The 57,671-nt window shown below is 40.0% G+C and carries 56 protein-coding genes (1 of these 56 running past the window's edge); 24 read left to right on the top strand and 32 right to left on the bottom strand.

The genetic code is table 11. The annotated features are described in order from the left end of the window. Positions 1-605 carry the 5' portion of a lipopolysaccharide biosynthesis protein gene (locus AOG27_RS15050; RefSeq protein ID WP_054553827.1) on the bottom strand. It extends 811 nt beyond the left edge of the window, so only the first 605 of its 1,416 coding nucleotides appear in the window; it begins with the start codon at positions 603-605; its stop codon lies beyond the left edge, outside the window. 9 nt (positions 606-614) lie between these two features. Next, the gene (locus tag AOG27_RS15045; protein WP_054553826.1) at positions 615-1,766 is read right to left on the bottom strand and encodes a glycosyltransferase; all 1,152 of its coding nucleotides are present in this window, start codon (positions 1,764-1,766) and stop codon (positions 615-617) included. Positions 1,767-1,986: 220 nt separating this feature from the next. On the opposite strand from AOG27_RS15045, the gene AOG27_RS15040 reads away from it, so the two are divergent. Then, entirely contained in the window at positions 1,987-2,901 is a 915-nt protein-coding gene (locus AOG27_RS15040) for a glycosyltransferase family 2 protein (RefSeq protein WP_054553825.1), read from the top strand. Continuing rightward, a complete protein-coding gene (locus AOG27_RS15035; protein ID WP_054553824.1) occupies positions 2,901-3,305 on the top strand; it encodes a response regulator in 405 nt (134 codons plus the stop codon). Before AOG27_RS15040 ends, AOG27_RS15035 begins: the two co-directional genes overlap by 1 nt. Here AOG27_RS15035 and AOG27_RS15030 read toward each other — a convergent pair. The 4 genes from AOG27_RS15030 to AOG27_RS15015 all read right to left on the bottom strand — a co-directional run bounded on the left by AOG27_RS15030 (position 3,278) and on the right by AOG27_RS15015 (position 6,479). Further along, entirely contained in the window at positions 3,278-4,189 is a 912-nt protein-coding gene (locus AOG27_RS15030; RefSeq protein WP_054553823.1) for an endonuclease/exonuclease/phosphatase family protein, read from the bottom strand. The two genes, AOG27_RS15035 and AOG27_RS15030, sit on opposite strands and share 28 nt — an antisense overlap. A gap of 181 nt (positions 4,190-4,370) precedes the next feature. After that, positions 4,371-4,805, bottom strand: coding sequence for an acyl-CoA thioesterase (locus AOG27_RS15025; protein ID WP_054553822.1), 435 nt, complete (start codon positions 4,803-4,805; stop codon positions 4,371-4,373). Positions 4,806-4,810: 5 nt separating this feature from the next. Further along, a complete protein-coding gene (locus AOG27_RS15020; protein WP_054553821.1) occupies positions 4,811-5,629 on the bottom strand; it encodes a M23 family metallopeptidase in 819 nt (272 codons plus the stop codon). After that, positions 5,622-6,479 (bottom strand): 6-carboxytetrahydropterin synthase, encoded by an 858-nt coding sequence (locus AOG27_RS15015; RefSeq protein WP_054553820.1) that lies wholly within the window; start codon positions 6,477-6,479, stop codon positions 5,622-5,624. The genes AOG27_RS15020 and AOG27_RS15015 overlap by 8 nt, the downstream gene beginning before the upstream one ends. A 207-nt stretch (positions 6,480-6,686) precedes the next feature. Between AOG27_RS15015 and fabA the strand changes: the two genes are divergently transcribed. Beyond that, positions 6,687-7,202, top strand: coding sequence for a bifunctional 3-hydroxydecanoyl-ACP dehydratase/trans-2-decenoyl-ACP isomerase (gene fabA, locus AOG27_RS15010; protein WP_054553819.1), 516 nt, complete (start codon positions 6,687-6,689; stop codon positions 7,200-7,202). Between the two features lie 64 nt (positions 7,203-7,266). Here fabA and rmf read toward each other — a convergent pair whose 3' ends face one another. Then, positions 7,267-7,437, bottom strand: a complete 171-nt coding sequence (gene rmf / locus AOG27_RS15005; protein WP_036968408.1) for a ribosome modulation factor — start codon at positions 7,435-7,437, stop codon at positions 7,267-7,269. A 373-nt stretch (positions 7,438-7,810) separates the two neighbouring features. Here rmf and AOG27_RS15000 point away from each other — a divergent pair, with 373 nt between their 5' ends. Further along, entirely contained in the window at positions 7,811-8,443 is a 633-nt protein-coding gene (locus AOG27_RS15000; protein ID WP_054553818.1) for a TetR/AcrR family transcriptional regulator, read from the top strand. Positions 8,444-8,504: 61 nt separating this feature from the next. Then, positions 8,505-9,494: an MDR family oxidoreductase gene (locus AOG27_RS14995; protein ID WP_054553817.1), complete on the top strand. Its 990-nt coding sequence runs from the start codon at positions 8,505-8,507 to the stop codon at positions 9,492-9,494. A 47-nt stretch (positions 9,495-9,541) separates the two neighbouring features. Here AOG27_RS14995 and AOG27_RS14990 read toward each other — a convergent pair whose 3' ends face one another. After that, complete coding sequence (locus tag AOG27_RS14990) at positions 9,542-10,108, bottom strand: hypothetical protein (RefSeq protein WP_054553816.1); 567 nt, start codon at positions 10,106-10,108, stop codon at positions 9,542-9,544. A 183-nt stretch (positions 10,109-10,291) separates the two neighbouring features. On the opposite strand from AOG27_RS14990, the gene AOG27_RS14985 reads away from it, so the two are divergent. Continuing rightward, a complete protein-coding gene (locus AOG27_RS14985; RefSeq protein WP_054553815.1) occupies positions 10,292-10,708 on the top strand; it encodes a VF530 family DNA-binding protein in 417 nt (138 codons plus the stop codon). A gap of 183 nt (positions 10,709-10,891) precedes the next feature. Beyond that, a complete protein-coding gene (gloA, locus tag AOG27_RS14980) occupies positions 10,892-11,422 on the top strand; it encodes a lactoylglutathione lyase (RefSeq protein ID WP_054553814.1) in 531 nt (176 codons plus the stop codon). A 169-nt stretch (positions 11,423-11,591) separates the two neighbouring features. Here the strand turns inward: gloA and AOG27_RS14975 are convergent, their stop codons facing one another. From AOG27_RS14975 to AOG27_RS14925, 11 genes are all read right to left on the bottom strand, one after another. Continuing rightward, on the bottom strand, positions 11,592-11,990 hold the full coding sequence (locus tag AOG27_RS14975; protein ID WP_054553813.1) for a biotin/lipoyl-containing protein: 399 nt from the start codon (positions 11,988-11,990) through the stop codon (positions 11,592-11,594). Positions 11,991-12,004: 14 nt separating this feature from the next. Further along, the gene (locus AOG27_RS14970; protein ID WP_054553812.1) at positions 12,005-12,676 is read right to left on the bottom strand and encodes an RDD family protein; all 672 of its coding nucleotides are present in this window, start codon (positions 12,674-12,676) and stop codon (positions 12,005-12,007) included. A gap of 38 nt (positions 12,677-12,714) precedes the next feature. After that, positions 12,715-14,535 (bottom strand): protein kinase domain-containing protein, encoded by a 1,821-nt coding sequence (locus tag AOG27_RS14965; RefSeq protein WP_054553941.1) that lies wholly within the window; start codon positions 14,533-14,535, stop codon positions 12,715-12,717. A 55-nt stretch (positions 14,536-14,590) separates the two neighbouring features. Next, a complete protein-coding gene (locus AOG27_RS14960; protein WP_054553811.1) occupies positions 14,591-15,079 on the bottom strand; it encodes a hypothetical protein in 489 nt (162 codons plus the stop codon). A 108-nt stretch (positions 15,080-15,187) separates the two neighbouring features. Further along, the gene (locus tag AOG27_RS14955; RefSeq protein ID WP_054553810.1) at positions 15,188-15,949 is read right to left on the bottom strand and encodes an SDR family oxidoreductase; all 762 of its coding nucleotides are present in this window, start codon (positions 15,947-15,949) and stop codon (positions 15,188-15,190) included. Positions 15,950-15,958: 9 nt separating this feature from the next. Next, positions 15,959-16,849, bottom strand: coding sequence for a 3-hydroxyisobutyrate dehydrogenase (gene mmsB, locus AOG27_RS14950; RefSeq protein ID WP_054553809.1), 891 nt, complete (start codon positions 16,847-16,849; stop codon positions 15,959-15,961). A gap of 17 nt (positions 16,850-16,866) precedes the next feature. Next, positions 16,867-18,009 carry an enoyl-CoA hydratase/isomerase family protein gene (locus tag AOG27_RS14945; RefSeq protein WP_054553808.1) on the bottom strand — a complete coding sequence of 381 codons (1,143 nt, stop codon included), beginning with the start codon at positions 18,007-18,009 and terminating at the stop codon, positions 16,867-16,869. Beyond that, a complete protein-coding gene (locus tag AOG27_RS14940) occupies positions 18,009-18,788 on the bottom strand; it encodes an enoyl-CoA hydratase (RefSeq protein ID WP_054553807.1) in 780 nt (259 codons plus the stop codon). Before AOG27_RS14940 ends, AOG27_RS14945 begins: the two co-directional genes overlap by 1 nt. Before the next feature lie 10 nt (positions 18,789-18,798). Continuing rightward, a complete protein-coding gene (locus tag AOG27_RS14935) occupies positions 18,799-19,956 on the bottom strand; it encodes an acyl-CoA dehydrogenase family protein (protein ID WP_054553806.1) in 1,158 nt (385 codons plus the stop codon). Positions 19,957-20,066: 110 nt separating this feature from the next. Next, the gene (locus AOG27_RS14930) at positions 20,067-21,557 is read right to left on the bottom strand and encodes a CoA-acylating methylmalonate-semialdehyde dehydrogenase (protein WP_054553805.1); all 1,491 of its coding nucleotides are present in this window, start codon (positions 21,555-21,557) and stop codon (positions 20,067-20,069) included. A gap of 91 nt (positions 21,558-21,648) precedes the next feature. Continuing rightward, the gene (locus AOG27_RS14925; protein WP_054553804.1) at positions 21,649-22,830 is read right to left on the bottom strand and encodes a thiolase family protein; all 1,182 of its coding nucleotides are present in this window, start codon (positions 22,828-22,830) and stop codon (positions 21,649-21,651) included. 341 nt (positions 22,831-23,171) lie between these two features. Between AOG27_RS14925 and AOG27_RS14920 the strand changes: the two genes are divergently transcribed. From AOG27_RS14920 to AOG27_RS14880, 9 genes are all read left to right on the top strand, one after another. Next, positions 23,172-23,606, top strand: a complete 435-nt coding sequence (locus AOG27_RS14920) for a MerR family transcriptional regulator (protein WP_054553803.1) — start codon at positions 23,172-23,174, stop codon at positions 23,604-23,606. A gap of 44 nt (positions 23,607-23,650) precedes the next feature. Continuing rightward, complete coding sequence (locus AOG27_RS14915; RefSeq protein WP_054553802.1) at positions 23,651-24,826, top strand: isovaleryl-CoA dehydrogenase; 1,176 nt, start codon at positions 23,651-23,653, stop codon at positions 24,824-24,826. Between the two features lie 9 nt (positions 24,827-24,835). Beyond that, positions 24,836-26,443: a carboxyl transferase domain-containing protein gene (locus tag AOG27_RS14910; protein WP_054553801.1), complete on the top strand. Its 1,608-nt coding sequence runs from the start codon at positions 24,836-24,838 to the stop codon at positions 26,441-26,443. 10 nt (positions 26,444-26,453) lie between these two features. Then, a complete protein-coding gene (locus AOG27_RS14905) occupies positions 26,454-27,224 on the top strand; it encodes an enoyl-CoA hydratase/isomerase family protein (RefSeq protein ID WP_054553800.1) in 771 nt (256 codons plus the stop codon). 8 nt (positions 27,225-27,232) lie between these two features. Beyond that, complete coding sequence (locus AOG27_RS14900; RefSeq protein WP_054553799.1) at positions 27,233-29,197, top strand: acetyl/propionyl/methylcrotonyl-CoA carboxylase subunit alpha; 1,965 nt, start codon at positions 27,233-27,235, stop codon at positions 29,195-29,197. Beyond that, complete coding sequence (locus tag AOG27_RS14895; RefSeq protein ID WP_054553798.1) at positions 29,197-30,102, top strand: hydroxymethylglutaryl-CoA lyase; 906 nt, start codon at positions 29,197-29,199, stop codon at positions 30,100-30,102. Before AOG27_RS14900 ends, AOG27_RS14895 begins: the two co-directional genes overlap by 1 nt. Before the next feature lie 11 nt (positions 30,103-30,113). Continuing rightward, positions 30,114-30,812: a CoA transferase subunit A gene (locus tag AOG27_RS14890; protein WP_054553797.1), complete on the top strand. Its 699-nt coding sequence runs from the start codon at positions 30,114-30,116 to the stop codon at positions 30,810-30,812. A gap of 11 nt (positions 30,813-30,823) precedes the next feature. Then, the gene (locus AOG27_RS14885) at positions 30,824-31,480 is read left to right on the top strand and encodes a 3-oxoacid CoA-transferase subunit B (protein WP_054553796.1); all 657 of its coding nucleotides are present in this window, start codon (positions 30,824-30,826) and stop codon (positions 31,478-31,480) included. 388 nt (positions 31,481-31,868) lie between these two features. Continuing rightward, positions 31,869-32,747, top strand: a complete 879-nt coding sequence (locus AOG27_RS14880; RefSeq protein ID WP_054553795.1) for a LysR family transcriptional regulator — start codon at positions 31,869-31,871, stop codon at positions 32,745-32,747. Positions 32,748-32,792: 45 nt separating this feature from the next. Here AOG27_RS14880 and AOG27_RS14875 read toward each other — a convergent pair whose 3' ends face one another. Together AOG27_RS14875 and AOG27_RS14870 are read right to left on the bottom strand one after the other, a co-directional pair. Next, positions 32,793-33,140 carry a hypothetical protein gene (locus AOG27_RS14875; protein ID WP_054553794.1) on the bottom strand — a complete coding sequence of 116 codons (348 nt, stop codon included), beginning with the start codon at positions 33,138-33,140 and terminating at the stop codon, positions 32,793-32,795. A 98-nt stretch (positions 33,141-33,238) separates the two neighbouring features. Beyond that, positions 33,239-33,691 (bottom strand): hypothetical protein, encoded by a 453-nt coding sequence (locus tag AOG27_RS14870; protein ID WP_054553793.1) that lies wholly within the window; start codon positions 33,689-33,691, stop codon positions 33,239-33,241. Positions 33,692-34,077: 386 nt separating this feature from the next. On the opposite strand from AOG27_RS14870, the gene AOG27_RS14865 reads away from it, so the two are divergent. After that, positions 34,078-34,500, top strand: coding sequence for a hypothetical protein (locus AOG27_RS14865; RefSeq protein ID WP_054553792.1), 423 nt, complete (start codon positions 34,078-34,080; stop codon positions 34,498-34,500). Positions 34,501-34,569: 69 nt separating this feature from the next. Here the strand turns inward: AOG27_RS14865 and AOG27_RS14860 are convergent, their stop codons facing one another. The 3 genes from AOG27_RS14860 to AOG27_RS14850 all read right to left on the bottom strand — a co-directional run bounded on the left by AOG27_RS14860 (position 34,570) and on the right by AOG27_RS14850 (position 36,629). After that, on the bottom strand, positions 34,570-35,487 hold the full coding sequence (locus AOG27_RS14860; RefSeq protein WP_054553791.1) for a DUF5700 domain-containing putative Zn-dependent protease: 918 nt from the start codon (positions 35,485-35,487) through the stop codon (positions 34,570-34,572). A 75-nt stretch (positions 35,488-35,562) separates the two neighbouring features. Next, entirely contained in the window at positions 35,563-36,144 is a 582-nt protein-coding gene (locus tag AOG27_RS14855) for a hypothetical protein (RefSeq protein ID WP_152967156.1), read from the bottom strand. 50 nt (positions 36,145-36,194) lie between these two features. After that, a complete protein-coding gene (locus AOG27_RS14850; RefSeq protein WP_054553789.1) occupies positions 36,195-36,629 on the bottom strand; it encodes a GNAT family N-acetyltransferase in 435 nt (144 codons plus the stop codon). Positions 36,630-37,066: 437 nt separating this feature from the next. Between AOG27_RS14850 and AOG27_RS14845 the strand changes: the two genes are divergently transcribed. Then, entirely contained in the window at positions 37,067-37,486 is a 420-nt protein-coding gene (locus AOG27_RS14845) for a hypothetical protein (protein ID WP_054553788.1), read from the top strand. Between the two features lie 67 nt (positions 37,487-37,553). Here the strand turns inward: AOG27_RS14845 and AOG27_RS14840 are convergent, their stop codons facing one another. The 4 genes from AOG27_RS14840 to msrA form a co-directional block, all read right to left on the bottom strand. Beyond that, positions 37,554-38,642, bottom strand: coding sequence for an HlyD family secretion protein (locus AOG27_RS14840; RefSeq protein ID WP_054553787.1), 1,089 nt, complete (start codon positions 38,640-38,642; stop codon positions 37,554-37,556). Between the two features lie 14 nt (positions 38,643-38,656). Then, positions 38,657-39,985 (bottom strand): glycosyltransferase family 2 protein, encoded by a 1,329-nt coding sequence (locus AOG27_RS14835; RefSeq protein ID WP_054553786.1) that lies wholly within the window; start codon positions 39,983-39,985, stop codon positions 38,657-38,659. Further along, positions 39,982-41,388 carry a hypothetical protein gene (locus tag AOG27_RS14830; RefSeq protein WP_054553785.1) on the bottom strand — a complete coding sequence of 469 codons (1,407 nt, stop codon included), beginning with the start codon at positions 41,386-41,388 and terminating at the stop codon, positions 39,982-39,984. The genes AOG27_RS14835 and AOG27_RS14830 overlap by 4 nt, the downstream gene beginning before the upstream one ends. Before the next feature lie 276 nt (positions 41,389-41,664). After that, a complete protein-coding gene (msrA, locus tag AOG27_RS14825; RefSeq protein ID WP_054553784.1) occupies positions 41,665-42,942 on the bottom strand; it encodes a peptide-methionine (S)-S-oxide reductase MsrA in 1,278 nt (425 codons plus the stop codon). A 157-nt stretch (positions 42,943-43,099) separates the two neighbouring features. Between msrA and AOG27_RS14820 the strand changes: the two genes are divergently transcribed. From AOG27_RS14820 to AOG27_RS14800, 5 genes are all read left to right on the top strand, one after another. After that, complete coding sequence (locus AOG27_RS14820; protein ID WP_054553783.1) at positions 43,100-44,623, top strand: leucyl aminopeptidase; 1,524 nt, start codon at positions 43,100-43,102, stop codon at positions 44,621-44,623. Positions 44,624-44,775: 152 nt separating this feature from the next. After that, complete coding sequence (gene pxpB / locus AOG27_RS14815) at positions 44,776-45,444, top strand: 5-oxoprolinase subunit PxpB (protein ID WP_054553782.1); 669 nt, start codon at positions 44,776-44,778, stop codon at positions 45,442-45,444. After that, entirely contained in the window at positions 45,441-46,376 is a 936-nt protein-coding gene (locus AOG27_RS14810; RefSeq protein ID WP_054553781.1) for a biotin-dependent carboxyltransferase family protein, read from the top strand. Before pxpB ends, AOG27_RS14810 begins: the two co-directional genes overlap by 4 nt. Positions 46,377-46,744: 368 nt before the next feature. Next, positions 46,745-48,412, top strand: coding sequence for an asparagine synthase B (gene asnB / locus AOG27_RS14805; RefSeq protein ID WP_054553780.1), 1,668 nt, complete (start codon positions 46,745-46,747; stop codon positions 48,410-48,412). A 332-nt stretch (positions 48,413-48,744) separates the two neighbouring features. Then, the gene (locus tag AOG27_RS14800; RefSeq protein ID WP_054553779.1) at positions 48,745-50,319 is read left to right on the top strand and encodes a BCCT family transporter; all 1,575 of its coding nucleotides are present in this window, start codon (positions 48,745-48,747) and stop codon (positions 50,317-50,319) included. Between the two features lie 105 nt (positions 50,320-50,424). Here AOG27_RS14800 and AOG27_RS14795 read toward each other — a convergent pair whose 3' ends face one another. The 4 genes from AOG27_RS14795 to AOG27_RS14780 all read right to left on the bottom strand — a co-directional run bounded on the left by AOG27_RS14795 (position 50,425) and on the right by AOG27_RS14780 (position 57,211). Continuing rightward, entirely contained in the window at positions 50,425-51,132 is a 708-nt protein-coding gene (locus AOG27_RS14795; RefSeq protein WP_054553778.1) for a 3'-5' exonuclease, read from the bottom strand. Beyond that, a complete protein-coding gene (locus tag AOG27_RS14790) occupies positions 51,132-53,030 on the bottom strand; it encodes a DUF294 nucleotidyltransferase-like domain-containing protein (protein ID WP_054553777.1) in 1,899 nt (632 codons plus the stop codon). The genes AOG27_RS14795 and AOG27_RS14790 overlap by 1 nt, the downstream gene beginning before the upstream one ends. Before the next feature lie 84 nt (positions 53,031-53,114). Further along, positions 53,115-56,192 carry an efflux RND transporter permease subunit gene (locus AOG27_RS14785; protein ID WP_082389291.1) on the bottom strand — a complete coding sequence of 1,026 codons (3,078 nt, stop codon included), beginning with the start codon at positions 56,190-56,192 and terminating at the stop codon, positions 53,115-53,117. A gap of 2 nt (positions 56,193-56,194) precedes the next feature. Beyond that, a complete protein-coding gene (locus AOG27_RS14780) occupies positions 56,195-57,211 on the bottom strand; it encodes an efflux RND transporter periplasmic adaptor subunit (RefSeq protein WP_082389290.1) in 1,017 nt (338 codons plus the stop codon). Between the two features lie 343 nt (positions 57,212-57,554). Between AOG27_RS14780 and AOG27_RS21980 the strand changes: the two genes are divergently transcribed. Then, positions 57,555-57,671 (top strand): helix-turn-helix domain-containing protein (locus AOG27_RS21980; RefSeq protein ID WP_161804357.1); only part of this gene is annotated, 117 nt, incomplete at its 3' end.

Genomic DNA, 57,671 nt, shown 5'->3' with positions numbered 1-57,671 from the left:
AACTCTGAATAACTTACATTAATAACCTTTAAAATATCAAAATAGCTAATACATACAATAAGTAAACTACTCACTACGCCCGACACCATAACTCCAGTGATACTGAAACCTAAAAATAGTAAGGTAATCGTTAATGTTGTTTGGACTAAAGCATGAGAAATGCATAAATAACAATATGTTCTCGCATTATTAGTCAAGCGGTAATAAATGTACGGAATACCAATTAGCGCCGATAGTATAAGGTTAACAATTAATAGCCTTAAATCTAGAGGATCAACTTTGGCCGGTAACTGATGTGCTATTTGCTCAGAAAAAATCAAAGAACAACCCGCAAAGAGTAAACTAAATATAAAGGTTGTTATTACCGCGTCACGAAACAGAGCAAGTTTTTCAGTATGAGTATTGTACTGTTGTTTAAGTAAAAGCTCTGGTAAGCCTATTGATAAAATAAGCGAACACAGCGCAGAAACAGTTACTAGAAAATTTAACTGACCAAACTCTACTTGACTTAGAAATCGTGTGCTAATTGGTAGCAATAAAAAGCCTAGTCCTTTTACTGATAATACTGCGACGGCAAAATAACCTATTTGTTTTAGATTACTCATAACTGTTCCTTACAAAGCTTCAACCCACTTTGATAGTTGTTTAGCCTGGTTAAATGCATTGTAGTGCTGATTAACATGTTGTTTTGCATTTTGGCCGAGTAAATAGCGTTTATGAGGTGACAACTGATGAAATTTATAAAGCATCTTGCTAATACCAGAGATACTGCTAGGCATACATTTCATGCCAACATTAGGCGTAACAATTTCATTCGCACCCATTAAAGTGGTTGTTAAAACGGGTAAACCACATGCCATTGCCTCTTTTAAAACCAGTGGCCCTGTATCTCGGTCACCATTTTTAGCGACACAAAATGGGGCAATCAAAGCTGAATAATTCACTAGGTTTTCACTTACCCAAGCATGAGGTTTTTCACCTAGAAACCGGACTGACTTTCTTACGCCAAGCTCTTCAGCCATATACATTAGGTCGTTGATCATTGGACCGTCGCCAACGATATCTAAAGTAATACCAAATTCTTTAGGCATATGTTTAAGAGCTGGTAATAAGAATTGAAGCCCTTTCTTTTCGACTAGCCTACCTATAAAAATTAACCTTACAGATTCACTTAATGATGAAGGCGTTTGGTTAAATTTTGTAGTATCGATACCGCAGTGAAGTAATTTCACGTTACTTTTTTCGCATTTTTTAAACTGCATAGCCATTTCTTCACACACAGCGACAGAGAAATCACATAAAGCTAATTTCGAGTTTAAATCGGCACTATTCACATAAACATCATGGCCATGCCCTATCGAAGAGACAGTGATATTTGCCATTTTCGCAGCAACAATGCCATACGCTAAAGGGCCATGCATAAAATGGCAGTGCAAATGATCTATTTTGGCAACTTTAAGGTACTGAGCAATTTTGTAGCCATAGCCAATAAGAGATTGTGTAGATATCGAGCGAAACTGGATTGCAGTATTTATTGCTTTACTGAGTTTCACAACATTAAACATTGCGGGAAGTATTTTTTTAAAATCAGGCTTTTCAATCTCTTTGACCTCTATTGCACTTGATAAATTAATCAACACAGAGGTTTTTTCAAAAGTGAATACCGTCACTTTATGTCCAGCATCTAGAAGTGCATTAATTTCTGTGACAACAAATGTTTCTGATGCAACTGGGAAACTCGGAACTAAGATAGCGATGTGTTTCATAAAATGCTCCTACTAAAATATATGTAGAAACAAGGGCAATAACCATACCTGCTTTTTATGGGGTACTTTTCTCAATTTGAGACGTCAAATCTATAAATAATTGCAAAATGCAACGCACAAAAAGAAAAATCAGAGAATTATAGCCAATATCGAGCTAATAAAAGTGGCTTCTAAATTGCGTACTACAAGAATAATATGTTTAAGTTTTTGGAGTAATCTTATGTCTACTCAAGTTAGTGTAATCATCCCTAATTACAATTGTCTCAAGTATTTAGAGACATGCATAAACAGTATTTACCAACAAAATGATGTTAATTTTGAAATTATTATTGTTGATGATGGGTCTACTGACGGAAGCATAGACTACTTACAACAACTCGCTAAAACAAATAAAGAAGTACGTTTATTTACGCAAAATAGGAAAGGTGTCGTGGCAGCAAGAAACTTGGCCATCACACAAGCAAATTCAGAGTATGTTGCATTTTTAGATGCAGACGATTACTGGTCAAAAGATAAACTAGCTAAACAGTTTGCATTTCATAAAAAACACCCAGACTGTGTGTTAAGTTTTACTGACTACATGCACTTTAATGAAAAAAATGAAGACATAATCAGCTGTTTTGACTACTGGCCTGAATTCGACAGCAATAGAACGAACACAGAATTTCATTTGCTGAAAAACCCAATAAGTCAAATGATAACAACTAACATTGTTGGCACTTCATCTGTAATGGTTAAACGTGCCGCTTTGATTGACGTAGGCGGATTTGATCACAAATTAACAAGCGCAACAGATCTGGATTGTTGGTTAAAAATAGCTAAGCAAGGTGATGTAGCTTACAGCTCTTTGTGCGCAATGCACTACTTGATGCGAGCAAACTCAATAACTGCTAATAGAGAAAATCGATTAGCCGCAATGGTTGAAATTATACGCAGGAATCAATACGGGGTTACAAAAGGAGAATTAAAGAAAATAAAAGCACGTTTAAGTGAGTGTTATGGTGAGTTTTATAGAGAATTAGGTAATTACTCGAAAGCACTATCCTATTCAAATAAGGCATTTTGGCTATTTCCTCATAAGCGAAATTTTAAACATGTTCTTTATGATCTAAAACACTTATTGGGTGCAAGCTAATGAAAGAAACTGTATTAATAATTGATGATGATGAGGCAATTTTGCGCTCATTAAAACGGCTGCTAATTAGTAACTATTCTGTAGTTTGTTACAGTGATCCCTATGCAGCTATTGAATATGCGAAACAAAATGCGCTTGACCTGGTAATTTGTGATCTATTAATGCCTTCTTTGAGTGGTTTAGCTGTACTTGAGAAAATTAAGGCAGTAAAACCTTACAGTTCGCGTATGTTATTAACTGGCTATGCAGAGATGGAAGCATCTAAGCATGCAGTCAAAGATAAAGTCGCAACAATGATTACGGCAAAGCCTTGGGATAATTTTGAATTAAGTATGTTAGTAGAGATATTGATAGAAAATAGTAAATTAAGACAACTTCACTGTTTAGATAGTTTAACTTCATAGGTAAGCGACCTGTGGTCGCTACCTTTAACGAAACTAGTATTAATATTAGTTAGCCTAATTTTCTCACTTGCAATACAATGGTCAATAGGAAGACCTAAAACTGGTAAGCCATTATATTGAATTTTAGAAGGCCAAGTTACATAAAATCCACTACGATCAAAGCAATTATTATCAGCTTCAATAAAATAGCGCGACCATGGAACCGTGTTAAAATCCCCTGCAATTAACCAATTCCCTCCTAAAGTTTTAATTTCGTTTTGCACTTTACTTAAAACAGAGTTGCGTTGCGTCCATAGAGTTCTATCTCTTGGTGATGGAGGATGAAAAACAAGGCTATTTAACATAATGTTATTATGCAAAAAACTAAGTTTTACATAGCCTAGTTTTGGATTATCAAAACGTTTAATTTGTTTTTGGATAATCGGAAGTTTTGAGATAACGATTATACCAAAAGGCGCGCCTTCAACTTCAGCATAACCAAACAAATGATATTCTGTGTTGAGATTATCAAGAACATGACGCTGTGTATCATTAAATTCTAATAACACCAGGATATCATTTTTCTCTTCTATCATTTGGTTATAGATAATCTGTTGTAAGTTAGGGTTACTATATTGTAGGTTTATTTGTGTAACCTTAATATCACCGACCTCCCTCTGATTAGATGAGTAAGGTTTAAAGTGCACTAAAGTCAAAATTGTACTTAAAACTAGTAAGCTTGATGCCATCTTTTTACTGTAAAAATAGCATAACCCTACAGGTAAAAAGCTAACTAAAATTAACTGACCTCTTAGCGCTGCGATTAAATCCAGCATATAAGAATCTAATTGATTAAAAGCTAAAAATAAAAGAACGCCATAAAGAACCAGAATTAGTAAACGCATAGCCACCCTCCTCTGATTACTTATAGTCTTATTTCTTAATCTTTGCTGAGATAATATTTACACAAAATTTAGTATGATGTGTTCTTTTGTGTGTAAAAATAAATACCCGCAGGTACTTATTTTTTAAGTTTAATACCAATTCGCTTAATTAAGTTTTATTGCGAATTGGTATAGCCGTGCTTTATTCGAAACCGTTGATCATTTTATCGCAAACAACCGGTGTTGGCCTGTGATTATCATCAACAGCTACAAACGTGAAACTGCCAGAAATAGCTAAGTGTTTGTCATCTTTGTGCATTCTTTCTAAAAAGATTTCAACATCAACTTTAAGGCTGGTATTACCTACATGCACAACTTTCGAGATAAGTTCTGCAAATGTACCTGCTGGAATGGCTTCTTTAAAATCTACACGGTCAGACGAAATCGTTACAAGTGGCTTACGACAAAAACGTGTAGCTGCAATAAATGCTACTTCATCCATCCAAGCTAATGCGTCACCACCAAATAAAGTATTGTGGTGATTAGTACGGCCAGGAAAAACTGTTTTTGTAACTGATGTTGTTGAATCAGCAATACGCTTTGCAATAATAGCGTCACGATCGATTTGTTGTATCATAGTCTCTACTTTTCATTAGCTAATGTGTCTTGCATCATTAGCGCAGGGTCAAGGCGTTCATTCTTCCAATTAAAACGCCAGTCTAAATGAGGGCCGGTTACGCGTCCGGTCGCGCCGATCTCCGCAATTTTATCGCCACGCTTAATTTCATCCCCTACTTTTACATCTAATTTGCTTAAATGAATATAAGTTGAAGTAACGCCATGGCCATGATCAAGAATTAAGGTACCACCAGAGTAATATAAGTCAGCATCAGCAAACACCACAGTACCGCTTACTGGTGCATACACTGGGCTACCCGTTTTATTGGCAATGTCTAATCCAAAGTGCGGGCGGCGAGGCTCACCATTAAAGTAACGCTGGCTACCATAAACACCTGAGATACGCCCAGTTGCCGGCTTATAAACAGGGTCTAAAAAGTATCGTAAATCCGAATTAACTTCGCGGGCTTTACGTACAGCAACAGCTTCACGGCTAATACGCTCAGACACTTCTTTTGGTGGCGAAACATACTTTTGTGCAACACCAGTAATTTTGTCAATTTTATAATCACGCTTAGTGATGACAATTGCTTGTTCGTGGCTAACACCTTTGCTGTCAGTCCAACTTAAGCTGTGATTTGTATCTGCATCACGGCCAAAACCAAATACAAACTCACCTTGAGAAGATAGTTTAAGTGGCTCGCCATTGAAACTGACACTTTTAGCACCTTCGATTTGCCCTGTTACTAAGCCACCTTGAGTTAAATGTCCTTTTAATTCGACAGCAGTAGCAGAAAGCGAAAACACCCCTGCTAATACTGCTAACAATAGTCCTTTACGCATAACTGATAGACCCTTTGCCAACCCCTTCGTAAGCTGTAATTTTAACTTCTGTATCAGGGTATTGGTTTTTAACTTGTGAACTTAAGTAGTCTGCAATGCACTCAACCGTAGTATCGCAAGGTAAAATGTCGCAGCGTGATTTGTCTATCGCCATTTCAAAATAGCCCTGCTGTGATGTGTAAGCAAAGCACACATCGTTCTCTTGTGCAGTTACATGCTTAAGGTCTGATTTATTGATTTCATCTTCAGCTGTTGCTAGATAAATGTCTTCCCATTTATCTGCCCACTCTTTTTGTAAGCGAGGCATAGCCATACCATCAAGGCTAATACCAATCTGAGAGCGATGACCATGAATAATACGCTGACAATTACCATCGTGCTTTTTAAGACCATGGCTGTAATGATAATAAAAACTTTGGCTATGCTCTGGGTATAAATTAATTTCAATCTTTTCAATGTTGCTAGGTAGCTCAGGCATAATTGTTTTAATTAAAAACTCGGTTACCGACTTTTCATCAATAACATCAGCATCGATTAAACAATATGCTTGGTTAGGAGCGCTCATAGCTAAGTGATAATTATCACCAAAATGACAATCTAGCACGCTGTGCTCAGCATGCTGTGTTAGTGAACCGTTTAGTGTGGCAGGCACAGCAAGTTTATGGTCGATACAGTTATCAATAATGCCCTTGATTTGCTTTTTAACTAAGCCAAAATCAAGCACCATCGACTCATCATTTAATTGACCGTGCAGAGTTAAATCCACAATCCAGCTCTCGCCAACTGCGCCGCGTTTATTACACAAGTAAGAAAAATCAATCACTGTCAGTGAGTTTACAAAAAGGATCATAAATTTCCTTTAGACTGGTTAAAGAATCACAGCAATTATAATGATTTTTACTTCACAATGCGCGGTTTTATCTCCCTTTATCAGCGACAGTTTAATTAAATGGTCATAAAACAAGCGAAAAATAGCAAATAATTAACTGCTCCGAGTTGTTTAGCGTACAAGTGTACGCTAAAGTACGGGGCAATTTCTAAGCGATGAATGAGAGTTATGGAACCTAAAAACAGCTATACAAAAGAAGAATTGGTCCTTTGCGGTCAAGGTGAAATGTTCGGTGAAGGCAACTGTCGTTTACCAAGTGACAACATGTTAATGATGGACCGCATTATCTCTATCACTGCTGATGGTGGTGAGCACGGTAAAGGCCAAATCGTTGCAGAACTAGATATCAACCCTGATCTTTGGTTCTTCGACTGTCACTTTAAAGGTGACCCAGTAATGCCTGGTTGTCTTGGTCTTGATGCTATGTGGCAATTAGTTGGTTTCTTCCTAGGTTGGTCTGGTGGTCCAGGTCTTGGTCGTGCACTTGGTGTAGGTGAAGTTAAATTCACAGGTCAAATCTTACCGACAGCTAAAAAAGTAACTTATCGTTTAGACATGAAGCGTGTAATTAAACGTAAATTATTCATGGGTATGGCTGATGGTACTGTAGAAGTAGATGGCCGCGTAATCTATGAAGCAAAAGATCTTAAAGTAGGTCTTTTCCAAGATACATCTGCATTCTAATATTAATTTGTAGATACAAAAAAGCCCCAAAGTGGGGCTTTTTTGCGTAAATAAGGTGCCTACTTTAAGTTTTAAACATATTTCGGTTTTCAATGGCTTCTCGCCAGCCGCCTAACCATTCTGATTTAGGGTCTATTTGTTGATAAGGGCATTGTTCTTTGGAACGGCCTGCCAAACCTGCTTTATAACCTTGAGAATGAGCTCTTTCTAAACGATCTCTTTTCTGTCTCTTCATAGGTAATATCCTCACCTTTTATATTTATAGATATGTAGCGAAATTGACATCTACATTTAATGAATAGTTAATAAAACTGTTAAATTCAAATAGCAAAAAGCAATTAAATAAATTGACAATAACTAACGTGCTGATGCTCAAATGAATTAACATTTTAAATGACTAAGTGGTCGTACCTCTTTAACTAAAACCATCTATTAATACACTTAAATTCAGCTAAAAACGATACAGCTCTTTTAGCTTCAATATTTGTGACCTAGCCTATTTCTACAAAGTTCCCAATTAAATTGTAATCATGACAAATTTGTGATGATTACAATTTAGTCTATTTATTACTTGCATATTAAAAACCGATCGGTCTAATATGGTGCTCATGGAAACAAATAACTCTGTGCCGAGCCGTCGTGGCAGGCCACCAAAAATAGCGCGTTCAAATGCAGATACGCGTGCCCTACTAATTAATACAGGGTTAGCCGTATTAACTGAAAAAGGCTTTAGCGCAACCGGCATTGATTTAATCTTAAAATCAGCACAAGTACCTAAGGGATCTTTTTATCATTACTTTAAAAGTAAAAATGATTTCGGCTTGGCACTCATAGATGCTTACGACAGCTATTTTCAGGCAAAGTTAAAACGCCACCTAGCAAACGATGCAACAACCCCTCTTGAAAGGATTGTACTGTTTGCTAATGACGCTAAACAAGGCATGGCAAAGTTTGAGTTTAATCGCGGCTGCTTAATTGGTAATTTAAACCAAGAGCTCAGCTACCTTAATGAAGCAATGATTGCACGTATTAAGCAGGCTTACACCAGCTGGCAAGCTCTAATTGAACACTGCTTAATAGACGCGAAGCAACAAAAACAAATACCTCAATCATCAGATTGTAAAATGCTTGCTGAGTTCTTCTGGATTGGCTGGGAAGGCGCAGTGATGCGCTCTAAACTTGATAAATCAAGTGAACCGCTTACCCTTTATACAGCTCAATTTTTACGCTTAATTTTATAATGCCGTTTTAATACGGTTTTATTTTAACCATTAAAAGACGATCGGTCTAAAAGGAGTCAACATGACAACATCAGTAAAATCGGTAGTTATCAACAAAGATGATCAAGGCTATCGTGCCGAATACACAGACTTTCCTGTAGAGAGCATCCACCAGCACGATGTAAATATTGATGTTGACTACAGCACTTTGAATTACAAAGATGCTTTAGCGATTACAGGTAAAGGCCCTGTGGTAAGAACATTTCCAATGATCCCAGGTATTGACCTTGCAGGCACAGTGACTGAGTCTAAAAGTGATGAATTTAAAGTAGGTGATAAAGTTCTGTTAAATGGCTTTGGTGTTGGGGAAAAATACCAAGGTGGTTTGAGTTCAAAAGCGTCTATGAGTGCAGATTGGCTTATCCCCCTTCCCGCTAATTTAACACCAAAACAAGCAATGCAAATTGGTACTGCGGGGTATACCGCAATGCTGAGTATCATCGCTTTAGAAAAACAAGGTATCACACCCCAAAGTGGCGAAATTCTTGTTACCGGTGCTAATGGCGGCGTGGGCAGTTTTGCTATCTATTTACTTAATAAGCTTGGCTTTGATGTTGTTGCCACAACAGGCCGTATGAACGAAGCAGATCACCTTGAAAAATTAGGCGCAAAACGTGTTTTATCTCGCGATGAATTCTCAGCACCTGGTAAACCACTGGCAAAAGAGCAATTCGCTGGTGCAATTGATTCTGTGGGTAGCCACACCCTTGCAAATGTGTGTGCATCGATTAAATACGGTGGTGTTGTAACAGCCTGTGGTTTAGCACAAGGTATGGACTTTCCGGCAACGGTAGCGCCGTTTATCCTTCGTGGCATTAGCCTAATGGGTATTGATAGCGTAATGCGCCCTAAAGCTGACCGAATTGAAGCATGGCAACGTTTAAGTGAGTTAGTTGAGGCGCAGTACCTAGATACTATTTCACAAGAAATTACGCTATCTGAGGCCATTGCAAATGCAGAAGCCCTATTAAAAGGTGAAATACGCGGCCGTGTAGTAGTTAATTGTAAGTAATAGATTTAAAGGCTCTAAACACCTTAGAGCCTTTTTAAAAAAAGAATTTAAACACCAAACGCCGCAAGCTTTTCGTTTAGTTCTTCCTTTGAAATTAATTGCATATCGTACTGTTTTTTAACTTTACGAATATTATCAAAATTATCCAATTTAAGCTGAGCTCTAGCTAATTTATCCTGCATCTCTTTTTCTGTTAATACATCCAGTTTCACAGCTTTCTCTAGCTTTTCTTTTTCTTCATCAAACTCACGTTGAAAAATTGCTTTTTCTTGTAGAATTATCTGATCTTTTAATTTTTTCTCAATTTCTACTGCTTCTTTCTCAAGCTCTATTTTTTTCTCTAAAAGAGGCTCTATTCTGTCGAGTGTATCTTTTAGAACAGCTTCAACATTTTCACCCTTATTATCGACTAAATTAGATACATACTTTTTACCAATGTCTTGGTAAGCAATATTTAGTTGCCCGTTAATTGAAGTAATTTCAGAATTAATCGCTGAAAGCTTTGATTTTTCTTTCGACGCAGTAGAGATATCACTGGTTAGTTTAGAGGTTGATTCACTAATATTTGTTCCAATTGTATTAGCTTGTGTTTTGATCTTATCAAAAAGTCCCATTTATAGATTCCTTAATCAATTTAATAAATTAGCCTCATGCCAATTCAAGCGCATAGATTACCCATATAAGGTAAACATGTAAACTTTTAAAATGGTTCGTATATCAAATTGATAAGCGGTATCTAAATTAGATCTTTCAAATTATAATTAACTAATTACGTAAACAATAAACAAGAGCATGATATGAGTAATAAAGAAATTTTCAGCAATAACCCGCTACAAGGTGTTGGTATTGAGCAAGTCGTAACAGAGCTTGTGGAACAATATGGCTGGGAATTACTCCACGCCTATATGCGGTTGAACTGCTTTAAGAATAATCCAGATGTTAAATCTACGGTTAAGTTTTTACGTAAAACCCAATGGGCTCAAGAAAAAGTCGAGAACTTTTATTTGTATCGTCTTAAAAACTTACCACGCCCAGACAATGTCAACTACGAATTACCGCCACGCGATCGCGTGATCCCTGCTGATCAAAAACCAGGTGAACCGTGTGAGTTAAGTTTTACCGACGCCAAACGCATTCACGCTAAAAAAGAAGCTAAACAACTTGCTCGAGCTAGAAAACAACGTTCAAGTGCGAGTAATCCTTGGGGTAATTGATTTTTAAGCTTTGAGCTGTAAGATGAAATAAGCCGCCTGTTTGGGCGGTTTTTTATTTGGGTTAGCAAATTAAGAACTGAAGATTTGTCTTAGCACATCAAAAATATTTGTTATTAATTTAAGGGTAACGTGAATATGTTAGACTAATTATATTACCAGAAATATCAGCTAAAAAGGATGTGTATGTCTAACTACAACGAATCACCTGAACAAATCGCAACCGCTACGCAAGGTTATGTAATGCAACAGACAATGTTGCGCATTAAAGATCCAAAGCCTTCTTTAGATTTCTATCAAAATGTTTTAGGTATGAAGTTACTTGGTAAATATGACTTCCCTAAAATGGAGTTTACGCTGTACTTTTTAGGTTATGAGCAAGACATGCCAACAGGCAGCGATAAAGAAAAAGCACAGTGGGTATTTCGCCGCCCTGCTCTTATCGAGCTTACACATAATTGGGGCACAGAAAATGACGACAGTTTTACAGGTTACCATAGTGGTAATGATGAACCAAAAGGCTTTGGTCATATCGGTATTAGCGTGCCAGATGTGTACGCAGCATGCGAGCGTTTTGCAAAATATGATGTTGAGTTTGTCAAAAAACCAGACGATGGCTCAATGAAAGGCTTAGCCTTTATTAAAGACCCAGATGGTTATTGGATAGAAATACTTTCTGCTGAAGGGATCACTGAGATCATTGAAGAGCATAAGTAAGGCTGCCCCTTTAATAACCTGCTATTTAGCAGGTTATTGAATTTTTCATTTTAAGGTTTTACTTATTAACTCAGAGTTCTCTTTAAAATAAAGATTCCATTAATTATCATTTGGTCATTGTTTAGCTTTAAATACACCTGTTAAAAGCCAAATAACATCATCTTCTCAGTTACAAACTTGTATAAATAATACCTACAATAGCCACAAAAAAAAGAACTAGCAGCCAATAATGTTGAACTTGATGGTTCTTACTCTTTTTATCTGAGGTGTTTACTTTAGAAGTAGCATTTTCCTTCGGTGTAGAGTGAACAAATCTAATTTCAGCGTTTTCATCAGGTAACATCATCCCAACTACTTGGTTAGCAGTAACATAATCCCCAGCTTTAACCTTAAATTCACTAATTTCACCTGCTTCAGACGCTTGAATTTCTAATATTGTTTTATCTGTTTCTATATCAAAGAGGGGGGAATTAACTAAAACAATATCGCCAACATCTACATGAACATTTGCTACCTTAACATCGCCAATATCATTTGGTAATTCAGGTATTTTTATTGGGATTGACATAGTCGCGCTCCTTATTACAACCTAACAACAACCGTTTTACCTATGAAGTCATGTATTGCACGACGCTTTTCATTAAACAGCATGGTTATAAATTCTGACAATGCCCATAGTGTAGCTAAAGAACTCAAACCCATAATTAAATAAGTTAAAAACTCATGTATGCTACCGAGTTGTTGTAACGATATTGAAATAGATAAAAGTAGTAGTATCCAAGATGAGTTAATAGCAATATTTACAGATTCTCGGCGAACCGATTGTTTAAGATTAATATCTGTTTCAGTGTCATGATCGAGGACTTTAACATCCATCACCATCTTACCAAGAGTTTGGCCATAAAACCCATGCATAAAAACAACGTAGCCAATATACTGAACGCCATTAACGGCTTGTAAAACCATGTTTTGGTTAGAGTATTCAACGCCAAAGAGTAAGCATTCAATATAAAGTAATGCTGTAAATATTAAACCATCAATAATCGCGGCCCAAAAACGAGGCCAAAAAGTAGCATACCTTTTACTCGTTTCTAGCTCTTCAAACTCTGCTTTTATTTCTGGGTCTTTTATTTTATTTGCTATCTCTAATTCTAACTCTTGTGCTCTTTGTGGGAAGCTATCTTTATCAATATATTTTTGAGCATCTAGAAGCTCATTCAATGAATAATTTTTATAATTTGGGGTGTAGTCCATGTTTGTTATTCTCCTTACTGCTTTAATTTAGTCAGCTTTTAGCATTTAGCTCTTTTTGGGTCTCGCGGATAAAACTCATCGGGCTGTTTAGTACACAAATCAAATTCACGAGTATTCTTGTAAGGTAGCTTCATAAATCCTGCTACACCCACATCTGTGATATTAACCGCGTATTGCATGAGCTTACTTAATAAACGTTTAAATTCTGGTTCTTTACTGGCATCTAGCAGACGATAGTAATGGTGTATCTTCATCCTATCAGGTAAGGCTTCAAAAATAATACAGCCTGTATGGTGTATTTGGTTTAGCTCAAATACGCACTTTATAACCTTTTTCGGGAGCTGTAATTGCTCATCAGGGTCTTTACCATCTTCAAAGTACGAATGCGGTCTGGTTACGTCTGAGGCTTGTACATCCATTACTTCGTAATCAAGCTCAGGTAAATTCTCAAACTTAAACGCACCTGTGCCATCACGTTCGAGCTGAATGGTCTTACGCGCATCAAACAAACAACATTTAAAGAGACCTTTTTGTTCAATCCCCTGTGCTAACATCACCGTGTTGTTAATGGCATCGGTAAAGGCTGTACCAAGTGTTTCATCATGCAGGATAAGTGATGATTCAACAAACAGTGAGTTTTCTTTCCAATGAAAACTAAGGCCCCCTACTACCGGATATTTTGCTAATCGGCTAATAGAGGCCAAAAATGCTTTTTCGGTGTCGCCGGTATCAAATAAAAACTCTTTGTAGTACCTGTCGAGCTGGGCATCGTTTACATCAAGTAATTGTTGATTATGGTCCGCTTGTCTTAAAAATTGTTTACGTGAGCTATAAACTACCGTGTCTGGGTGTTCATCAAACTCACTAAACCAATAAGGGATATAAGGGCGAATGACTTTACGGGGCAGCTCAGGGAGGTAAGCTTTAGCCATTGTAGGCATGTTTCGCATAAAATAATCACCAGCGCCATCTCTGGTTGCCTTATCTTTTGAAAGCATACCGTCAATAACCCGGGCAAGCTCCATAGGTAAATTCAGGCTTGTAGCCGGAATAACCGCCGCACCAAATCGGCAAGATTGTGCAGATGCCAGTGCATAAAGAGTTGAAGCAACACCTTGCTCATCAAAACGTGGCGATGACTGCCCGCCCGACATTTGCTCATCACCAATAAAATACACATCACCCATACGTGCATTGGTTGTGCTTATATCAGCAGACATAAGATCCATAAAGTTGCTAGCAACCGGATTACCTTCAGCATCTATTTGTGCATAAACAGAACTGCCCCAGTCTACCAACGACAACTTATTAGTTTGTTCATCATAAACAATGTTAGAGGGTTTAATATCGCCATGTACAATAGGCTGTGGGCTTAAGCCATTTTTGTGTTCACGTAAATCTACCAGCACATTACGTAGCCTAAGAGCAAGCGCCATGACTTTTGCTGCACTAAAACGCCCCTGCTTGATGGAAATTTTTTCTAAGTCTTCACCTAGAGCCCGCTCCATCATTAAAATGCCTTGCTTTTTAATGCGTTCAAAGGCATAAAATTTTGGCACCAGCGGATTATTAACTTGCGAGAGCATGTACGCTTCGTCTTCTAGACGATCACGTACACTTTGTGCAAGGGTTATCCGTGAAAACTTAAATACCCAAGGTAGGTCTTCATCATCAACACCGGCAAAAACAAATCCAAACGCACCAGAACCAATTAATTCAACGTAACTGTAACCAAGCAAAGTAAGCTGTTTAATACAAATGTTAAGCCATTGACGGTGCTTTTTAGCATCATGGTGAGACAGCAAATAAACAGACTGCTCTTCATTGATATAAAAATTGCGGATTTGTTTGGGATTCACTGCATCTCTCAAAGTTAAGCGGCTTTTAACCGCTTAATTATTGAATGCTAGGCAGTTAATTACAAGGCTTTTGCTCTTCTATGATCCAGCCTTGATCTTTCATAACCAGTTCTGATACTGCGAAGGTTAAGCAACAAAAGATAACCAACTCTAATAAGGTAAGAATATCAGCGGCAAAACACCAGCCTAAAACCCCTGCAAATAAAAATGGGATTGCTTTTAAATACCAAGCAATTTGTCGGGTTTTACCATATGTGAGTTGATAACTGTGAACTAGCTCACCCTCACACTCTAATGTAATGGTAGAAGAAAACTTCCTGAATAAAGTCACTGAAATTGTTAATTGGCAGGCTTTACCATCAACATGAAACTCATGAACAGATTTTGTTTTAAAGTTACGTGATTCTGCTATTAATTCACCGTCTACTTTCAGAACTTCTTTACCTGAGTAAGCAGAACCCCAGTATTCAATTAAATGTTCACCCAGTTTGAAGTTGGCTTTAATTCCCTTGCTCATTGATACTGTAATGCCATCAGTGTTCATAACAAATCTCCTTATCATTATGAATTTAAAATACTTTAAAAATAAAAAAACGGCAAGCTATGCTTACCGTTTTGGTACTTTCAATGGGTAAAGGGTTACCATTTCAAACTAAAGGCGGATACCGCCATCAATTTCAACAACACGACCTGTAAAAAAGTCGTTCTCTACAATGTATTGTGCTGTTTGAGCAATTTCATCTGCTTCACCAAAACGACCCACTGGCGTTACCGCCATCATCCGTTGTTTTGCTTCTGGTTTCATTGCATCTGTCATTGCTGTGCGAATAACACCTGGTGCGATTGCACCAACACGGATACCAAAGCGACCTAGTTCTTTCGCCCAACCCGTTGTCATCGCAACAACACCGGCTTTAGACGCAGCATAGTTTGTTTGGCCAATATTACCTGCACGAGCAACACTCGACATATTAACGATAACGCCACCTTTGCCAGACTCAATCATGTGACTCGCAGCTTCACGTCCTGCTAAGAATACACCAGTTAGGTTCACATCAATCACAGATTGAAATTGAGCCAGCGACATTTTATCTACCACTTTGCCTTCTTTTGCTTTGATAAACATACCATCGCGTAAGATACCTGCGTTATTAATTAACACGCCGATATGGCCAAAGTCTTTGTTAATCGTGTTAAACGTTGCTACTACAGCGTCTTCATCTGTAACATTAGCAGCATACGCCATGACTTTTGTGCCATGCTTGGCAAGCGCTGATACTGCAGTATCTAGTACATCTTGTTGCATATCGATAAGGGCGATGTTCGCGCCAAGGGATGCAAATTTCTCGGCCATAGCAAAGCCTAAACCTTGCGCACCACCGGTAATTACGATGTTGTTGTTTTTAATTTCCACAACAATCTCCTACTTCGAGAATAATTTAAAAATAGCACTAAAATCATCACTACCCGCACCTTGATGCTGAAGAATAGTGTATAGATTCTTCGCCATTGACCCCATTGGGGTAGATGAATTACTTTGCTGAGCCGCTTCCATAGCAAGACCTAAGTCTTTCGCCATTAAATCAACCATAAAGCCCGGTTTATAATCATTACTTGCTGGCGCCGTTTCCATTACACCAGGGCATGGGTTGTAAAGCTCAAGTGTCCAGTTACGACCAGAGCTTGCGCTCATAATGTCACTTAACACTTTTGGATCAAGCCCGTTGTTAATTCCCATTTGTAGTGCTTCGCTAGTACCAGCCATTAAAATGCTTAGCAGCATGTTGTTACAGATTTTTGCGACTTGGCCTGCGCCAATATCACCAGCATGGAAGATGTTTTTACCCATATCTACTAGAGCCAGCTTGGCTTTTTCAAAGTGGCTTTGCTCACCACCGACGATAAAGGTTAAAGTACCCGCTGTTGCACCTGCAACACCACCTGATACTGGTGCATCAACAAAATCAATACCTTTTTGAGCAAGCTCGCTACCCACTTGACGCGCTGATTCTGCATCAATGGTTGAGCAGTCAATCACTAAAGTTTTGCTATCAAGTAAGTTGATAAGGCCTGTTTCGCCTAAATAAAGAGACTTAACGTGTTTGCTTGCTGGTAGCATACTGATAAAAATATCAGCGCCAATGGCACACTCAGCTGCATCGTTTGCAGCAATTGCACCTTTATCGGCAAGATCACTGACAGCTGCTTTATTTAAGTCAAACACACGAACTGTATGCCCTGCATTGACAAGGTTTGCCGCCATTGGGCCACCCATGTTGCCTAAACCAATAAATCCTATTGTTAATTTAGCCATTTGTTTACCCCTTGGACTTAAGATGACGTTAATGAGTTTAGTGGGTGAGATTGCTCATCCCAGCGTGCTGTAAAGAAGCTATCTACAACTGTTTCGTCGATATCGCTAATCGATTTAAACTGCCAGTTAGGTGCACCGTCTTTGTCGATTAGTAGCGCACGAACGCCTTCTTGGAACTCGCCTACTTCGCCACAACGAACCGACATGCCTAACTCCATTTTGAAGCAATCTGCTAACGTCATCTCTTTTGAATTAGCTAATTGACGTTCTACCAGCGCACAACTAAGCGGACAACCATGCGCTAATGACTTTTGCGCACGAGTAAGCCATTTGTCTTCAGTTTGTAAAGCTTGAATGTAGTCAATTTTCCCCTGCAATGAATCAAACTCAGCCAGCTTTTGAATAACCGGTAAGTTATCTTTTACATTGCCTTTAGGAACACGGCCTGAAATATTATCAATAGAGATTAGAATATTTGTCAGCTTTTCGTGGTTTAATGAGGCTGTTTTGCCCCACTTTTCAGCGGTGATAGCCGTTAAAATAGCGTCATATTTATCTGCTGTTGCATAGTGATCTGCAAGATTAACAAACAAGGCATCTTCAGCATTGATAGACGCCGCAGTTAACCCTAAGAATAGACCCACTTGCTCAGGCATTTTATGTAAGAAATAACTGCCCCCCACATCTGGGTATAAACCAATGGTTAGCTCAGGCATTGCAATACACGATGTTTCTGTTACCACTCGGTGACTCGCCCCAGCCATTAAGCCAAGGCCGCCACCCATAACAATGCCATTACCCCAAAGTAATATTGGCTTTTCATAGCAGTGAATTAGATAGTCTAATTTGTACTCAAGGGTAAAAAAGTCTTCAATGTAGTTAGCTGGCTCACCTGTGCTCATTGCTTTATGCAGGCTTACTACATCGCCACCGGCACAAAATGCTTTTTCGCCAGCCCCTTTTAGAATGACCATGGCAACGGCGTCATCGTCAGCCCATTTTCTAAGCTGAGGCTCAAGCAGTTGGATCATGTCGTAATTTAAAGCGTTTAACGACTTAGGTGCATTGAGTGTCGCAATTGCAATAAGGCCACTCTCGGCCTCTGCAGTTTCAAACACCACAGGCGCATCTTGATGATTTAGTAGTGTTACGTTAGTCATTAGCCATTTACCCAATTTGCTTTACGCTTTTCTAAGAACGCATTCACGCCTTCTTTTTGGTCTTTCGTATCAAACAATTGTACAAATAACTCACGCTCTAATGGCAACGCATGAGCCATAGGTTGTGTGCGACCTTTTTGAATAAGCTCTTTACATGCCGTCACAGCAACTGGGCTTTGCTCGCCAACTTGGTTAGCAAGTTTCATTGCTGCAGCTAAGCTCTCACCAGTGCCAACAACTTCTTCAACAAGGCCAATTTCGCGAGCTTTGTCTGCTTTTAGGCGCTCGCCACATAAGATCATGCGTTTTGCCCAGCCCTCACCAACAAGCCACGCAAGGTTTTGCGTACCGCCAGCACAAGGCAGTAAGCCAACTTTCGCTTCAGGCAGTGCCATTTGAGCTTGCTCTTCAGCTATACGAATATCACAAGCAAGAGCCACTTCAAGACCACCACCCATGGCATAACCATTAATTGCCGCGATTGATACACCACGGAAATTGGTTAATGCTTCAAATGCATCACCAAACACTTTTGACATAGTGGCAGCAACGCCTTTGTCACCGCTGGCAAACACGTTTAAATCAGCACCTGCACTAAAGAACTTTTCACCTTGGCCTGTAATCACTAATGCATAGACATTTTTGTTAGCATTTAGCTCAGTTACAGTGTCTTTAAGCGCGGTTAATGTATCTTGTGTCCAGGTATTCGCTGGCGGGTTATTCATAGTTAAAACCGCTACGTTACCTTCAATATTTAAATCAATCGATGGATTAGACATAGGTTGCTCCTTATAGAATGTCGCCAGCTGACTCAGCTAAGATACGACGTGCGATAATCACACGCATAATTTCATTTGTGCCTTCAAGAATTTGATGCACACGGACGTCTCTGAAATGACGCTCTAATGGGTATTCTTTGATGTAACCGTAACCGCCGTGAATTTGTAGTGCGTCGTCACAGACTTTAAAACCAACATCTGTAGCAAAACGTTTTGCCATCGCGCAGTAGGTGGTTTTTTCGCTGTCACCGGTATCTAGTTTAAATGCGGCTAAGCGTACCATTTGACGAGCGGCAACAAGCTCGGTGTTCATATCAGCAATCTTAAATTGCAGTGCTTGGAAAGCAGCTAAAGGCTTACCAAATTGCTCACGTTCTTTTAGGTATTCGCGCGCAGTATTAAGAGCTGCTTGTGCTGTACCTAATGAACAGGTAGCAATATTAATACGACCACCGTCTAAGCCTTGCATTGCAAACTTAAAGCCTTCGCCTTCTTGACCTAATAAGTTAGCCGCAGGAATTCTGACACCTTCGAAGCTAATTAAACGTGTAGGCTGTGCATTCCAGCCCATTTTTTCTTCAGCTTTACCGTATTCGATACCTGCTGCGTCAGCTGGCACAACAAATGCCGAAATACCGGCAGCGCCTTCACCACCAGTGCGCGCCATAACTACAAGTAAATCAGTTTCACCAGCACCCGAGATAAACATCTTAGAGCCTGAGATCACATACTCATCGCCCTCTTTAACCGCTTTGGTTTTTAGCGATGCCGCATCAGAGCCAGAGCCAGGCTCTGTTAAACAGTAAGACGCAAGTAACTCACCCATTACTAATTGTTCACAGTATTGAGCTTTTACTTCCTCAGTACCAAAGCTTGCAATCATCCAGGTTGCCATATTATGAATGGTCAACATAGCGGTTGTTGCGGTACAACCCATGGCAAGCTGCTCAAAGATAATGCTTGAATCTAGGCGAGATAAACCTAAGCCGCCCGCTTCTTCAGGGGTATATAAACCACAAAAGCCTAGCTCACCGGCTGCTTTAATGGAGTCTTTAGGAAAAATGTGTTCTTGGTCCCACTTAGCAGCATGTGGAGCAAGTTCAGACTCTGCAAACTGACGGGCTGTTTCAGCAAATGCTTGCTGATCTTCGGTTAAATTAAAGTCCATAGTAGACCTCTATTTTGTTGTCTTATTCTTGTGTGAATAACGATTGTTGTCGTTTAAATGTGTGTTCTTTGAGCGAGCATGTGCTCGCTCAGCAGTAAATTAATTACGGCTTATTTAAGGTTGATACTCATGTTCGGACCTGAGGCGATATCATCCTCGAACCAACGTGAAGTAATTGTTTTCGTTTCTGTGTAAAAACGAATACCTTGCTTACCATAGGTGTGTTGATCACCGTAGAATGAGCCTTTCCAACCTGTGAAAGAGAAAAACGGTAGTGGCACAGGAATTGGCACGTTGATACCAACTTGACCTACTTCAATTTCATGTTGGAATTTACGTGCAGCAGCGCCGCTTGATGTGAATAACGAAGTACCGTTACCGTAAGGCGAGTTATTGATAAGCTCAATCGCCTCTTCAAGAGTATCTACGAACATACAAGCCAATACAGGACCAAAGATCTCTTCTTTGTATAAATCCATCTCGGTGGTTACATCAGTAAATAGCGTTGGACCAACCCAGTTACCTTGCTCGTAACCTTCAACAGTAAAGTCAGAGCCATCAATTAAGCACGTTGCACCTTGTTCTTTACCACTTGCGATAAGTGATAAAATACGGTCTTTAGCAGCTTTTGATGTTTGTGGGCCGTAAGCCGCGTTGGCATCATCCCATACACCTGGGCGTACGTTTTCAAAGCCAGCTTTAATTTCATCAACCCAGTCTTTTGCTTGACCAACAAATACAGCTACCGAAATACCCATACAGCGCTGACCCGCAGCACCTACAGACGCACCGACTAAGTTATTTACAACATGCGATTTACTGGCATCTGGCATAATAACCATGTGGTTTTTTGCACCTACACAAGCTTGTACGCGTTTAAGGTTTGCTGTGCCTTTTGAATAGATGTATTCACCTACACCACACGAACCAACAAATGAAATAGCACGTACTGCTGGGTCTTCTAATAAACGGTCAACTTGTGGTTTTGTACCGTGAACAACTTGTAACACCCCTTTTGGCGCGCCCGCTTCAACAAATAGTTCAGCTAAACGCATCGGTGTTAGTGGATCTTGCTCTGATGGTTTCAGAATAAAGGTGTTACCACACACAATAGCTAGTGGGAACATCCATAAAGGGATCATCGCAGGGAAGTTAAATGGCGTAATACCCGCACAGACACCCAGTGGCTGCATGTAAGAGTAAGTATCGATTTTACGCGCTACGTTTTCCATTGTTTCGCCCATCATTAGTGATGGAGCGTTTGCTGCTTGCTCAACAACTTCAATACCACGCCAAACATCGCCTTTGGCATCTTCAAATGTTTTACCCAGCTCATGACAAATAATCGTCGCAAGCTCGTCATGGTTTTCTTTTAGTAGTGCAGCGTATTTCATCATAATGCGCGCACGCTCAGAAATAGGCACTTCTTTCCATGTTTTAAATGTTTCTTTTGCAGAGGCAATGGCTGCATCCATTTCAGCATCCGTTGCACACGGAACTTGAGCTAACACTTCTTGGTTTGCAGGATTGATAACATCAATCAACTGCGTTGAACTTGATTGGGTAAATTCGCCGTTGATAAATAAAGGTACTTGGTGCATGAGGCACTCCTCCCCAGTGGGTATAAAGAGGCCGCAACATGATAGTTTTTAAAATACGTTGCGGCTGTGAGAGATTAAAATTCTAAAGCGATTAAATAGCTTCAACTGCCATAGCAACAGCTTCACCACCACCGATACACAGTGAGGCAACACCTTTGCTAAGACCTCGATTCTTTAATGCATGAATTAAGGTAACTAAGATACGCGCGCCGCTTGCACCAATAGGGTGACCAAGTGCACAGGCACCGCCGTTTACGTTTACTTTGCTTTCATCAAGTTTTAACTCGTTAATTGCAAGCATAGTCACCATGGCAAACGCTTCGTTGATTTCCCATAAATCAACATCATTAACAGACCAACCGGCTTTTTCTAAAAGCGATTGCATTGCGCCAACAGGTGCTAAAGTAAATTCGCTTGGGGCTTGAGAATGTGTGCTGTGAGCAACAATACGACACAGTGGTGTTAAACCTTGTGCTTTAGCATCTGATTCACGCATTAACACAAGCGCTGCTGCACCATCAGAAATTGATGACGAGTTTGCAGCTGTAATCGTACCGTCTTTTTTGAATGCAGGACGTAAACCCGGGATTTTATCAGGACGTGCATTGCCTGGTTGCTCATCAATCGCAACGGTCACATCACCTTTGCGTGTAGAAATAGTGTGCGCGGCAATCTCGTTTGCAAATGCGCCGGTTTCAATCGCACTATTCGCTTTAGTTAGTGAGCTAAGCGCAAAGTTATCCATTTGTTCACGACCAATTGAATACTGATCAGCAGTGTCTTGTGCAAAACAACCCATTGCTTTATTGTCGTAAGCATCTTCAAGGCCATCACACATCATGTGATCTTTTACTTCACCATGACCCATACGCATACCTGAACGTGCATTTGGTAACATATAAGGGGCATTACTCATGCTTTCCATGCCACCAGCAACCGCTGAGTTGATAGAGCCTGATTTAATTAAGTCATGGGCAAACATTGCAGCCTTTAAGCCAGAGCCACATACTTTGTTGATTGTTGTTGCGCCAGTACCTTGATTAAGGCCTGCTTTTAACATTGCTTGGCGAGCAGGTGCTTGACCAAGACCAGCTGGTAATACACAGCCCATGATCACTTCGTCAATCTTATCGGCAGATAAACCGGCTTGCTCTAAGCTACTTTTAATAGCTGTAGCACCTAAATCAGTTGCGTGTGCACCACTTAGTGCGCCCATAAAACCACCCATAGGGGTACGTTTTGCGGCAACAATAACAACGGCTTCAGTAGTCATAATTGGCTCCATGTAAGTGGTTATCATCATGTGTTCAAATCATGTGTAACCAAACAGTTAATTTGTTATAGTTTAATTTCGATTTAATTCAGCATACATAATATTTACGTTTACGCCAACGTAAATCTAAAATCAACATTTCTGCGGCTGGTAAAACTGTAAACTTATCTGTATTTTGTTGTATGAAAAATCGAACATCTGCTTACAAGGCTAGATAAATAAAGCTTTCCAACAAATCCAACCAGTTATCTTTATAAGTCTAAAGTATAACTCCCAAATCACCCTTTACCTTTACGTAAACTTCACTTATATTGGTGTTATTCGAATGAGGTAAATAAATCATGAAACAAGACAATCAAACAAACTTTGAAAGCGCAGCAGTTGAACCTGCTAGCAATGAGCAAACGTTTAGTATCAGCGAACTAGCAAAAGAATTTGATATTACCACCCGCTCTATCCGCTTTTATGAAGACCAAGGCCTGATCTCACCTGATCGCAATGGTCAAACCCGTATTTATTCAAAACGTGACAAAGTAAGACTAAAACTTATTCTACGCGGTAAACGCTTAGGTTTTACCTTGGCCGAAACGGGCCGTTTGTTTGAACTTTACGATGCAGATAAATCAAGTGCTAAACAGCTAGTGACTATGCTTGACCTTATCGCAGAGAAAAAAGCAGACCTAAGCCAACAGATGGACGACATTAAAGTTGTACTGATGGAATTGGTTACAGCAGAACGCCGCTGTCGTGAAACCCTTAATAATTTAGACGAATAACCTGACAACAATCTCGTCAACAGACTCTCACAGGAACACACATTATGAGCACTATTTCACTATACAAAGAAATGAACTTCGGACTTGGCGAAACAGCAGACATGATCCGCGATCACGTTAATAGCTTTGCGAGCCAAGAAATTGCCCCACTTGCAGAACAAACAGACGTAGACAATGCCTTCCCTAATCAACTTTGGCCACAGCTTGGCGAAATGGGATTATTAGGTATGACAGTACCTGAAGAATTTGGCGGTGCGGGCCTTGGTTACCTTGAGCATGTTATTGCAATGGAAGAAATTAGCCGTGCAAGCGCATCGATTGGTTTAAGTTATGGTGCTCATTCAAATCTATGTGTTAACCAAATTAACCGTAATGGGTCACAGGCTCAAAAAGAAAAATACCTGCCTAAGCTTATCAGTGGTGAGCACATTGGTGCCCTTGCGATGAGTGAGCCAAATGCGGGTTCTGATGTTGTATCAATGAAATTAAAAGCCGAGAAAAAAGGCGATGTGTTTGTACTTAACGGTAACAAGATGTGGATCACTAATGGTCCAGATGCCGATACCTTTGTTATCTATGCAAAAACAGATTTAAATGCCGGCCCTAAAGGGATCACAGCGTTCATCGTTGAACGTAACACACCAGGATTCTCTACTGCGCAAAAGCTAGACAAACTTGGTATGCGTGGCTCTAACACCTGTGAATTAGTGTTCGAGAACTGCGAAGTACCAGCAGAAAACATTCTAGGTAACTTAAACGAAGGCGTAAAAGTACTTATGAGTGGCCTAGATTATGAACGTGTTGTTTTAGCTGCAGGCCCGCTTGGCATTATGCAAGCATGTATGGACATTGTGGTTCCTTATATTCATGAGCGTAAACAATTTGATAGCCCTATTGGTCAGTTCCAACTTATTCAAGGCAAAATCGCTGATATGTACACGCAAATGAATGCTGCTCGTTCATACGTTTACACGGTAGCTCGTGCATGTGATCGCGGCGAAACAACGCGTAAAGATGCCGCTGGTGCGATTTTATATGCCGCAGAGCTGGCGACTAAAATGGCCCTTGATGCTATCCAAATCTTAGGGGGTAATGGTTATATCAACGAATATGCGACAGGTCGCTTGTTACGTGATGCAAAACTATATGAAATTGGCGCAGGTACTTCAGAAATCCGCCGCATGCTAATTGGTCGCGAATTATTCAGTGAAAGCCGATAGGACCTTGTTATGACGATTTTAAAATCGAGTGTAAATCCACACGATCCGCAATTTTTGCAAAATCACGACAACATGGCAGCGCTCGTAAGTGATTTACGTGAAAAAGTCGCTGATATCCGTTTAGGTGGTGGCCCTGCACTAATTGAGCGCCACCAAGGCCGCGGTAAGTTGTTTGTTCGTGACCGTATTGAAACGCTACTTGATGAAGGCTCGCCATTTTTAGAGATTTCTCAATTTGCTGCCTTTGGCGTGTATGAACAAGCGATTCCTTGTGCCGGTGTTGTTGCTGGTATTGGTCGTGTGAAAGGCGTTGAATGTATGATCATCGCCAATGATGCAACCGTAAAAGGCGGTACATACTTTCCACTAACAGTGAAAAAACATCTACGTGCCCAAGATATCGCAGAGCGTTGTCATTTACCGTGTATTTATTTAGTTGATTCAGGCGGTGCAAACCTGCCTGAACAAGATGATGTATTTCCAGATAAATTACACTTTGGCCGTATTTTCTATAATCAGGCACGTATGTCTGGTAAAGGCATTCCGCAAATTGCAGTTGTTATGGGTTTATGTACTGCAGGTGGTGCTTATGTACCAGCGATGGCTGATGAAAGTATTATTGTAAAAGAGCAAGGCACAATTTTCTTAGCTGGTCCGCCACTGGTTAAAGCGGCTACCGGTGAAGAAGTAAGTGCTGAAGAGCTCGGTGGTGCTGATGTTCACTGTAAAACATCAGGTGTTGCTGACCACTATGCTGAAAACGATGCCCATGCACTTTCGATTGCTCGCCAATGTATTGAACGAATTAATTATCAGCGCCCTACTGCACCGTTACTTGATGATGTTAAACCGCCGCGTTACGACATTAACGAAATTTACGGCATTGTGGGTACCGACCTTAAAAAGCCATTTGATGTACGCGAAGTAATTGCCCGTGTTGTTGATGATTCATCATTTGATGAATTTAAACGCTACTTTGGCGAAACACTAGTAACCGGCTTTGCAAAAATCTTTGGTCACCCTGTCGGTATTGTTGCCAACAACGGCATTTTATTTAGTGAATCAGCGCAAAAAGGCGCGCACTTTATACAGCTATGTGCACAGCGCAAAATTCCTTTGGTGTTTTTACAAAACATTACTGGCTTTATGGTTGGTAAAAAATACGAAGCCGAAGGCATCGCCAAACATGGTGCGAAAATGGTAACCGCAGTGTCATGTGCTGATGTACCTAAATTCACCGTGTTAATTGGTGGCTCATATGGTGCAGGTAACTACGGTATGTGTGGCCGCGCGTTTGAGCCTACCATGATGTGGATGTGGCCAAATGCTCGTATCTCTGTAATGGGTGGTGAACAAGCAGCAGGCGTTCTTGCACAAATTAAACAAGATGGTTTAGCCCGAAAAGGCGAAAGCATGACTGATGAGCAAGTCAGTGAGTTTAAAAAGCCAATTATCGAGCAATACGAAAAACAAGGTCATCCATATTACGCCAGTGCCCGCCTTTGGGATGATGGCATTATCGATCCTGCTGATACTCGCAATGTATTAGGGCTTGCCTTAAGTGCAGCTAAAAATGCACCAGAGCGCGATTCGCAGTTCGGCGTATTTAGAATGTAATGGAGGCCTTATGTCAGTAACACTCGAAATAACAAAATCAAATGTGGCTGTACTGGTACTAAGTCGCCCTGAAAAACACAATGCATTTAACGAAGAAGTCATCAGTGAGCTGATCCGTTTAATTGAACACGCAAACAGTTGTGATGTGCGCGCACTGGTTTTAAAAACCGAAGGTAAGCACTTCTCTGCTGGCGCTGATTTAAACTGGATGAAGTCGATGGCTGGCAATGACTTTGCAGAAAACTTAGCGGATTCTATGCAGCTAGCAAAGCTTATGAAAGTCCTTGCTACCAGCCCACATCCAACAATTTGTGCCGTACAAGGTGCTGCATTTGGCGGTGCCTTAGGCTTGATTGCGTGTTGTGATATCGCGATTTGCCAAGACGATGCGCAATTTTGCTTAAGTGAAGTAAAGCTTGGTCTTATTCCTGCAGTTATCAGCCCTTATGTCATTAAAGCTATTGGTGAGCGCGCTGCACGTCGTTATTTTTTAACGGCAGAGATTTTTGACGCGCATACAGCCAAGCAACTGGGTTTAATTCACCAGATCACCGGCGATTTACAAACAGCGCTCGATAAACACTTACAAAACCTTGTCAACAATGGTCCTATTGCTGTTAAAGCAGCAAAACAGCTAATCAATGATGTCGCTGGCAACGTAATAGATGATGCACTGATTGAGTTAACCGCAGAACGCATTGCACGCATTCGTGTATCTGAAGAAGGCCAAGAAGGCCTGACAGCATTTTTTGAAAAACGTGCCCCTAACTGGCAGAAATAGGAACCATTATGACAACAAAATCATTGAAAAAAATTCTCGTTGCCAACCGTGGTGAAATTGCCTGCCGAGTTATGCGTACAGCAAAGCAAATGGGCTTAACTACGGTTGCAGTGTACTCAGATGCTGATAAACATGCTCAGCACGTAAAGCTTGCTGATGAGGCGTATCACATTGGCCCTGCGCCAAGTAAAGATTCGTACTTAGTAGCAGACAAAATAATCGATGTAGCTAAACAAGCAGGTGTTGATTGTATTCACCCGGGTTATGGTTTTTTATCTGAAAACTTTGACTTTGCACTCGCGTGTGAGAAAAATGATATCGCCTTTATTGGCCCGCCAGCATCCAGCATTGAAGCCATGGGTTCAAAAACCCGCGCTAAAGAAATTATGCACCAAGCAAATGTACCATTAGTGCCAGGCTACTATGGTGACAATCAAGATACAGATTTCCTACAAGCTGAAGCTGAAAAAATTGGTTATCCAGTACTGATTAAAGCGGCCTTTGGTGGCGGTGGTAAAGGCATGCGAGTTGTTGAACACGCAAAAGACTTTATCGGTGCACTTGAAGGCGCAAAACGTGAAGCAAAAGCCGGCTTTGGTAACGATTTAGTACTGTTAGAGCGCTATGTCACCAAACCGCGCCATGTTGAAGTACAAGTTTTTGCCGATAGCCATGGTAACTGTGTGTACTTAGGTGACCGTGACTGCTCTTTACAGCGTCGTCACCAAAAAGTAATTGAAGAAGCCCCTGCTCCGGGTTTATCTGATGCACTTCGTAAAGAAATGGGTGAAGCTGCGGTACGCTGTGCCCAAGCGATTAACTATCGCGGTGCAGGTACGGTTGAGTTTTTATTATGCGGTGATGAATTCTTCTTCATGGAAATGAACACCCGTTTACAAGTAGAGCACCCAGTAACAGAAATGGTAACCGGTGTTGATTTGGTGAATTGGCAAATCAATATTGCGGCAGGTGAAGCATTACCACTTAGCCAAGCAGATATTCAGCTACAAGGTCACAGCTTTGAAGCGCGTATTTATGCAGAAGATCCAAGTAATGACTTTATTCCGTGTTCTGGCCACATTGACGCCCTATTCACACCGAACGAATCTGAATTTGTACGTATAGATACAGGGATTGCAGCGGGTGATGAAATTAGCCCGTTCTACGATCCTATGATTGCTAAATTAATTGTTCATGATGATAACCGTGAGGCAGCGCTTGGGCGTTTATCAAAAGCACTAGAGCAATTCCACCTTGCAGGTTTTAGCTGTAACGTTAATTTCTTACATAATCTTGCTAAACACCCTACTTTTCAAGCAGGTGCACCCGATACGCACTTTATTGAAGACCAAGGTGAGCGCCTTGTTGCTAAAAACGAGCAACAGTCTGTTATTGCGACCGTTGTGGCAGCCTATGCGTATGCACATCAACTAAAAGGTGAAAGCAGCAGCCCATGGCAACAATTAACAGGCTTTATGCTAAACAGTGATGCTAAAACAACAATTCCGTTTGTAGATTTAAACGTTCATGCGGTTAAGACCTCAGATGGCTTTAAAATTAGCTTAGATGGGGTTGACTATACAACCTCGGGCAAGGTTGAAAATGGCCTTACGAACCTAGTCATTAATGGCGAAAAAGTTGTAGCTCATATTAATCAATCAGACTCTTACATTACAGTGATGTACAAAGCACAGCAAACGGTGCTAGAACTGATTGATAAACACTATATTAGTGAACACGAAAGTGATGCATTGCCACTCGCTGCACCACTCAATGGTACTGTTGTTAAACATTTAGTTGAGGTGGGTAGTACTGTCGCTAAAGGTGATGCGGTTGTCATCATCGAAGCGATGAAAATGGAATACACGCTTAATGCCCCACATGATGGTGTATTAACCAGCTATTGCTTTGCTGAAGGTGAACTGGTGAGTCATGGTGATATGCTTGCGATTGTTGAAGAGCCGGAGGCGTAATGGCACAGTTTCCTGATTTTGTTCGCATTGTAGAAGTTGGCGCCAGAGACGGTTTGCAAAATGAAGCTGCCGTTAGCACTCAAGATAAAGTCGCTCTTATCAACGCCCTTGCAGACGCTGGGCTTAAAGATATTGAAGCAGGCGCCTTTGTGTCACCTAAATGGGTGCCACAAATGGCTGACTCAGGCGATGTAATTAGCGCGTTAAATTTGCCTAATGTTAACTTAAGTGCCCTCACCCCGAATTTACGCGGTGCAGAGGCGGCAAAACAAGTCGGCATACAAGAATTTGCAATCTTTACAGCGGCAAGTGAAGCGTTTTGTCAAAAGAACATTAACTGCTCTATTGATGAAAGTATTGACCGCTTTAAAGATGTAATGGATTTTGCCAAAGCGAATAACATTCGTGTTAGAGGTTATGTTAGCTGTGTCATGGGTTGTCCATATCAAGGTGATGTCGACTACAATGATGTATTAAAAGTATCAGAGCGATTACTCGAGCTTGGTTGTTACGAAATTAGCCTTGGCGACACCATTGGTGTAGGTACGGCGAAAAAAGTCGATGAGTTATTAGATTTACTCTTGCAACATATTGATAAATCAAAACTCGCTGTACATTTTCACGACACCTACGGACAAGCGCTCACAAATATTTACACCGCCCTAAGCCGCGGTATAGCAACGGTTGACAGTGCTGTTGCAGGCCTTGGTGGCTGCCCTTATGCCAAAGGCGCGTCAGGAAATGTTGCCACTGAAGATGTAGTTTACTTACTGCAAGGACTTGGCATAGAGCATGGAATTGATTTAGAAAGACTGGCGAAAGCTGGTTGGGCTATTTGCAGTGCACTAAATAAACAACCTGTCAGCAAGGTATCACTTGCTCTAAAGAACACTCAGAATAATTAAGGAGTAGGCTCATGGCCGGTTTCGATAAAGTGGTTTCAAGTTATGAAGCTGCAATGGAAGGTTTAAAAGATGGCGATACAATTATCGCTGGTGGCTTTGGCTTGTGTGGTATTCCTGAGGGACTTATCAGTGAAATTAAGCGTAAACAGACTAAAAATCTAACTGTTGTTTCGAATAACTGCGGTGTCGACGATTTTGGTTTAGGTGTTTTACTTCACGACAAGCAAATTAAAAAAATCATCGCTTCTTATGTGGGTGAAAATGCGCTTTTCGAAAAACAACTACTCGATGGTGAAATTGATGTTGTTTTAACACCACAAGGTACACTCGCTGAGAAGATGCGCGCCGGTGGTGCTGGTATTCCTGCGTTCTATACAGCTACAGGTTACGGCACGCCTGTAGCCGAAGGCAAAGAAGTTAAAGAATTTGATGGTCGCCCATATATCTTAGAAGAGTCAATTACAGGTGAGTTTGCCATTGTTAAAGCATGGAAAGCCGACCGCTACGGTAATCTTGTATTTCGCCACACAGCTATGAACTTCAACCCGATGGCCGCGACAGCAGGTAAAATTACCGTTGCTGAAGTTGAAGAGATTGTTGAGCCAGGTGAACTTGAGCCAAGCCAAATTCATACCCCAGGTATTTATGTTAATCGCGTGATCAAAGGCGACTTTGAAAAACGCATTGAACGTGTAACAACTCGCGATTAAGGAGCAATAAAATGGCATTATCACGTGAACAAGTTGCAATGCGTGTTGCACAAGAACTACAAGATGGCTATTACGTAAACCTAGGTATTGGTATCCCTACTCTGGTTGCTAACTATGTACCTGACGGTATCGAAGTTATGCTGCAGTCGGAAAATGGCTTATTAGGTATGGGTGCGTACCCAACTAAAGACCAAGTTGATGCAGATATGATCAACGCGGGTAAAGAAACCGTGACAGCAGCCACAGGTGCAGCAATATTTAATAGTGCAGATAGTTTTGCCATGATACGGGGTGGTCATGTAGACTTAACAGTATTAGGTGCATTTGAAGTTGACCAGAACGGTAACATCGCATCGTGGATGATCCCAAAAAAGCTAATTAAAGGCATGGGTGGCGCGATGGACCTCGTTGCTGGCGCGAAGAATATTATTGTTACGATGACTCATGCAAGCAAGCATGGCGACTCTAAGTTATTAGAAAGTTGCACTTTACCGCTAACTGGGGTTAACTGTGTAAAGAAAATCGTAACTGATTTAGCCGTATTAGAAGTTAAAGACGGCGCATTTCATCTAATCGAACGCGCTCCAGGCGTGTCGGTAGATGAAATTATTAGCAAAACGGCAGGCAAATTGCTTGTTGAAGGTGATGTTCCAGAGATGGTTTTTTAAACCACTCACATCCCATGTACCGACCTCATTCCCAGTGCCAATGGCGCTGAGTTACCCAAAATCCCTCGCAAGAGGGATTTTTTTTATCTAGCGTTCACGTTTCGCCGCACCATTTTGTCACATAAATAGTATAAAATGCCCTGCTTTAGTGAATTGGCAGTATCTAATACTGAGACTATGACGAAATAGCTAAAACTGCTAAGATCACTTTTTTACTAAACATTTGCCTAAACATAGATTAAACGAGCGATTAAAGGCTGTTTTTTATACAATATGGCAAGAGTTAGCTATATTCATTCTTTACTCTCTATTTTTTTACATTTTGGGATAATAATTGCTTAGCAGTTAATTAACTAACAAGCGCTATTGAGACTTACTGAAATTAACTATGCAAACACCTATTCGTGGCCTACGCTCATTTTGTTTTGCTGCACGTACCCTTAGCTTTAAAGATGCAGCAAACCAGCTTTACCTTACACCGTCTGCCGTAAGCCATCAGATCAAACAATTAGAAGAACAATTGGGTATTGAACTATTTGAACGTCAAACCCGTTCAATTCGCCTAACAGCGGCTGGTAAGAATTTTTATGACTCTGTATCACCGCTTATTAAAGCGCTAGAAAAAACCATTAATGAGTTTAGTCAGTTACAAGAGAACGTTACGATCAGTATTACGTTACCTGAGTTTTTTGCCAGTGAGCTTTTAATGCCAAAACTGAGCGAATGGACCAGTGAGCACCCAAATACAAACTTACAGCTTAATACCTTAAAAACGCGTAAAGAGCTGACTAAGCAAAGCGATTTGTCGATTGTATTGTCTTCATCTAAACCGCACGAAGGCGTTGTACATGAGCTATTTTCGCTATCGTATACACCAGCTTGCAATAAAGAAAACTGGCAAGCATGGCAAGAAAACCCGTTTCAGGCTTTAAATGAAGTTCCTCTTATACTTCATAAAGCGCGTCCTTGGGCTTGGCACCAATGGGCAGAGCATGCTGGTATTGATGACTTTGCACCAAAACAAATTATTCAGGTTGATAGTATGTTTGGTGTGGCACGTGCCGCGCAACAGGGTATGGGTATTGCCCTAATCCCCTTGCCTATCAGTCAGACTTGGTTTGATGAGCAATGGTTATTTAATTTCACCGATATGCCATTAAAAACGAAAGATAAATATTACTTAGTTCAACACGATCCTAGTGAAACTAATGCACAATTAGAGCTATTTATAAAATGGATGCTTGATACTTTCAAACATCTAAAATAATAGATTAAAGACCCTCAATTTTGTTGAGGGTCTTATATTGCTAATTTAACTTTTCGACTTGGTTACTAAAATACTCACTTTGTTTTCACCAATTTCGAAAGACGCTTGTTTACCATATTCCACAACAAAAGAAGGTGTAAAATAGCTGCCAGCGAGTGTGATTGATGTTTCTACAGCTGCCGTATTATTTTGTTGTGGTGTAACTTTAACTTCATAACTAAACCCCTCACCTATAGAGATGGTCGCAGGTTGTTTTTCTTCCACCAGCATTACTGGCGATGCTAGTAGCTCATTCGCTTTATAAACAGATGTTTCAACTTGAAAACTATCAGCTGCGAAACAACTTGTTGATGCTAAAAATACGCCTGCTACTAAACCTAACTGTTTTTTCATATTTATTTCCTTATCTCATTTATAGGGTTTGTCCGTAATTAATATCAGTTAGTACGTTTATTTGATACACGGAAACTTCAGAATGTTAACTTTCTCTATCAAAGCTCTCGATAATACACATCAATGGTATGTGATATAGCTTCATAGCTGTTATTTTCGTGTTTAAAACACGCTTTTCTTAGTTCCTTCTCTTCGTAGTTTTTACCTACCACGACGACTTGATCTAGAGTTTGTGAACGTGCACAGAAATGCTGTTTTGAAATTGTTTCTATTTTAACTGATTCAGCTTTTGAGCGCGGTAATGAACTAGGCTTAGGATTTTGCTTCATGCCTTCAAGTAACTGAGCTTTAGTAACAGGCACAGTATCTGACCCTATGCCTGGAATATGCACTGTTTGTCTAATCGTATAGTTTTTACTTAATAATGGCGTAAACAAAGATACATCATTGCTCAAATAAGCCTGCTCAAAATTAAGATAAACAGCGACTTTATCTTCAGCTGCATTGGCAATAACAGGCCCTAAAAGTAACAACGCAAATATCAGTTTCATGGTTATACGCTTATTCTGAATAAATTAAGTCATCAACTATACATACCATCATAAAGTACCGATTTTATTTTTAATTAACAACAATTTGTTTGTTTTGCGTACTCTACTCCTATATTGTTCTTTATCGTAAACATTACCTATTTAAACCCTGTGTCTACTTTATCGGGGTCAGATCACAGATCAGACAGCTGACAGCTGATAGCTGATAGCTGATAGCTGATAGCTGATAGCTGATAGCTATAAGACTAACTCATTACATTAGACTAAAGTCTATAGGTTAAATTTCTTCATCTATTAGGTCATTTTTTATCGTTTGTTGAATTTGCAGTGTTCAATTAAAGTTCATTTGTCGGCGATTGATACCGACTCAAATAGAGGAAATGATTATGTTTAGTACACTTATGAAACGCGTTGCAGTTAGCTCATTATTAACTTGTTCAGCTATGGCAGTGGCTGATCAAAGTGACTACAAATTAATGGTTATTGATCAATCTACACAAGCAACAGTAGAAACAAATCGCCAATACGAACTAGCATTTAACCAATGCGCATTAAGTGTTCAAGCAAAGAATTTTAAAGAAGCTGAAACACTTTGCTCTAAAGCAATCAGCTTACTAAGCAAGAGCAAGGTACCTGCTTATAAACGTCGTGAATTAACCTCATTTGCATTAAGCAACCGCGGTGTAGCTCGAATCATGTCTGAAAACGACACTGCTGCATTGTCTGACTTTTACGAAGCAGTACAAATTTCAGGTAACGAGCTAGTAGAGCACAACTTAACGCGTGCGAAAAAGAACTTAGCATTATAAGTTTTCACAAAATTGTGTTGTCACAAAACCCAGCTTCGGCTGGGTTTTGTCGTTTAGGTGTTTCGTTTTTTAGTCTTCCGCTTTTATCAATAAATCAAGTTCTTTTAGCAATAGGCTCTCTACTGTCTTTTTATCCATTTTAGCCAATTGCTCTAAGCTGTAATTCTTGCCAATTTCTTTAGCTAAAATATAACCTAGGTAATAACCTCTTCGGTATGGCAGCTTTGTCTCGTCCTTTGCGAAGTTGAAAAATGAAGAATATATTTCAGTTTTTTTTGAGTAAAACTTTTTCTTAAGGTCAACGAAAGAATCGAGCTGCCTTGCTCGAATCTTTTTCACCAAATTGCTAGGTATGTTTAGCATCAATTCATCATCACTGGCTGACGGAGTTAATTTATGTGAAACGTAAGTAGCTAATCCCTCAGTCCAAATAGAGCACCATAGCTCATCCTTACATTGAAATAATTTTTCATGATAAACGTGAAATAACTCGTGATGAAAGAATGGCGTATCGTTTTTCCAGGTATGATACTTGGTCATAAGGTCTACACCAAACATTAAGTAAGTCTTACCATTTAACTCTCGCGTTGCCCCATTGAACCTTCCTAATGAGTGAAGCATGTAAATGGGGGTTTCAGATTTGAAATCAGGGAAAGTAGCAATAAATGATTCCATACTGCTGTTTAACTCTTTAGATAAACGTCTATTTTTTGAAAAATATACTTCTTCTATTCCACTAAAACCCTCAATAGCTTTAACAAAGCTTTTATCACTATAAAAAGGCGCAAATTGAGAGGTGAAATGTTGAGAAAACTGCTCTGCTCTATTTTCTGCAGTCAACGTCTTGCTTGACTGATATAAAGTATAAAAATCATCAGCGAGATTAATGACTTCAAAATCATCTGACTGCTTGTTAGCAAGCGCATTAAATGAAAGCACACCAAATATGAAGATAGAGAGTAGAAGAAATTTAGAGAATATTTGCATAATTATAGTCAGAATTATTTGTTAGGTTAAAGTCGAATATGTTGAAGATTCGATAATTCATGTCTAAGTGGTTGGTTACTCAGACAATGCCTGTTTGTAACTTAAATCAAAATGTTTGAGTAACTGATTCAAGTAGTTCAGATTTATCTGGTTAGGTTTAAAGCTTTGCCCCTTTTCAATATTTGCTATGTGTTGTTTTAGTTTTGCTTTGTCTTTATTCCAAAAAGCGATGTTTCCTAGTACAAAGTCATTCCAATACATTTTTGAACCACTTAGCTTTTCATCGGGATGCAATACTTTTTTAGCGTGAAAAACCGCTTGTTGATAGTCACCCGCTAACCCTTCCATTTGAGCTAAATGCCAAGTTAATGAGCTTTCATTTGAATTATTATGAGAGATATAACTTTTTATCAGAATGGCAGCTTCAGCATGGCAACCTGATTTTTCTAACAATCTAAAACCGGCATCGTACGTCTGATCAAATTGTTGGTATGTTAGGCTCAAATCGTCTTTTAACCTTTCTTCAAGCTCAACTTTACAGTCAGCAAAGCTTACATTTGATATAATTAAAAACCCGATTGATAAGAGTCCTGTTTTCATAATTCTGTCCTTAAATTTGCTAATGCCTGTATAAGATAACACTGCAATCAAACGCAAGTTCACTACAAAATAAAAGTAGTTGGTTCCATGTAACCTTTAAATTGTTGTTATTTCTCTAGCTCATGATAAACATTTGGATTCCAAATTTGCATAAACATCTCTGGATTTTCAATTGGTTGAAAACCATATTGCGCGTACAAACCATGCGCATCTTTTGTTGCCAATACCATACGTCTCAAACCTTGAAGCTCGGGGTGAGATACTATGCTCTCAACAAGCCACTTGCTCAAACCTTTACCTCGATGGCTTTCTACTATGAATACATCGGAAAGATAAGCAAATGTTGCTTTATCTATTATAAGGCGGGCAAAACCTACTTGAGAATCATAGCTGTCATAGACTCCAAAACAAAAAGAGTTTGAAATGGCCGTTTCTAGCGTCTGCTTTGGTATTCCGGACGCCCAGTAGCTTTTTGAAATAAAACCGTAAATTACTTCAAAATCGAGATCAGTTTTATTTGTGCTAATTCTATATCCTTGCACCAGTATTCCTTCTTACGGTTTATCATGATAATTATGAATTTATTGCTAGTCTGCGTACCACAATAAACTCTTGTTATTAAAGATGTTTAGTTTTAACAAAGTTACTAACCAATTGCTAATGTCCAAATATTAAGACTGTGCCCCTTTGACCTAAATATATTTTAAAACCACAATTTACGGACCCAAATAACATTTCTATATAAGAGACAGCATTAAATTTATCAGCACTCAACTCAGCTAATTTGTAACTTTCAATACAGGAATAAAACAACTTCACCTCCTCTACATCACAGTAAAATTTCGAATCCTGAGTAATTACTCTATAGATTAAATTTCTTCATCTATCAGTTTTAATTTAATCGTTTGTTTAGCTTATGGGAATATTTTAAAGTTCACTCGTTGGTAAGAAACACCAACTTATTCAGAGGAAAACTATCATGTTAAAAACACTTGTAACCACTATTGCACTTAGCTCTTTATTAACTTGCTCAGCGATGGCAGTAGCCAAACAAGCTGATTATAAACTGATGGTTATTGAGCAAGCTCAAACGAACGATAATGCAACTAGCCAATACGAAACTGCCTTCAACCGCTGTGCATTAAGCGTTAAAGAAAAGAATTTTTCAGAAGCGGAAAGCCTGTGTACACAAGCAATTTCTCTTCTAAGTACAAGTAAGGTACCTGGTTACAAACGCCGCGAATTAACTTCGTTTGCACTTAGTAACCGTGGTGTTGCCCGCATCATGTCTGAAAAAGATACTGCTGCACTTTCTGACTTTTATGAAGCGGTGCAAATTTCAAAAAATGAACTTGTTAATCACAACTTAAGTCGCGCAAAACAAAACCTAGCGCTGTAACAGTTCCCCCCAACCAAATTGTTGTCGAAAGCCCGGTTCTTGTGTGTTCTGACCGGGCTTTTTTTATTTAATGTTTGGCAAATAAATCTGACATCCCCTTCATTGTGATGCGATCAAATTGAATTTCTACAGGTAATCCTTCTATATGGTATTCTGCTGGAATATCTACTTGCAAAATAAGTTTTAAAGCGGCTTTTTCGCCTTCGAATGGACCTGAAAGCTGCGGGGGTATCTTACTTGTAAGCTCTGTATATTCATTAATTACAGCATCAAATTTTTTACCATTTGGAAGTTTTACAGTCGCTTTTTGGCCTATTTTTGAATACTCCAAAAATTTTGGTGCAAGATAAGCATGAACTCTTAGTTCTCTGCCGGTATCTACTGAAAATAATGGTGAGTTTTGATCTACAAACTGACCATCTTGCACAAAGATATCGTTAATATTTCCCGAAAACGGAGTTTTAACAACAAGGTTTTGTTGCAGTGCAGACAACTTTGCAAATTCAATTGAAAGATCTTGATAGCGTTGCCCCTTTAATCCATACAAGCGTTCCATTTCTTGCCGCTCTTTCTCACGCAAGATATCAACTTTTGTCTGTTCGTAACTTAATTGAGCACTGTTAAAAGCAGCTATTGCGCTTGCTAAATCAGAAACGGGGACTATTCCGCGGCTTTTATAATCTTTATACGTATTAAGCAATTCTTGCTGCCTTTCAACGCCTTCTTTTGCGACTCGCTTTCTTTGTTCTAGCTGCGTCATAATTGTTTTGCTAAATGGTATCTGTTGTTGAGTTAGATTTAATATTTGTCGGTCAACTTCTTGATACTGCCCTGTCAATTCAGGGTTATATAATGTGAGCAATATTTCATCTTTCATCACAGAATCACCAAGGTTAACGTCAACAAATTCAATAGTTCCTTTACTTGGAGCTTTAATCAGAAGCGGTTCAGTCGTAATGATACCAACAGCTTCAACCTTAAGTTGTGGCACTAAATAAATCCATGCGACAATACAAATAGGGCTCAATGCAATCAGAATTAAAAAGTACCAGCGTAATTTATGTGATGTTCTTTTTGCTCCAGCATATGGAACTTTAATTCCTTTTTCTTCGTTCGGATTGTTGACCTTTGCAGTGCTATTAAAATGCAATTTCATATTATTCCCTTAATCTAAAATTTTTGACCACGTTTAAGCACCCACCAAGGTGCCATACTAGACTCTTCATGCGACCGCCGAAATACTTCATTAACCAGCGCAAAGCAACATACTAGGCGCATTATAAATGCATAGATGGGATAGAGAGGTAACCAGAGGAATAGTGTAAAATCTTGCTTAGGCCTTTCTGAAACACTAACTAAAACTAACAAATAAAAATAGCCGATAGTTAGAAGGTATAAGGCATAAATGACGAATATTAATGCTAGTGAGAATTGCCAAGGATAAATAATAGCAACCCCAACAAAATACACAAAAATGACAAATGGCAACATAACGTTTTGCAAGTAACCATAAAAAAGTGTAAACAAAAAATTCTTCCAACCTAAAAGCTTAGGTGAAAAAGCTGGCCAATGTTTACGCAAATATAAAAACAGCAAGTCCCCGTCCCAACGTAATCTTTGCAAGACTAGCTCTTTAAATGATTGAGGTGCGTCTGTATGTGCAATCGACGCAGTCGCGTAAGGTATTTTTAAATTAGGGTAGCGTTTAAAATACTGTTTGATACGAACTGTTAGATCTAAGTCTTCTGCAGTATGAGTATCCCAACCTCCTATTTGTTTTAAGAAATCACGTCTAAATGCACCAAATGCACCTGAAATGTTGTTAATTAAATTACATTGAGCTAAGCCAGTTTTACCACCCTGCATCGATATTAAGTATTCGATTGCTTGCATCCTAGTCCATAAAGTTTTATTTACATTACGAACTCTTAAAGCACCTCCCACAGCAGGTACATTAGGGTCTTCAAATAACCTGACTAAATTTGCCATCATATCATTGTCAAATGAAGTATCCGCATCAACATTGACGATAATTTCACCTTTAGCATAGGATAAGCCTGCGTTTAAAGTTGAAACTCGCCCTCCCCGCTGCCATTTTGGCAATAAAACAATCTCACGATTTTTGCGTTTAAATAACTGCTTACATTCTTTAGCTACATGGTAAGTGTGGTTATTTTGAACAGCACCATCTATTACAGCAATAATTTCAATTTTACCTGGGTAAGTTTGTTCAACGAGTGACTGAATGGTTTCTTTAACTGCATCCCCTTCTGCATAACAAGTAATAACACAGCTAACTTTTGGTAAATAAAATAATTTGGTATTGTTTATACGTGTCTTTTCTCTAGTCCATTTAATTATGCCAAACGTGATTATTAAAAATAGCGGCAACTCATAGATAAGGTATAAAGGAATAAATTTTACTAGAACTAATATATTACTTTGTACATAAAACATAATTTGTTCAGTAATATGTATTAAGGTGCTTAGTGTACTCATAAAACACTCTCCTGCTGAGCTGCAAATTGTTGCTCAAGCCAAACACCTATTTCATCTGGCATTTCTTTTGATGGAAGTGGAATGCCTTTAATCGAAAGTGAGAAATCGCTATTTTTATTGAGTAAAGAAATCCCTTTTAATTTTTGATAAACAAAGGATAAATGTTCAATTGTTGTATTAGGTAACATTAAAAGTAATGTATGCTCTCCTGCTAAACAGCAAATATCCGTGGTCCTGATACTCTCGTTAATTCTGCTCTCAAATTCGTCTATTAATTGAATAGCACGTGCTTCACCATTTTCTGCAATAAATTGCGCGAGGTTTTTTAACTCTATCTTAACTATTGAGTGTGTTTGCTGGTGCCTTACGGCAAGTTGGTTTTGCCACTTAACCACCCATTCGAAATGTGAATAGTTAATAGAGTCAGTGCTGGTTAAATTAAAATTGTCAAAACGCTCACCAAGTCTAATTAAACTTTTACCTTCCATTGATATGTTGTAACTATGAATGTTCTGTACTATTAACTCATCAACTTGATTACTGGTCTGACAGTGGAAGCATTTAGCAATAACGTCAGCATCTACAAAGCTAGTATGGCATTGGTTACATTTCTGATTTTCTATTGGGCGATCATAGTCAACGCCAATGTGTCTCAATTTTGTATGGCAATTAGGGCAGCTTAGCCCGATACCCTCTTTAAATTTAGATTCGCCATTTACATGACCACAGTTAAAACAGTGCAAACTAGATACGTTAGCAATATCAATACTTTGACAACTTGGGCATGAATCAACATAATTTAAGTGCCCTGATTGGCAGTGTCTACAGTAGCGAACACGGTCGATTAACTTATCTGTCTGTAAGAGTTTTCTTCTATGGATACTCGACAACCATGACATCGCATCTTTAGTGTTAACCCCGAAACACTCTAAAAGCGGATAATAATAAACACTATTAATGCTTAAATCATGAACAGGTAACAAGCTATTATCTTTATAAATCCACATAAAAGACAAAAGCTTAGTTAAAGCTGAGTCGACTAAATTAAGACTTAGATTTAAACTAGTTGCGCGCGTCATTACGGAGTTATAAAAATCATCACTTTGTTTATTAAAAAGACCATTTGCAAGAGCTTCTGATAAATAACAAGGCGTATTTACCAAAATACAGCTTTGCCATAACAGTTCGTGCTTACGGATTTTCTTGAGCGCTTCGCCTTGGTTTACAATGTTGTCAGCAAAAACAATAAGTGGAAAATGAGATTGAGCTTCAAAACCGGAAAAAAAGTGCTCTACGTCGTTAAATACTGTGAATTCGTGTCCGTAAACTAAAAAATCAATATCCTTAAGCTCACCAATCCAAATTTTTTGTAACGAAATATCATTTAATTGCTGTTTATTCATTTACCCTCCATGAAATGAACTATTGTATTCATACCGCATTCTAAACTGTTTTTATATAAGGTACGATCAGACTTTTCATATAACTGGTAATTTATGGTTTAAATTAACTAGTCAATAGCTTATAAAAATAAGAAGGTATGATTGAAATCTATATTTAAAATAATATTTTATTGTTATTAATTGAAATATAAACTTTATGTTAATAAAGAATTGTATGAGGTAGCTTTTAATATAAAAGCCAGCTCTGAAAGCTGGCTATAAATAAGTTCTAACTTATTAAGTTTCATCTCTTGGCACAAAATCAAGCACTGTTGCATTAATGCAGTACCTGTCTTTACCTCTTGGCCCTTCACCAGGGAACAAATGACCTAAATGAATACCAGAGCTTTTTGATTTAAGCTCAATACGCTGCATGCCATAACTGTTGTCTTCATGCATAGTTACACTGTCTTTAACTGGATGTGTAAATGAAAGCCAGCCAGTGCCTGAGTTAAATCTATCTCGGGTATCAAAAAGCGGCGCTCCACTTAGCTTATCAATAAAAATACCGTCGGGTGTATTTTTAAAGATATCGTACTGCTTACAAAATGGGCTGTCAGTTCTGGCATGAAATGCAACTCTAAAGGCTTCACTGTCACCTAGTTTAAATGCGCCTAAGGCTTTGTAAAACTCACCTTTACTGACATAGCCTTGGCGACCATAAACCTCTTCGCCATTTTCTATAAATAATAACGTGGGTGTTGCCCAAGTCGGCGTTTTAATCGTTAAACCATCAAGTTGATCAGCATGTCGGAAAGTCATAGGAATTGTCCCCATGTACTCATTAGCGACCTCTTTTTTAAACTTTTCACAGTATGGGCAATAACCTTTAGCATCTATCACTACAATTTGCTTACCTGCCAATAAGGCTGTGTTATCAACCTGCTGTTTTTCGACTGGTGTGAATACAACGCCCGTTGAATGATCAGGGCAATAGCCATTCGGGTTTTTCTTTAAATAATCTTGGTGATAATCCTCTGCAGAATAAAATGCGTCAAGCGGTTTTATCACAGTCACAATCTTGCCGTAGCCTGCTGCGGTTAATTTACTTTGGTATTCATCTTTAAGTGTATTAGCAACCTCGAGTTGCTCATTATTACTTACCAAAATTGTTGAGCGGTATTGAGTGCCAATATCATTACCTTGGCGATTTAGCTGGGTTGGATCATGATTTTCAAAATAATGCATTAACAGTGATTGTGTTGTTAACTCGTTGCTGTTGTATGTCACTTTAACAACTTCTGCATAATTGTTTTTATCAAAGCGTCGCGAGCTACGTGTTATGTTCTTGTAGGTCGCTTTAAAACCATGCCCATCGGCATAGCCAGATACCGCATCCAACACGCCATCAAGTGCTTCGTAACGTTTTTCTGCTCCCCAAAAACAACCTGAACCTAGCACAATGGTTTCAATATGCCCTGTTGCGTTATCTGGCATTGTTTCAGCTTTAATTGGGCTGGTGGTAAAAATGGCACTGCAAGTGAATAGTGTCAGTAACATCGACTTAATTGTCATACTAATTTCCTCTTAAAAGCCTGTATTTAAGACAGACCGCGTATAGGTATTAATAATTTCAACTTAAACGCATGCAAACAGCGATTCACCGCTAACAATTTAACTCTTAACCTTATTTACGGTAAAACACAGCTTTTTAACATTGGGATATTAAAAAATGAAAATTGCACACAGCTTATCTGCTATTGCATTAGGATTAACACTTGCTACGCAAGTGAATGCCGCAGAGTTCACTTTTGCAAAATCAATTAAACCGAACGACAACACACTAGTTTTATTTTTAGATACAGATAGCCAAGTTGCTAATTTTAATTATTTAAAGCCAGAAACCCAAACTCACCTAAATAAAGTCATTGAATTTAGCGACTTTAAAGCAGGTTATGGAAAAACGTTAGAAGTTATCGCACCAAACGGTAGCGACCATCAACGCATCTTACTTGTTGGCTTAGGAGAGCAGCCAAAACTAGATGCAGCAAAAATGGCAAAACTAGGTGGTAACGTTCACGCTAAATTGCAGTCGGCTAAACAAGCAAATGTTAGCCTTGATTTTTCAGAGCTTAAAGACAGCGCAATCAATGCTAAATATGCAGCAGAATTTGCACATGGCGCAAATTTACGTGACCACCGTTTTGAGCAATACAAAAAAGAACAAGACAGCCACGTTGTTAACTACACATTAGATGTTGAAAATTTAGACCAAGCGGTCAAAACCCATAAATTACTACAAAGCATTGAACAAGGTGTATTTTTAGCACGTGACTTAACCTCTGAAGTTGCAACAGAAATGACACCGGTTGATTTTGCTAAAGCGGCAAAAGAGCTTAAAAAGTTAGGTGTTAAAATTACAGTTTTAGAACCTAAGCAAATTAAAAAGCTAGGCATGGGTGCACTTGAAGCAGTTGGTCGTGGTAGCGAAGAAGGTGCACGTTTAGTGGTTGCTCATTATCAAGGTAATAAAAACACCCCTATCGCGTTAGTGGGTAAAGGTATTACCTTTGATTCAGGTGGCTACAGCCTTAAAACAGGCGCGTCAATTGCCCGCATGAAATCAGACATGGCAGGGGCAGCTGCAGTACTGGGTACTGTTAAAGCAATGGCACTTGCTAAAGCCGACACAAACGTTGTTGCTGTAATGGGCATGGCTGCCAATATGGTATCGCAATTTGCTGTTGCGCCTGGCGATGTTGTAAGAACAGCCGAAGGTTTAAGTGTTGAAATTGTTAATACAGATGCTGAAGGTCGCTTAGTACTGAGTGATGCAATGTGGTATGCCCGTGACAAATACAAACCAAGTATTATGGTAGATGTTGCGACCCTAACCGGGTCTAAAATTCGTGCTGTAGGTAATGAATACGCGGCGGTTTTCTCTGATGATGATACTCTTGTTGAGCAACTAACTGTTGCGGGTAAGCAAGTAAATGAAAACCTATGGCGTTTACCTCTAGGTTATGAAGATGCATTAAAGTCAGACATTGCTGATCTTAAAAACATCGGTTCACATGGCCCAGGTGCTACTACAGCAGCGAGTTTCTTACAAAACTTTGCCGGTGACACACGTTGGGTTCACATTGATATTGCAGGTAACGCGCTAAACTCTAAAGCAAAAGATGAACTAGCTGAAGGCGGTACAGGCTATGGCGTACGTTTACTGTCTAATTGGTTAATAAATAACGCACAGTAATTAGACATTGCACTTTATCAAGTGGTTATAAACTATTATAGCCACTTGATTGTCTTGAGTTTTTCTAATTAACACTAAAGACACATTTACATCATCAACAAACAGCCTATATGCTAATAAGCATTAAGGGATAATAATAAGATTGATACGCAATGACGACAACCAAAAGTACACCTAAAATTATGGCGCTCACTACGCATAGCATCTTTTTTGATGCCTATGAAACAGCAAGCGACATACTCACTACGCAAAAGAAAATATGGGCATTAGCACAATATTGCCAAAGCAGTGATGACTTTGTTGATGTAGTCCCTGCCAATAATAATTTAACACTTTACCTGAAAGAGCCCGCTCAACTTGCTGGTTGGCTGCCACGATTACTTGAACAATGGCACGAACTTAAAGCTACTGACTTTAACTCACGTCATCATAAACTTGCGACTCGTTATGGTGGTGAATATGGGCCTGATATAGCACATGTTGCTAAACATCATAATCTGTCTGTTGATGATGTTGCTCAAATGCACAGCAGTGCCAAATACCACGTGCTTTTTTTAGGCTTTAAACCCGGTTTTGCTTATTTAGATGGTTTAAATCCACAACTTTTCACACCTCGACATGCTGAACCAAGGCTCTCTGTTCCAAAAGGATCTGTTGCTATTGGCGGCAATCAAACCGGTATTTACCCTGAAAGCTCCCCTGGAGGCTGGCAAATTATTGGTCATACAGATTTTCGTCTATTTGATATCAATGCAGCCTCGCCTTGTGCTATCGAACCCGGTGATACTTTAGAGTTTGTTATTCAGGAGGTGTTAAAATGATCACTATCATCAAACCTGGTATGCAAATGTCTATACAAGATCAAGGCCGCACAGGATCTCGCCATTTAGGCATTGGACAATCAGGGTGCATTGACCCTTATGCTCAAGTTATTACAAACCGTTTAGTTGGCAACGACGACAACAACCCCGTTATTGAAATCACTTTGGGTCTTGCCGAAATTAAGTTCGATAACGATTACTACATTGCACTTCACGGCACAGACATGAAAGCCACAGTGAATGGCAATGCTGTTGAACCAGGCTGGAGCTTTTACATAAAAAAAGGCGATGTATTAAAGTTTAATGCGGCGCGTCATGGTTTTAGAAGTTACCTTGCGATTGGCGGCGAGTGGCATTTACCTGAGCCAATTTTAGATTCTTACTCAACAGATATATTAGCAGGTTTTGGTGGCTTGACCGGTCAAGCACTACAGGCTGGCGATAGTTTTGATATAACGCCAAGGTACAATACCAAAATTGGCTTAGGCGCTATGCTACCACCTAAAAGTACACAAATTCGTATTCATGCTGCACCACATGCAGCACTGTTACCAAAAGACACCATCGTTAACTTTATAAATCATTCTTGGCATGTATCGCCTAATAGTAACCGCATGGGCACACGGCTATTAAGTGATGAGTGTGATATCAGCCATGATGTTTCATTACCCTCTATGGCTGTCGCTCCTGGCTGTATTCAGCTTCCGCCAAATGGTGAACCCATAGTGCTATTAAACGATGCGCAAACAACGGGTGGTTACCCTTTGCTCGGTACCGTGATCGAAGCCGATCTTCGTCACTTTGCACAATTAAAACCCGGTGATTTCCTTCACTTTAAGTTTGTTACACTTAAAGAAGCCCATGCAGCACAAGAAAAACTCACTGCGCACTTAAATCAACTTGCGATAGCACTAAACTATATTAATAAATAGCGTTAATTTATTGGTGTTTAAAAAGCGAGCAAAGAAAGTCTTTGCTCGCATTGTTTTAAAGCTTGTCTATACATTTAAAAAGGTAAAAACCCTATACATTCCTTTGCACCAAAGCTGTGCAGAAAATTTAGTAACAAAAGCCTTTATTCCAGACTCGTTATCATCCAATTTGAACAAATCAAGCATTTAAACCGCTCACCCTTTAACCACTTACCCCATACTGGTGCAAATAGGTTAGCGCAGGTGCATATTTTATTCTCAATTAATTAAAAAACCTGTGTGACTTAGGTAATTATTTCTGTTAAAACAAACATTCGCAGTTATATAAATTCTGTTAACTGCGCACATATTTGGAATGAGGAGTCACTATGTGTTCAATTTTTGGGGTATTAGATATTAAATCTGATCCCGCTCAATTGCGTAGCCAAGCAATTGAGATGTCAAAACTATTAAGGCACCGCGGGCCAGACTGGTCTGGCGTGTATTCATCAGATAAAGCTATTTTAGTGCACGAACGTCTAGCGATTGTTGGCGTATCGAGTGGTGCACAGCCTTTGTACAACCCTGAGCGAACAAATATCCTTGCTGTTAACGGTGAAATTTATAACCACAAAGAGCTCGCTGCCAGCTTAGAAACTGATTTCACTTTTCAAACTCAGTCAGACTGTGAAGTTATTTTGGCTTTATATAAGCAAAAAGGCCCTGAGTTTTTAGACGATTTAAATGGTATTTTCGCGTTTTGTTTATACGACGAAGTGCAAGATGCCTACTTAATTGGTCGTGACCATATCGGTATTATTCCGCTTTATACAGGTCATGATGAACATGGTAACTTTTATGTTGCCTCAGAATTAAAAGCATTATCGCCAATTTGTAAACATATTGAAGAATTCCCTCCGGGTCATTTCTTGTGGAGCAAAGATGGTCAACTTCGTAAGTATTACAGCCGCGATTGGCAAAGCTATGACGCAGTAAAAGACAACGAAGCTAAAGCGAGCGATGTTAAAGAGGGCTTAGAAGCTGCTGTTAAACGTCAATTAATGTGTGATGTACCTTATGGCGTACTTTTATCTGGCGGTTTAGATTCATCGGTAATTTCAGCTATCACACAACGTTTTGCTGCAAAACGTATCGAAGATAATGACGAGTCTGATGCATGGTGGCCAAAACTGCATTCATTCTCTGTGGGTCTTGAAGGTTCACCCGATTTAGCAGCTGCGCAAAAAGTAGCTGATATGATTGGTACGGTTCACCACCCTATTCACTTTACTATTCAAGAAGGTATTGATGCCCTACGTGAAGTGATTTATCACATCGAGACCTACGACGTAACAACTATTCGTGCCTCAACGCCGATGTACTTAATGGCGCGCCAAATTAAAGCCATGGGTATTAAAATGGTGTTGTCGGGCGAAGGAGCTGATGAGCTATTTGGTGGTTACCTTTATTTCCACAAAGCACCAAATGCCCAAGAGTTCCATGAAGAGCTTAACCGTAAAGTCTCTAAACTACACATGTTCGATTGCTTGCGTGCGAATAAATCAATGGCTGCATGGGGCGTTGAAGCGCGTGTGCCATTTTTAGATAAAGAATTTGTAGACGTAGCAATGCGTATCAACCCTGAAGCGAAAATGTGTAAAGACGGTAAAATCGAAAAACACATTATTCGTGAAGCGTTCGACGGCTACCTGCCAGACGACGTGCTTTGGCGCCAAAAAGAACAGTTCTCTGATGGCGTAGGCTATAACTGGATTGATACGTTAAAAGAGTATGTGAACGAACAAGTTAGCGATCAAGACCTTGCTAATGCAAAATACAAATACCCGATCAATACGCCTGATTCTAAAGAAGCGTATTTCTATCGTAGTATTTTCGAAGAGCACTTCCCTGGCGATGCCGCCGCAAAATGTGTTCCGCATGGCAAATCTGTTGCTTGTTCTACTCCTGAAGCACTCGCTTGGGATGCATCATTCCAAAACAATGCTGACCCTTCAGGTCGTGCTGCTGGCGTTCATAACGACGCTTACAAAAAGTAGTAACTTTGTGCTGCAAGCCCTGTGTTTGCAGCACTTTCCTCTCAATTGAAATAATTTGCTTTGAAATAATACTGTCATCAAATTATTCCCTTCGCTGCCTAATTTGTTCACAATTCCAACAAAAAGCGTAAAAAACTGCATTTATTCGGCTGTTTAGGGACAAAACCATTTACATTTTTTTTCGAGCTCCTACACTAAAGACTAAACTTTGGTACAAATTTAATTAGTCTACAAACTATTTTTGGGTTTGATACGTAAAAATAGTAATAACCAAGCTTGTGCCAACCGGCCGTTTAGCTCTCTGCTAAATATAATCACAACAAGAGGTATTCATGAGCGAACATCATGACAAGTACAGTATCGACAATACCGACTACACTGTCGGACAGGACAATGTACAAAAATGGGGTTTTGATGTGCACAACCCTGTATTTGGCATTAGTGCTGGATTAATTGCCCTATTCTTAGTGGCAACACTTATTTCAGATGCTGAAACAGCAAAAACAACTCTGAATGGAATTAAAAACGACATTATTAATAATTTTGATGGCTTTTTTATGTGGTCAGCAAACTTATTCGTATTGTTTTGCTTAGCGTTAATTGTTTCACCATACGGTAATATCCGCCTTGGTGGTAAAGAAGCACGTCCAACTCATTCACGTATTTCTTGGCTTGCAATGTTATTTGCTGCAGGTATGGGTATCGGCTTAATGTTTTGGGGCGTCGCAGAACCTGTCGCCTACTTTACAGGTTGGTACGAAACACCACTTGGTGTTGAAGCAAACACGCCAGAAGCCGCTAAACTTGCAATGGGTGCAACTATGTTCCACTGGGGTTTACACCCTTGGGCAATTTACGCGGTTGTTTCGCTTTCACTCGCATTCTTTTGCTATAACAAAGGTTTGCCGTTATCTATTCGTTCAATTTTTTACCCAATTTTAGGTGACAAAGCGTGGGGCTGGCCTGGCCACCTTATTGATATTCTAGCTGTACTTGCCACTCTATTTGGCCTTGCAACATCTCTTGGTTTAGGCGCACAACAAGCCGCTGCTGGTATTAATCACGTATTTGGTACTGATAGCGGAATTGGCTTAGAAATAGGCGTTATTATTGGTGTGACGTTACTAGCTGTTATTTCTGTTGTTCGCGGTATCGACGGCGGTGTAAAACTGCTTAGTAACGTAAACATGCTTATCGCTTTTGTATTACTCGTATTTGTTGCACTTGTTGGGTTTTCTGCAGCATTTGGCAACCTTCCTAATACAGTAATGGGTTATGTTGAAAACATTATTCCACTGAGTAATCCTCATGGTCGTGAAGATGAAACATGGATGCATGGCTGGACTGTATTCTACTGGGCTTGGTGGATTTCATGGTCACCGTTCGTAGGTATGTTCATTGCACGCGTATCTGAAGGGCGTACAATTCGTGAGTTCTTAATTGCTGTATTACTAGTTCCTACTGTTGTGACTATCTTCTGGATGTCAATTTATGGTGGTATCGCTATTGAACAAGTGATTGATAAAGTGGGTGTACTAGGTGAAAAAGGCTTAACTGATGTACCACTAGCTATGTTCCAAATGTTTGAAGCCCTGCCAATGTCACAAGTGCTTTCATTCATTGCAATTGTGCTAGTACTCGTGTTCTTTATTACGTCATCTGACTCAGGTTCATTAGTAATCGACTCAATCACCGCTGGTGGTAAAGTTGACGCGCCAGTGCCACAACGTATTTTCTGGGCTACAATCGAGGGTGCGATTGCAGCTGCACTTGTTTGGATTGGTGGCACACAAGCAATCGAGGCCTTACAAGCCGGCGCCGTATCTACGGGCTTGCCGTTTACCTTTGTATTGTTATTAATGTGCGTGAGTTTACTCCTTGGTTTACGAACAGAACCAAGACACTAAATACGCTTTGAAATAATAAAAAACGCCGCATTTTTTGCGGCGTTTTTTTTATTGATAAGCTTTGCTCAAATTCAAATACCCGACATAAAGTCGGTGCTACGAGCGCTATATTAGTAATTCGCTGAGTGGCGTATCTGGGCGGTAGTGGTAAGCTATTTGCGCTTGTAGCAGCTCTGCGGTGGCTGTGGCATCATTAAGTGCATTGTGGTTTTGATACGCTGGTAACGAATAACGAATGCGAGAGTCAGCTAAGCGCACAGAATCCAGCTTAGAATTAAATAGTCGACCTAGTAACCCCTGCTTTGCTTTAAGTGCGCGCGTTTCCAGATCAAGCGTGTCTATAACGGCAAATTCAAGCCCTTCGCCTAAACGGGCTTGCAACGCTTGATATAAAAAGTGCCGTTCAATGGGAGCAAAATGCACCACAATCACTTTGCCTTTTAATGCTGCTAACAAAGGCGCCATAATCGTTGAAAAGTCAGGTGCATCGCTCACTTCTGAGTGAGTTATACCATGAATAACAATCGACTCTTCAGCAAGCTTGCGCCTTGGTTGAACAATCCAATGTTGGCTATCTTTACAAAAAATACGCTTGGTATTAAATGGAATTAAACCAACACTGACTATATCGTCATTTTGATAATTTAGACCGGTTGTTTCAAAATCAAGTGCTACTAAGGGAATATCACTAATTGGGGTGTTTAAATCACAAATAGCTGATTCATAAAACGCTTTGATTAGTGGCTGTTTGCTCTGTGCTAATAACTGTTGATACCGAGTCGGCCAATCAAGTTTTGCGCCTTGTTTTGCCATTACTTCATCCCTGAGTTAGCAGAGTATCTGAATTTTAGGAAATTCTGCGCTTTATCTAAAATGGCAAACGCCTCTTTAAGATTGCGCTGCTCAAAAGGAGAAAGTAAATGAGGCTCTAAGTCGTTATCTGGCGCTTCATCAAGCTTTTCTATTTGCCACGCTTGGTGTCTAATTCTGATCATGGCAATGTACTCTAGGGCGTCTCGTAAATCTTGTGCTTTGCCTTCAGGAAGTAGTTTAGCTTCGATAATATCTTCTAAACGCTCGAATGAATTTTGTTTACGACTGCCTATCGCTAATGCATGCACGCGTATTACATCAGATAAAGGCGCAGTACCGCGGCGTTTTAAGTTCATAGAACGCTTGTGTTGGCCATTATGCTCTAACACAAAGTCTTTAAAGAAACCTAAAGGCGGCGTTCTGTTACGCGCATTCGCAGCAAGGTTTGCCAAGAAACGTTTATTCTTACGTCCTTCTGTTGCGATAAAGCGTTTGAGCTCATCGGCCCATTTGTTTTTACCGTAAACACCGTCTAAATCAAAAAAGATCGAGCTATGTAATAAAGCCTGCGGTTTAGGTTCGGCCATCCAACCCGCAAATTGCTCTTTCCACTGCTCGCGTGTTAAGCGCCACTTTTTAAATGACGCCATAATTTCACCTTCACAGTACTTATAGCCACATTCAGCTAAACCATCACAAACAAAATCAGCCAAATTCTGGAAGTACTCGTCATGAAACTCCTCGTTAAAACTATTATCAAGGATAATGGCGTTATCTTGGTCGGTCACAATTAATTGCTCATCACGCGCCATTGAACCTAAAGCGATGAAGCAATAAGGAACCGGCGGTGGGCCAAACTTTTCTTCAGCTAAATCAAGTAAACGCTGTTTGAAGGTACGCCCTATTACAGCCATTGCGGTACCAATCATGTGAGAGTTAGCATCTTCGTTCACCATGCGTACAAAGACATTAGGTAATTGCCTTGCATAGTGAGCTAAATCTTCAACCGATTGCTGCGCTAAAATGCCGCGCACTAACAATAAGCTACTTTGTGACTCGTAGCGTAAAATATCCGATAACGAAATAACGCCAATCGGCTTTTTCTTAACAACCACTGGCAGGTGATGAATGTTATCTCTGAGCATGGCCAGTACAGCTTCAAACACATAGGCGTTACTATCAAGCAATACTAAGTCTTTTTGCATTATTTGCGCGGCTGGCGCTTCGTAACTTAACCCTTCAGCAATTACACTGGTACGTAAGTCACGGTCGGTAATTATGCCAACAACTTGGCCGTCGTCATCATCAGGATCATCACTGATTGGTTTATCGGCATCAGTAACAAGCACAGACGATACCGACTCTTGCGTCATTAATTGCGCAACCATTTGCACTGAGGCATCTTTTGCCACAGTGACAACATCACGATGAAGAAGCGACTTAACCTTGGCGGTTGTTAAATCGTTGCTGTCTGCCTGTTCAACAATTGCTTGGTGAAGGCGCACATTACCATCGGCTTCAAAAAAATCTGCAAATGTTTCGTATTCGTCGCAGTATTGATTAAACAACTCAACATTAATGCAATAAACTAAGGTGTCTTCGAGTGCCTTTGCCGGAAAGCGTACTTTGCGGTTCATCAGAAGGCCCATTTGCCCAAAAATGCCGCCGATAGTTAAACGGTTGTATAAATCACCATCACGACGATATATCTCTACAGCACCTGTTCGAATAACAAATAAATCAGCGATATCCTCGCCATAATTTAGTATTTCAGTGCCTGCGCGAAAATAAGCGATTTCGACTTGTGATGCGAGTTTATTTACCGCCTCTTCAGGAAGATCATCAAAGGGAGCGTGATCAGAAAGAAATTGGGCGATATCGACGTGTTCGGCTTGCATACGCGTACCTAGTTTTAAACATTTGATTTAATTGTGAGGGTAATTGGCTATTTTTTCAAAGAAAAAATAGCCAATTAAGTTGGATTAAGCCTTTTCTAACTCTTCAGCCAGAAGTTTCGACTCATCACCTCTTGGTTTAGTAAAGCGAGCTAAACCAAGGTAAATAACTGGCGTTAAATAGAGAGTAAATAACACCGCTAGTGCTAAACCGCCAAATACTACCCAACCAATCGCGTTACGAGCTTCAGCCCCTGCGCCGGTAGATAAAATAAGAGGTAATGCACCCAATAAAGTTGAAACCAGTGTCATCGCGATTGGGCGAAGGCGCACTAGTGCGGCCTCTTCTACCGCCACTCTAACCGAGCGGCCTTGGTCACGTAATTGGTCGGCAAACTCCACCAGCAAGATGGCATTTTTAGCAATTAGACCAATCAGCATCACTAAACCAATTTGCGAGTAAATGTTTAATGATGTACCTGTTAGATACAGCGCTAAAATTGCAGATGTAATACCAAACGGTACAGTGATCATAACAACGATTGCACTATTCACACTTTCAAATTGCGCTGCCAATACCAGAAGAACAATTAAAAAGGCCAGAACATAGGTCACTAATACTTCATTGGCGGTTTCCTCAAAGGTTAATGCCTCACCTTTAAACGCCAAGCTGATACCCGCAGGCAGAGATTGCTCTGATATATCACGGATTTTTGTAACCAGCTCAGCAATAGTTACGCCCTCTGGCATTTCCATGCTCAGTTCAATAGCACGGCGCTGCGCATGGCGCTCAAGCTCAGCGGCTACACCTTCTTCAGTAATCGTTGCCACACTACTTAATGGCACTAACTGACCATTACGGCCACCAACATACAAGTTAGCTAAGTCGCTTGGGTTAGTGATAGTTTGGTTTTGTGCTTGCAGCATAATCGGGATTGATTGGTCACCAATGTTTAAATCGGCGATATCATCACCATTGATTGCAGCGCGAAGTGTTACAGAGATATCACTGAGCGATACACCGAGCTCTTCAGCACGACGTCTATCAATATTAACGCGTAATTGTGGCTGTGACGGCTGATATGAAATACGTACAGGGGCCACTTCTGGCACTGCTTTTTCTATTTCAGCAGAGAAATCTTGCGCAGCTTTAAATATCTCGAGGTAGTCTTGGCCCAATAAGGCAAGCTCAATACCACCGCCTTGACCACGCAAGTTCAAGCTATTTGAACCACCAGGGTAACCAGCCGCACCAGGAATATTCCCTAAGGGCTCACGTATTTTATTGATAATTTCTTGCTGACTAAAATGACGTTCGTCCCAATGTTTTAGCGGCACAGTAATAAATACAATATTTGGATCCCATTGCCCAACCACAGTGTAAATAGACTCAATATCACCACTTTCAACATACGGCAGTAAGATATCTTCCATTTGCACCGCTTGCCTGTCCATAAAGTTCAAGCCAACACCATCAGGACCACGAGCAAAAATACGAATTTTACCGCGATCTTCTGTTGGTAATAGCTCGTTATCTAAATTGAAATACAGTGCACCAGAGCCTGCAGCGACCAACAAACACGCAAAAAAGGTAAGCCATGCATGTTCAAGTACACCATGTATTGTACGTTTATAAACAGCGGCTAACACATGGCCAACTTTTGCAAATGGATGAAAACCGCCCTGCTTTAATTTCAGTTTTGATGTCAGCGCAGGTACCAAAGACAGCGCAACAAAGCTTGAAATGATCACAGCGCCAGCTAATACCCCACCAAACTCTCTAAATAGTCGCCCTGCTGTTGATGGTAAAAAAGCGATAGGCACAAACACCGCAGCTAATACGGCGGTTGTTGCCACAACAGCAAAGAATACTTCACGGGTACCAACCACTGCAGCTGCACGGCGACCAAGACCTAAGCCCCGCTGACGTTGGATGTTTTCACTTACCACAATGGCATCATCTACAATTAGGCCAGTAGCTAACACGAGTGCAAGCAAGGTAAGAATATTAATCGAGAAACCAAGCGCCCAAATAAGTGCTAAAGAGCCAATTAATGCCACTGGTATCGCAAATGCAGGAACCAGCGTTGCGCGCCATGAGCCAATAAACACCCACAGTGTGATCACCACTAACAGCACGGTTAGTAACAAGGAGTTAATAACTTCATCAACTGAGCTTCTGATAAACTGCGCATCGTCAGAGGTTAGAGTAAATTCCATTTCAGGAAAACGTACTCTCATGCGCTCGATTAAAGTTAGCACTTCATCAGAAATTTCAATGGTATTAGATTGCGCCTGACGAATAATTTCCATGCCAATCACAGGTGTACCATTCAGCCTTACGAACGAACGCGGATCAGCTGGACCAAAATAAACAGCTGCTACATCGCCAATACGGGTATCGTCTCGTACAATGATATCGGCTACTTGTTCTGCTGATATTGACGTTGCATCAGCACGCACGATCACCTGTTGATCGCTTGATTTTAAACTACCTGCCGGCACATCAAAGGGAGCCTGACGGAGTACGTTGGCAATATCTGGTACCGTAAGGTTAAAGCTGCTTAGCTTAAGTGGGTCGATGCGCACTCTAAGAACCCGCTCGCGATCGCCATTTAAACGAACATCGGCAACACCAGGAATGGTTAAAAACTGCGGGGCTAAGTCAACATCAACACGCTCTGTCAACGCCTCAAGGGATAAGCTATCACTTGATACAGTTAACGATACAACCGCTTCGGCGTCGTTATCGGCTTTAATAATTGATACCCGTTCAACTTCTTCGGGTAATTCTCGCTGCACACGGGCTACCGATTCGCGTGTTTCGTTTGCAGCATCATCTAAATTGACACCAGGGCGAAACTCAACCACGATACGAGCATTGTTTTCTTCACTTTGCGCACGAATCGACTTTACACCACTCACCCTCGCAACCGCCCCTTCGAGTTTACTAGTTACTTCGGTATCTACAGTCTCCGGTGAACCACCAGGGAAAGATGCTGATACAGTAATACGTGGTCTATCAACATCAGGAAGCTCACGTACTTCAACCCCTGCTATTGCAGCAATACCGGCAATAATAATGAGTAAGTTAAGTACCACAATTAAAACAGGGCGACGTATCGCCATTGATGGTAAGTCTTCCATCATAGGTTGCTGTTTCATCATTACTCCTTGGCTAGCTGCACTTCATTGATGAAATTAAGCTCTTGATTAGGTCTTAGGCGCTGAACCCCCTCTGTCACCAATAAGTCGCCCTCTTCTAATCCACCAGAGACTAACAAACGCCCTGCTAAACGCTGCTCAATTTTAACATCAACGCGAGTTGCTTTTTTATCGACACTCTTCCATACGTATGGGCCTGCTGCCCCCCACATCATGGCTGCTTCAGGTACTACAGCATGCTCTTCACCTAGAATATTTATGTGCACACGAAAGCTCATACCCGGCATAAATTGCTGAGCATTATTGTCAAGTTTGGCTTTTGTTCTGAGTGTGCGGGTTTGCGCATTGATACGCGAATCAAGCTCTGCCACCTTAGCCGTGTAAGCTTTATCGCCTAACCAAGGCACTACTTCGACCGAAGATTTTTGTTTAAGCACTGAGATAGCGGCTTCTGGGGCATTAAAATTGATATAAAGCTCAGAAATATCATCGATAGTGGCAATGGCTGTTTGGGTTGTGATCCTATCGCCTACTTCGACGTCAGTTAAACCCATAACACCACTGAACGGAGCACGAACTTCGCGGTCTTCACGCTCTGTTTTCGCCTGCATTAACTGGACTTTTGCAAGCTCATAAAGCGTTTTCGCATCATCTAAATCACTTTGCGGCACCGCACCACGGGCGTGGCTTTCTTCAAGCCTTTTCATGGTGCGCTCAGCATCTTTTAAAGTAATTTCGGCTTCGATCAACGCTGCTTTTTGTCTACGTGAATCAAGCTCTAATAGTAAGTCACCTTTGGCAACGTTATCACCTGGTTTAAAGTAAACAGCGGTGACTCTGTCCCCAACGGCTGGGTAAAGAGTGACTGAGTGAATCGCTTCTGCATTACCCACTGCTTTTATCTGTTGTTTAGACTTTTCAACAGACACTGATTCTACAACTACATTAGCCGCCTCAGCGACGGAAACACAACTAATACAGGCAATTAAAGTCCATGTATGTAATTTGCCAATTGTCAAAATTTCACCTAAATAAGAATCGTTTTAATTGTTACGAAGTGTAACAGCTTTGTGATCAATAAAAAGCTGACTTCGTTTAATAAACAATTAGCCAAGGTGAAATAAACGCATACATCGCCTGTGTTTTCTAATTAGAAACGACAATGTGATGAATCGACCTCTTTTAAGTGTGCTTCGCTTGCAATGGTTACCTCTACACAATCAGATTGATTAGTTATACCATTCCGCTTAAATATCTGATCTAATATAGGCTATATAAAATCACCGGCTAATAACATTGAATTCAAACATATCTGAACAGCTTTTAGCGCTTTCTCGAAAAGAACCAAACGCACGAAAACGCATGCGATTGCTCGCAGTGTCTTTATTTTATGAGGGTAATAGCCGAACCGATATTGCAAAACGTCTAAACACTGCAAGAAGTAGTGTGAATAAATGGGTTTCTAGTTACCTAGAGTAT

Source organism: Pseudoalteromonas lipolytica (assembly GCF_001306915.1).
GTDB lineage: Bacteria > Pseudomonadota > Gammaproteobacteria > Enterobacterales > Alteromonadaceae > Pseudoalteromonas > Pseudoalteromonas simplex.
Note: the sequence above shows the minus strand (reverse complement) of the source record. Positions and strands in the feature narration are given on the sequence as shown.

Coding starts and splice junctions, on each gene's coding strand:
- AOG27_RS15045 (WP_054553826.1), bottom strand. CDS start 1,766: ATGAAACACATCGCTATCTTAGTTCCGAGTTTCCCAGTTGCATCAGAA.
- AOG27_RS15040 (WP_054553825.1), top strand. CDS start 1,987: ATGTCTACTCAAGTTAGTGTAATCATCCCTAATTACAATTGTCTCAAG.
- AOG27_RS15035 (WP_054553824.1), top strand. CDS start 2,901: ATGAAAGAAACTGTATTAATAATTGATGATGATGAGGCAATTTTGCGC.
- AOG27_RS15030 (WP_054553823.1), bottom strand. CDS start 4,189: ATGCGTTTACTAATTCTGGTTCTTTATGGCGTTCTTTTATTTTTAGCT.
- AOG27_RS15025 (WP_054553822.1), bottom strand. CDS start 4,805: ATGATACAACAAATCGATCGTGACGCTATTATTGCAAAGCGTATTGCT.
- AOG27_RS15020 (WP_054553821.1), bottom strand. CDS start 5,629: ATGCGTAAAGGACTATTGTTAGCAGTATTAGCAGGGGTGTTTTCGCTT.
- AOG27_RS15015 (WP_054553820.1), bottom strand. CDS start 6,479: ATGATCCTTTTTGTAAACTCACTGACAGTGATTGATTTTTCTTACTTG.
- fabA (WP_054553819.1), top strand. CDS start 6,687: ATGGAACCTAAAAACAGCTATACAAAAGAAGAATTGGTCCTTTGCGGT.
- rmf (WP_036968408.1), bottom strand. CDS start 7,437: ATGAAGAGACAGAAAAGAGATCGTTTAGAAAGAGCTCATTCTCAAGGT.
- AOG27_RS15000 (WP_054553818.1), top strand. CDS start 7,811: ATGGAAACAAATAACTCTGTGCCGAGCCGTCGTGGCAGGCCACCAAAA.
- AOG27_RS14995 (WP_054553817.1), top strand. CDS start 8,505: ATGACAACATCAGTAAAATCGGTAGTTATCAACAAAGATGATCAAGGC.
- AOG27_RS14990 (WP_054553816.1), bottom strand. CDS start 10,108: ATGGGACTTTTTGATAAGATCAAAACACAAGCTAATACAATTGGAACA.
- AOG27_RS14985 (WP_054553815.1), top strand. CDS start 10,292: ATGAGTAATAAAGAAATTTTCAGCAATAACCCGCTACAAGGTGTTGGT.
- gloA (WP_054553814.1), top strand. CDS start 10,892: ATGTCTAACTACAACGAATCACCTGAACAAATCGCAACCGCTACGCAA.
- AOG27_RS14975 (WP_054553813.1), bottom strand. CDS start 11,990: ATGTCAATCCCAATAAAAATACCTGAATTACCAAATGATATTGGCGAT.
- AOG27_RS14970 (WP_054553812.1), bottom strand. CDS start 12,676: ATGGACTACACCCCAAATTATAAAAATTATTCATTGAATGAGCTTCTA.
- AOG27_RS14960 (WP_054553811.1), bottom strand. CDS start 15,079: ATGAACACTGATGGCATTACAGTATCAATGAGCAAGGGAATTAAAGCC.
- mmsB (WP_054553809.1), bottom strand. CDS start 16,849: ATGGCTAAATTAACAATAGGATTTATTGGTTTAGGCAACATGGGTGGC.
- AOG27_RS14945 (WP_054553808.1), bottom strand. CDS start 18,009: ATGACTAACGTAACACTACTAAATCATCAAGATGCGCCTGTGGTGTTT.
- AOG27_RS14940 (WP_054553807.1), bottom strand. CDS start 18,788: ATGTCTAATCCATCGATTGATTTAAATATTGAAGGTAACGTAGCGGTT.
- AOG27_RS14935 (WP_054553806.1), bottom strand. CDS start 19,956: ATGGACTTTAATTTAACCGAAGATCAGCAAGCATTTGCTGAAACAGCC.
- AOG27_RS14930 (WP_054553805.1), bottom strand. CDS start 21,557: ATGCACCAAGTACCTTTATTTATCAACGGCGAATTTACCCAATCAAGT.
- AOG27_RS14925 (WP_054553804.1), bottom strand. CDS start 22,830: ATGACTACTGAAGCCGTTGTTATTGTTGCCGCAAAACGTACCCCTATG.
- AOG27_RS14920 (WP_054553803.1), top strand. CDS start 23,172: ATGAAACAAGACAATCAAACAAACTTTGAAAGCGCAGCAGTTGAACCT.
- AOG27_RS14915 (WP_054553802.1), top strand. CDS start 23,651: ATGAGCACTATTTCACTATACAAAGAAATGAACTTCGGACTTGGCGAA.
- AOG27_RS14910 (WP_054553801.1), top strand. CDS start 24,836: ATGACGATTTTAAAATCGAGTGTAAATCCACACGATCCGCAATTTTTG.
- AOG27_RS14905 (WP_054553800.1), top strand. CDS start 26,454: ATGTCAGTAACACTCGAAATAACAAAATCAAATGTGGCTGTACTGGTA.
- AOG27_RS14900 (WP_054553799.1), top strand. CDS start 27,233: ATGACAACAAAATCATTGAAAAAAATTCTCGTTGCCAACCGTGGTGAA.
- AOG27_RS14895 (WP_054553798.1), top strand. CDS start 29,197: ATGGCACAGTTTCCTGATTTTGTTCGCATTGTAGAAGTTGGCGCCAGA.
- AOG27_RS14890 (WP_054553797.1), top strand. CDS start 30,114: ATGGCCGGTTTCGATAAAGTGGTTTCAAGTTATGAAGCTGCAATGGAA.
- AOG27_RS14885 (WP_054553796.1), top strand. CDS start 30,824: ATGGCATTATCACGTGAACAAGTTGCAATGCGTGTTGCACAAGAACTA.
- AOG27_RS14880 (WP_054553795.1), top strand. CDS start 31,869: ATGCAAACACCTATTCGTGGCCTACGCTCATTTTGTTTTGCTGCACGT.
- AOG27_RS14875 (WP_054553794.1), bottom strand. CDS start 33,140: ATGAAAAAACAGTTAGGTTTAGTAGCAGGCGTATTTTTAGCATCAACA.
- AOG27_RS14870 (WP_054553793.1), bottom strand. CDS start 33,691: ATGAAACTGATATTTGCGTTGTTACTTTTAGGGCCTGTTATTGCCAAT.
- AOG27_RS14865 (WP_054553792.1), top strand. CDS start 34,078: ATGTTTAGTACACTTATGAAACGCGTTGCAGTTAGCTCATTATTAACT.
- AOG27_RS14860 (WP_054553791.1), bottom strand. CDS start 35,487: ATGCAAATATTCTCTAAATTTCTTCTACTCTCTATCTTCATATTTGGT.
- AOG27_RS14845 (WP_054553788.1), top strand. CDS start 37,067: ATGTTAAAAACACTTGTAACCACTATTGCACTTAGCTCTTTATTAACT.
- AOG27_RS14840 (WP_054553787.1), bottom strand. CDS start 38,642: ATGAAATTGCATTTTAATAGCACTGCAAAGGTCAACAATCCGAACGAA.
- AOG27_RS14835 (WP_054553786.1), bottom strand. CDS start 39,985: ATGAGTACACTAAGCACCTTAATACATATTACTGAACAAATTATGTTT.
- AOG27_RS14830 (WP_054553785.1), bottom strand. CDS start 41,388: ATGAATAAACAGCAATTAAATGATATTTCGTTACAAAAAATTTGGATT.
- msrA (WP_054553784.1), bottom strand. CDS start 42,942: ATGACAATTAAGTCGATGTTACTGACACTATTCACTTGCAGTGCCATT.
- AOG27_RS14820 (WP_054553783.1), top strand. CDS start 43,100: ATGAAAATTGCACACAGCTTATCTGCTATTGCATTAGGATTAACACTT.
- pxpB (WP_054553782.1), top strand. CDS start 44,776: ATGACGACAACCAAAAGTACACCTAAAATTATGGCGCTCACTACGCAT.
- AOG27_RS14810 (WP_054553781.1), top strand. CDS start 45,441: ATGATCACTATCATCAAACCTGGTATGCAAATGTCTATACAAGATCAA.
- asnB (WP_054553780.1), top strand. CDS start 46,745: ATGTGTTCAATTTTTGGGGTATTAGATATTAAATCTGATCCCGCTCAA.
- AOG27_RS14800 (WP_054553779.1), top strand. CDS start 48,745: ATGAGCGAACATCATGACAAGTACAGTATCGACAATACCGACTACACT.
- AOG27_RS14795 (WP_054553778.1), bottom strand. CDS start 51,132: ATGGCAAAACAAGGCGCAAAACTTGATTGGCCGACTCGGTATCAACAG.
- AOG27_RS14790 (WP_054553777.1), bottom strand. CDS start 53,030: ATGCAAGCCGAACACGTCGATATCGCCCAATTTCTTTCTGATCACGCT.
- AOG27_RS14785 (WP_082389291.1), bottom strand. CDS start 56,192: ATGAAACAGCAACCTATGATGGAAGACTTACCATCAATGGCGATACGT.